The organism is Paraburkholderia kirstenboschensis, from assembly GCF_032806925.1.
GTDB lineage: Bacteria > Pseudomonadota > Gammaproteobacteria > Burkholderiales > Burkholderiaceae > Paraburkholderia > Paraburkholderia kirstenboschensis.
Map to the genome: position 1 here is coordinate 2128316 of NZ_CP136513.1, position 55859 is coordinate 2184174.

Here is a 55859-nt window from a genome sequence, read left to right on the forward strand (position 1 = left end):
GGGCGATGGCAGCGGCCTCGGGCTTGCGATCGTCCGCGAGATTGCGACGATGCACGGCGGCGAACTGACTATCGGCGACAACGTCTATCAGAACTCGCCGCGGCTCGCGGGAACGCTCGTGCGTGTCAGTTTGCATGTGCTGGAGCGGGGCAGGACTTACCCTAAGGCGAACTGACGGCAACGAGCACCAGATCGCGAGATAGACGGCGCTGCGTGCCACGCTACGCGGCGTTCAGCGCGAATTGGCGGATCTTCTCAACGATCCACCGTCACGTCGAAAGCTGGGGCTGCAGCCGTTCATGTCAGAAGGCCGTAAGTTTTCACTCGAATAATCGGTTGCACGGGAACGCCGCGGGCCGGCGCACCGCGTGTGTATCAATATTGGAGACGACATATGGCTACCGTAGGCGGACACATTTCGCCCGTGCCCATGACGCGCGATGAGAAGCGGGTGATCTTCGCGTCGTCGCTAGGTACGGTTTTCGAGTGGTACGACTTCTATCTGGCCGGTTCGCTCGCGGCCTTTATCAGCAAGAGCTTTTTCTCGGGCGTCAATCCGACTGCGGGCTTCATCTTCACGCTGCTCAGTTTCGCCGCGGGCTTCGCGGTGCGGCCGTTCGGCGCGGTGGTGTTCGGGCGGCTCGGCGACATGGTCGGCCGCAAGTACACGTTCCTCGTCACGATCGTGATCATGGGTCTGTCGACCTTCCTCGTCGGCTTCCTGCCCGGCTATGCGGCAATCGGCATTGCCTCGCCGGTGATTTTCATCGCGATGCGCATGTTGCAGGGCCTCGCGCTCGGCGGCGAATATGGCGGCGCTGCGACCTATGTGGCCGAACACGCGCCGCCGGGACGTCGCGGCTTCTACACCGCGTGGATCCAGACGACGGCCACGCTCGGCCTGTTCCTCTCGCTGCTGGTCATTCTCGGCGTGCGCACGGCAATGGGCGAAGACGCGTTCGGCGCCTGGGGCTGGCGAATTCCGTTCATTGCGTCGATCCTCCTGCTGGGTGTCTCGGTGTGGATTCGCCTGCAACTGCACGAATCGCCGGTGTTCGAGCGCATCAAGGCCGAAGGCAAGACGTCCAAGGCGCCGCTTTCGGAGGCGTTCGGCCAGTGGAAGAACCTGAAGGTCGTGATTCTCGCGCTGATCGGCCTAACCGCCGGCCAGGCGGTGGTCTGGTACACGGGCCAGTTCTACACGCTGTTCTTCCTGACGCAGACGCTGAAGGTGGACGGCGCGACGGCCAACATCATGATCGCCATTGCGCTTCTGATCGGCACGCCCTTCTTCCTGTTCTTCGGCTCGCTGTCGGACCGCATCGGCCGCAAGCCGATCATCATGGCCGGCCTGTTGATCGCCGCACTCACGTACTTCCCGCTCTTCAAGGCGCTGACGCACTACGTCAACCCGGCGCTTGAAACGGCCACGGCGAAGGCGCCGATCGTCGTGATCGCGAACCCGGACGAATGCTCGTTCCAGTTCAATCCGGTCGGCACGTCGAAGTTCACGAGTTCGTGCGACATCGCGAAGAGCGCGCTTTCGAAGTCCGGCTTGAACTACGAGAACGTCGCGGCGCCGGCGGGCACGCTCGCGCAGATCAAGGTCGGCGATACGGTGGTCTCCACCTATGACGGCAAAGCCGCCGACGCCAAAGATCAGGGTAAGGCGTTCGACAAGTCGCTCTCGACGACGCTCAAGTCCGCCGGCTATCCGCCGAAGGCCGATTCTTCGCAGATCAACTGGCCGATGAGCGTGGTGATCCTGACGATCCTCGTCATCTACGTGACGATGGTCTACGGACCGATCGCGGCGATGCTGGTCGAGATGTTCCCCACGCGAATCCGCTATACGTCGATGTCGCTGCCGTATCACATCGGCAACGGCTGGTTCGGCGGCTTCCTGCCGGCCACGGCGTTCGCGATCGTCGCGGCGAAGGGCAATATCTACTCGGGCTTGTGGTATCCGATCGTGATTGCGCTCATTACCTTCGTGATCGGCATGCTGTTCGTCCGCGAAACCAAAGACTCGGACATCTACGCCAAGGATTGAGGCGCCTCGCACAGGCGGCAACTGAAAAAGTTGAGTGCCGGGGGTTGACAGCCCTCGGCACTATCCTCATAATCTCGCTTCTTTCGGCGAATTAGCTCAGTTGGTTAGAGCGACGGAATCATAATCCGCAGGTCCGGGGTTCGAGTCCCTGATTCGCCACCAGTTGCAAGAAAAAGCCGCTGATCCGTAAGGTTCAGCGGCTTTTTTGTTTCTGGCTGTCCGCATACCGTGCCGACAGCGACACCCGCAACTTCAAGGAGGTTTCTTGATGACGTTCCGCACCGCCGCGCGCGCCGTTGCCGCCGCATCGATCGCGCTTCTCGGCGCCGCTTCCGCCACTGCCGTTCTGGCGCAAACGCCGACTGACAATCAGTGGCGCGCAAGCCAGACCACGTTGTCGACACTCCTGCAAAACGGCTACAAGATCGTCGCCGTCGTCAATTCGCCTCGCGGCGTCGGCGGCCCTACCGACACCATCTTTGTCCAGCGCGATCAGAGCGCTTTCAAATGCATCGATCCACAAGGGCCGGAAGCCGGCAAGGAAGCGGGCAAGAACGCCCCGGGCTGCTATGAACTTGCGCCGCCGTCGGGCACGGCTACTGGCTCCGAAGCGAAATAAAAAGCCACCGAAGCCGGCTGCGCCAGTTTGCATCGTTCACATGCAGATCTCGCAGCCACTGTGACGCCGTTGAACCCGGCGTTCCAGCCGATGTCGACGACCCATGCGGCAATGAACTGGTCACGCCTGGATGCGAGCGCGCGTCACGCTGAGCAGGCGCGCCATCGCGTCGCGCGCCGCGTCCGCGTCGCGGTCGCGAATCGCCTCGAATACCGCCGTATGTTCGGCGAGCGAAGCGTTGAAGACGTCCGCGCGTTTCGCATTCAGCCGAAGCTGTGCCTCGAGCGTGCGCTCGATCAGCGTGCCGAGCGGTATCAGCAATTCGTTGCTGCACGCGATCAGCACGCTCAGGTGAAATTGCAGATCGGCCCGCACCCATTCGTCGACGTTGCGCGCACCGGCCATCGCGGCGTGAGCGGCCGCAAGTGCGCCGAATGTATCGTCGGAATGTGAAGCGGCCGCGAGACCCGCAGCATATGGCTCGATCATCTCCCGCATTTCCTGCAGCTTCAGTGCGAACTGCATCGGCTCGGCAACGCGCGAATACCAGTCGAGCACGTCGACATCGAGCAGATTCCACGCGTGTCTTGGCCGCACCCGCGTGCCCACGCGCGGGCGCGATTCGATCAACCCTTTCGACGTCAGCGTGCGCAGCGCCTCGCGCAACACCGTGCGGCTCACGCCGAACGCGTCCATTAACTCCGCTTCACGCGGCAGGATCGAATCAGGCGCGTAATCACCGCGCAGAATCGCAGTAGCCAGCCTGTGGGCGACGCGCCCATGCAGATCGTGCTGAATAGCTTCCTCCTTGCGGCGTCGCCGCTCAACATGTGGCGAATAGTACTATTAATAGTACTGTAGCGGCCTTTTGTTGTAGCATGAGAATCCTCGAATATTTGGCATGCGATCGGAGACGCACAATATGAAAATCACCAAGCTCGAAACTTTCATCGTCCCACCGCGCTGGTGCTTCCTGAAGATCGAGACCGACGAAGGCATCGTCGGCTGGGGCGAGCCGGTAGTCGAGGGCCGCGCGCATACGGTCGCTGCAGCGGTCGAAGAGTTGTCGGACTATCTGATCGGCAAAGACCCGCTTCTGATCGAAGACCACTGGCAGGTCATGTATCGCGCAGGGTTCTATCGCGGCGGTCCGATCACGATGAGCGCGATTGCCGGCGTCGACCAGGCGCTATGGGACATCAAGGGCAAGCATCACGGCGTGCCGGTGCACGCGTTGCTCGGCGGCCAGGTGCGTGACCGGATCAAGGTGTATTCGTGGATCGGCGGAGACCGTCCGAGCGACGTCGCGAACAACGCGCGCGCTGTGGTGGAACGCGGCTTCAAGGCCATCAAGATGAACGGCTCGGAAGAACTGCAGATCATCGACACCTTCGACAAGGTGCAAGGCGTCATCAACAACGTCGCGGCGGTGCGCGAGGCGGTCGGGCCGAACATCGGCATCGGCGTGGACTTTCATGGCCGCGTGCATAAGCCCATGGCCAAGGTGCTGGCGAAAGAACTCGACCCGTACAAGCTGCTCTTCATCGAAGAGCCGGTGCTTTCGGAGAATGCAGAAGCGTTGCGTGACATCGTCAATCAGACGAACACGCCGATTGCACTGGGCGAGCGTCTCTATTCGCGCTGGGACTTCAAGCACATTCTGTCCGGCGGCTACGTCGACATCATTCAGCCGGACGCGTCGCACGCGGGCGGGATCACCGAGTGCCGCAAGATCGCGTCGATGGCCGAAGCCTACGACGTCGCGCTCGCGCTGCACTGCCCGCTCGGCCCGATTGCACTGGCCACCTGTCTGCAGATCGACGCAGTGAGCTACAACGCGTTCATCCAGGAACAGAGCCTCGGTATTCACTACAACCAGGGCAACGACCTGCTCGACTACATCAGGAACCCGGAAGTCTTCAAATATGAAGACGGCTTCGTGTCGATTCCGCAAGGCCCGGGCCTCGGAATCGAAGTGAACGAGGAGAAAGTGCGCGAGATGGCGAAGGTCGGTCATCGCTGGCGCAATCCGGTATGGCGTCACGCGGACGGCAGCGTCGCCGAGTGGTAATCGCATCACTCGCTCGTTGACTGACGCCGCCTGCGGGCGGCGTCCTTTTTTGAGCGTCGTTACGGAATACAGCGCGCCCGCTCACGCCTTCCTGAACGCTTGCTTTCCCTTTGTTCGGCATCAGACAGATACATGGCCGGCTCCTTGCTGAAATGCGTCCGAACAACGAATGCATCAGGGAGTCTCATGGGCGAATTCATTCCGGATTATCTGCTGCGCGAGCAGGCAGCCGTCGGCGCGCTCGTGCTGTTCGGCGTGCTTCGCGTGATAGGCGCGGCCGTTGCGTATGAACGCGGTTGGCGCATCGCGGCGATCGAGAAATGGTTTGTCGTCGCCGCCGTCGTGTATTGCATCCCGCAGCTTTTCGATCTTCTCATGCATGTCTACGGCGCCCATGCAGCAGCCGCCGAATTCGAAGGCAAAGTGGCTGGCTGTGCAATCGCGCTATTTTTTGCGCCAATTCTCGGTCATCGGCTGGGTCTCGAATGAATTGGTCGATCGGTCGAATGCTCGACATGCCGTTCTTCGTTCGAGTTGCTCGACCCTTCAGAGCCTCCAGGCCGACATACGGCGTGGGCGACGTGCTCAAGCTCAAATCTGGCGGGTGCGCAATGACCGTCACGTGGAGCGGCCCAGTGCTGTTCGCATCGGGCAACTGGCTGATCTGCCAATGGTTCAACGACGCCGGTGAATTGACGCAGGAGATGTTTCCCGAGGAGACGCTCGAACCGCAAAGGTCAAAAGCCCAGCTCTCACATACCGGGCAGTAGCGGGTTCGCCGGCCAACGCATGGCGAACGTGGTTATCGCGCCGCACGTTGAAACCGCGCAGCGCATTTTTCCGCGCGCGCCGCGACGCCTACTCACAATACGGCCCGCGCCGGGGCGCCGGCCATCTCGAGTATCGAACTCAGCTCACCATCGCGAACGCCGGCACGCTATGCGACAGCGCGGCGGCAGCGACGAATACGCCGATCATGGCAAGCGCTTCCAGATAAAGCACGTTGGCGAACGTATGGGCGTCCATCGTCGATGCAGTGCGGCGCAGACGCGGAAGCGCAAGGAAGCGGTTTAGGCCGCCGAGCACGAGCGCGAGCGCGACGAGCGAAAGCTTGAGTATCAACACGTGGCCCCATGTGCTCGACCCGATCGCCTCGAATGAGCCGCCCGAGCCGCGCACCGCGTTGAAGATGCCGGAGAGCAGCACGAAGCCCACCGCGACCGCCGACACGTTCGACACCTGCGTCGCTGTACGGATCAATATGCCGCGCGCGGTCGACGTGCCGAGCGCCGGCAATACGACCAACCCGGCCGTGATCGCGAGGCCGCCCCACACGCTGGTCACGAGCACATGAAGCGTTTGCATTGCGATGGCCGCGGATGCGGGGCCAGCGTCCACCGCATGCCCGAGCGACGCCTTGCCTGCGGCGATCGCAATCACCGCGAGCCACAGCAGCGCGTTGCGCAACATGCCGCTATGACCCGTCATTGCCGTGCCGAGCAACACCAGTGCGCCCGCGAACGCAACGCTCCAGCCGTAGCCGACATGTGTTTGGGTGAGCACCGTCGGTATGAAGGCAAACGCGGCCGGAAGCGCAACGCCACTCATCGACGCCGCCTGATACAACAGCCAGCCGAGGTCCGCGAGCACCAGTACGACGCTCGCAGTCAACATTGAACGTTGCGCGCGCAACCAGGCGGGACGCCCGGGCGCGATCTTCGCCTTGGCATCGTTCGCGAGCCACGCGCCGAGCAACGCCGAACCGACAGCAAACGCAAACGCGACGTTCATGAGCGCGGCCATGGCGACCTGCCCGATCCACAATGCGTCGATGCTCATTTGACGATGAACGCAAAGTCGCCCTGCGTGCGATGACCGTCGGTGGCCACGGCGGTCCAGTGCACCGCGTAGCGGCCCGCGCCCAACTGCGGCAGCGGCAGATGCATGACGCGCGCGTCCTGCTTGTCGACTTGCGACGCACCGGGCGCAACTGCCTTGCCGTTCGCGTCGTCCAGCGCGATTTTGCTGAAGGCCGGCTCGAGCGGCTCGGTGAAGTGGAGGGTGACCTCGGTGGGTGCGGCGACTTCGGCGTTGGCTGCGGGCACGCTGGAAACGAGATGCGCATGCGCGAATGCCGTGGACGTCAGGACGAGCGCCGCGGCGCCGAGCACGGACGAAACCCACGCTGGACTGGAAAGATTGATTAGCTTCATGTAAGGCCGATAGCGGATGAACGGGAAAACGGCGGGCGCCTGCCGGACCGGTTGAACCGGATCCCTGCGCGAACAGATCTCGCCCGCGGTCCGGCGCCCGGAAGTGTACGCTTCGATGGTCCGCACGCGGGTCGGTTCAACATCGCGCGGGCAAAAGTTTGCCGGGTACAGCGATTGCAACCTCGGACCGCGCACCAAGGTCTGAAAAGACGCGGGAGTTCCGCGCGGCGATACGCGTCAAACTGTCGCACGCCGGTGACAGCCGCAAGCTCGTCGAATGTGGCAAATAGTCATCATCACCCTTCGATGATAGAATGCTGCGTCGCCGCAGCGCCGGCTGCCCTTCACACCGAGCCGCTCGAAGTTCGGTCAGGTCCCCGATTTTGATGGAGTTACGCGTGTCTTCAAGACGCATTTTCCGCCCGTTGCTTGCCCTTCTGCTGATCGGCTCCGCGGGTGTCTATAGCGCTGCGAAAGCGCAGACTCAACCGAAGGCCCCCGATACTATGGAAGCGCGCGTGCAAGGTTGCACGGCCTGCCACGGCACGCACGGTCAAGGTACTGACAACGACTACTTCCCGCGCCTTGCGGGCAAGCCGGCCGACTATCTGTACAACCAGTTGCAGAATTTCCGCGAAGGGCGCCGCAAGTATCCGCCCATGAATTACCTCGTCACGTATCTTTCCGACGACTATCTGCATCAGATCGCCACGTACTTCTCGAAGCAACGTCCGCCGTATCCGCAGCCGGCCAAGCCGACTGTGTCGTCGACCACGCTCGCTCGCGGCCAGCAGATCGTGCTGAACGGCGACGCGTCGAAGCAGATTCCGGCTTGCGCGGCTTGCCACGGCAAGGGCCTGACCGGCATGGAGCCGGCCATCCCGGGTCTCGTCGGTCTGCACTCCGACTACATCAGCGCGCAGCTCGGCGCATGGCGTTCGGGCACGCGCCACGCAATCGCACCTGATTGCATGCACACCATCGCCACGCGTCTCACAGACGAAGACGTGAACGCGGTCGCTGCCTGGCTTTCCACGCAACAGGCTCCACAAAACCCCGTGCCGGCTCCGGCCCGCTCGATGAAGACTCCGCTTGCCTGCGGCAGCGAACCGCAATAAGGCACCGGGAGAGACACTCAAATGAAACGCAAGTCTTTGTTCGCCCTCTCGGCAGTTGTCGTTGTCGCGGCTGCTGCACTCGTTCCCGTCCTGTGGTCGGGCGGCGACAATCTGCATAACGGCTCGGCCGTGGCGGCCACGCCCGCCGACCAGGCTGCGCTCGTGAAGAAGGGCGAGTACCTCGCCCGCGCTGGCGACTGTATCGCCTGCCACACGGTCCGCGGCGGCAAGCAGTTCGCCGGCGGCCTGCCCATGGCCACGCCGTTCGGCACGATGTTCACGCCGAACATCACGCCTGACGACCAGTACGGTATCGGCAAGTGGACACAGGACGACTTCTACCGCGCCATGCACACCGGTCGCTCGAAAGACGGCAGCCTGCTCTATCCGGGCTTCCCGTTCACGAGCTACACGAAGGTCACACGCGCCGACTCCGACGCGATCTATGCGTATCTGCGCTCGGTCGCGCCCGTCAACGTGGCGAGCCGTCCGCACGAACTGAAGTTCCCGTTCAACCAGCGCAACATGCTGATCGGCTGGCGCACGCTGTTCTTCCGTGAAGGCGAGTACAAAGCGGATCCGACCAAATCGGTCGAATGGAATCGCGGCGCGTACCTGATCGAAGGCCTCGGACATTGCGGCATGTGCCACACGTCGATCAACGCAATGGGCGGCCCGGTCAATTCGGCGGCTTTTGCCGGCGGCCTGATCCCGCTGCAGAACTGGTACGCACCGTCGCTCACCTCGAACAAGGAAGCGGGCCTCGGCGACTGGGAAACGAAAGACATCGCCGATCTGCTAAAAACAGGTGTGTCGAACCGCGGCGCGGTGTTCGGCCCGATGGCCGAAGTGGTTCACAACAGCCTGCAGTACATGAGCGATGCGGACATCAACGCAATGGCCACGTACCTGAAGACGATTCCGCAGAAGAGCGAAGCACCAGAGCCGCTCCAACTGGAAACGTCGGAAAAGTTCGGCGGCGAACTGTTGAAGCAAGGTCAGAAGATCTACGCTGACAATTGCGCGAAGTGCCACGCGGAGAACGGCCTCGGCCAGCCGCCGGCCTTCCCGCCGCTCGCGAACAACCAGTCGATCCAGATGCCGTCGGCGGTCAACCCGATCCGCATGGTGCTGAACGGCGGTTATCCTCCGAGCACGGACGCGAACCCGCATCCGTACGGCATGCCGCCGTTCGCGCAGTCGCTGTCGAATCAGGAAGTGGCAGCTGTCGTCACGTACATTCGTATGTCGTGGGGCAACCACGGCACGGCCGTGTCGCCGCAGCAAGTGTCGGATCTGCGTTCGGCGCCGCTCGACTAAGCAGCGTTCGGTGCACCGGGGGCGCGGCCTGCGAAATTCGCGGCCGCGCCCTTCGTTTTTTGAGGACCGGTATCATGAGGCTACGGCAACAAATGCCTCGATGAAACCGTGCAGGAGGAAAGACCGTGCAGGTCGGTGAGCGTTTCAACAGCATTACCCACCTCGTCGGCGCCGTGCTGTCGGTGGCGGGACTGGCTATGCTCGTGACGATGGGCACGGTAGAGGGCGACGCGTACAAGGTGGTGAGTTTCAGCGTGTACGGTGCGATGCTGTTCGTGCTGTATGCTATCTCGACGCTTTACCATAGCGTGCGCAGCCCCCGTATCAAGGCAGTGCTGCAGAAATGCGACCATTCGGCGATCTATCTGCTGATCGCCGGAAGCTACACTCCGTTCACACTTGTCACGTTGCGCGGGCCGTGGGGTTGGTCGCTGTTCGGCGTAAGCTGGGGGCTTGCCGCTCTCGGCATCGTGCAGGAACTGACGCTCGGGCGACGCACCCGCAGCGTTTCGATGGTGCTGTATGTCCTGATGGGATGGCTCGCGCTCGTTGCCGTCCGCCCGCTGGTTCAAGCATTACCGGCTGCGGGCACTGCCTGGCTCGTGGCCGGCGGGGTCATCTACAGCGCCGGCATCTACTTCTTCATCAACGACGAGCGCATCCGGCACGGACATGGTATCTGGCACCTGTTCGTACTGGCGGGCAGTCTGTGTCAATTCGTCAGCGTTGCGCGCTATGTCGCGTAACGTCCACGGCGGCGAAATGCAACTTAAGGCCAGTCAACGTGTCTGCATAGCGCGTTGAAGCATTCGGCACGCATCCGAGCGTGCCGCCGATTTCTCTGCGAACGGAACTGGGCTTCGGCCTTGATCTCGATCACGCCATGCGGCGTGTTCATGCCGCATTTGTGCCCGCTGGGGGCCCACATGTGCCGTTCGCGAAACTGCATTGCAAAGAGTTTCTATGTCTTTTGATTCCCTCGGCTTGTCCGAACCCCTGGTCCGCGCTGTACACGAACTCGGCTACACCACTCCGACCCCCATCCAGACGCAAGCGATCCCCGCTGTGCTGAACGGCGGCGATCTGCTGGCCGGCGCGCAAACCGGCACCGGCAAGACGGCCGGCTTCACGCTGCCGATCCTGCAGCGTCTCAATTCCATGCCCCCGCACGCCTCCGCGTCGGGCAAGCGCGCGGTCCGCGCGCTGATTCTCACGCCTACGCGTGAACTCGCCGCGCAGGTCGAAGAAAGCGTGCGCGCCTACGGCAAGTATCTGAAGCTGAAATCGACGGTCATGTTTGGCGGCGTCGGCATCAATCCGCAGATCGGCGCGCTCAGGAGCGGCGTGGACATCGTCGTCGCAACGCCTGGCCGATTGCTCGACCATATGCAGCAGAAGACCATCGACCTGTCGCATCTCGAGATTCTCGTGCTCGACGAAGCGGACCGGATGCTCGACATGGGCTTCATTCACGACATCAAGCGCGTGCTGGCCAAGCTGCCGCCGAAGCGTCAGAACCTGCTCTTCTCGGCAACTTTCTCCGACGAGATCAAAACACTCGCCGACAATCTGCTCGACTCGCCGGCGCTGATCGAAGTCGCGCGCCGCAATACGACGGCGGAAACGGTTGCGCAAAAAATTCACCCGGTGGATCGCGACAAGAAGCGCGAGTTGCTAACGCATCTGATCAAGCAGCACAACTGGTTTCAGGTGCTGGTGTTCACGCGCACCAAGCACGGCGCCAATCGCCTCGCCGAACAGCTGACCAAAGACGGCATCAGCGCTCTGGCGATTCACGGCAACAAGAGCCAGTCGGCTCGTACGCGTGCGCTCGCCGAGTTCAAGGATGGCACGCTGCAGGTGCTGGTCGCCACGGACATCGCCGCGCGCGGCATCGACATCGATCAGTTGCCGCACGTCGTCAATTTCGATCTGCCTAACGTGCCGGAAGACTACGTGCACCGGATCGGCCGCACCGGTCGCGCGGGTGCGACGGGCGAGGCAATTTCACTGGTGTGCGTCGACGAACTGCAACTGCTGAAGGACATTGAGAAGCTGATCAAGCGTCCGGTGCCGCAGGAAGTGATCGCCGGTTTTGAACCGGACCCGACCGCGAAGCCGGAACCGATTTTGCGCCGCGGCCAGGGCGGTGGCGGCGGCGGTCGTTCGCCGCGTCAAGGTCAAGGGGCACCGAAGGGTGGCAACGGCGGCGCGGCAAAACCGGCGCAACGCTCGGGGCAACGTCCGCCGAACGGCCAGCAGCAGCCGAAGCCGCAAGCCGCGAAGCCGGCCGGCAACGGCGGACAGCCGCGCCGCGACGGTCAGCGTCAGGACGACCGCCCGCGCGCTATTGCTCATGAAGGTAGCGCCGCACAGCACGCGCCGCGCAAACCGCAGAGTGGCAATCCGGGTGCATTGCTCGGCGGCGCAAAATCACGCAACGACTCGCCGCGCGGGGGCAATCCGGCGCGCAGCGGTCAGCGTGGCCGTTGAGGCCTCGGGAGGTTGAGGTTCGCGGTTGAGGTTGGCGGTTGAGGTTGGCGGTTGAGGTTGGCGGTTGAGGTTGGCGGTTGAGCTTGGCGGTTGAGCTTGGCGGTTGAGCTTGGCGGTTGAGCTTGGCGGTTGAGCTTGGCGGTTGAGCTTGGCGGTTGAGCTTGGCGGTTGAGCTTGGCGGTTGAGCTTGGCGGTTGAGCTTGGCGGTTGAGCTTGGCGGCTGAGCTTGGCGGCTGCGGTCGGCGGTTCGGAGGCTGACCACTCTCAGGCTGGCCGCTGAGTGCCACCCTCAAGCCTGACCGTTGAGTCCCGCCTCTCAGCGCGAGGGCCAGACTAGAGGCCGCCAAGCCTCGCCATTACGCGCCGCCGCGAGCCCGCCATACAGCGCGAAAGCCGCAAGACCCTCCTCTCCACCATCCAGCGAACACAGCCGCAGCAATGGCGCGGGGGCCTTACCTCAAGCCCCCAACGCCGCGGCCCGTTTCAAGTACTCGATCTGCCGCTCCCATCGGTCGAGAATCTTTTCTGCCTCTCCTTCCAGTTCAAACGTAATGCCGCTTGTCAGGCGCGCATAGCGCACTCTTTGCGTTTCCGCCGAATCAATCGAGCAGTTCACGTAGACGAGACCGCTGTCGTCGCCATCGGCGGGCGGCAGCGGCGCGGCGAGCAACTGCACCTGATAAAACGCCCCTTCCAAGACGAAAGTCAACGCAGCGCGCCCGCTCTGCGCGATCGCGCGCGCCGCCCGGGCTTGCGGCCATAGCGCGATACAAAGCGTGCGCGAATCGGGCGCGTACAACTCCCCTGCGCCGAGCAGCGACGTGCGGATATGCTGATTCGCGTCGACGGTCAGCAGCGAGGCCGTGAAACCCGTCTTGCTCGCGAGCGACGAGCCGTCGAATAGCGCGCGAACCGCGTCGGGCCATTTGTCGAATGCAGTCTGCTCGAGCGGGCGCTGGGGCAAGGAGGAATCGCTCATCGCAAGTGTCCGGTTGGAGGGCAAGGCTCAATGATGCCCTGAAAAACAAATGGCCCGCATACGGGCCATCTTTTACGCCGGCGAATTGCCGATGTTCGCAATACCGCTTAACGGAAGAACACATGCTGCGTAATTTTGGCGAGCGGGTAATGCACGCCGGGCTGAATCTTCGCCGGCAAGTCGAGCGGCTTGAGCAGCATCTTCACGCACATGTCGGCCGACAGATTACGCCGCACGAGTGCATTAATGCGCGCGGCCCGCTCGCGGTTATAGGCCTGGTCGCGCACGCGCTCCGGATAACGGATTGCGAACACGTGACGCAACGCGATCTCCGAGTCTTCGTTCTTGATCTCGATTACGCGACGCATTAACGCGCCCAGAACCGCGAGCCGGCCATTGCCCTCGATCTTGTTGTACTTCTTGAAGTACTTGAAAAAGTGCTTGTAATGGCGGACCTCGTCGATACGAATGTTGTCGGTAATCTCCTTGAGCACCGGTTCGTCCGAACACTCGCCAATCGCGCGATACAAGGTGGCCGTACCCGTTTCGACGACGCACCGCGCCACCATTTCAAGCGCACGAGTCTTTTCAAAATCTTCCACGGAACAGGTCAGCGAATATTCGTCCATGAAATTACGGAACGCGGTGTCCCAATCGAATTCTGGCCACACGTACGCGATATACGTTTTTAGCGCGCGGCCGTGTTGCATTTCCTCTGGCTCCCACTCGTTGTTGAGCCACGCGGAAACTTCCGGATCGCCGTCGAAAAACTTGCTTAGATTACTGGTGTAAAGATCGGTGCCGCTTTCAATAAATGAAGCGGCACACAGCAGCAATAACAGGTCTTCGTTCGCGACCGCTTTCTGGCGATCAATGCGCGTGAGGTCTATGTCCTCGATCCGCCAGGGCATGACGTGGTTCAGCTCTGTGTGCATCGTGTCTTGCTCCGAAAGCTGTATCGACTCGTGGAGCATGCTTGGAACCGCTCCTATCGCGCTACCTCGCGTTGCGGTTCGCCGTGTCGGATACAGCGCCGTGAATTAGAGTTAACCCCTTGTGTTTGCATCTTAGCCGCTGTTTCGCAAGTCTGCAGACAACCCCGCACAGACCGTACCGATTGGCCAAGGTTCCAATTTCACGATAGACGAAAGTTTCGGTGAGGCAAGCACGATTGCACGGCGCACAAAAAAGCCAGCTCAGCGAGCCGGCTTTTTTTCGCAAAACGCGACACACCGCGGCTCGAAAGTTACGGCGCGCGGATACTTCGAGCCACCTTTCGAGCCGCGTTCAAGAAGGCGCTGGCGGCCGTCAGAAACCGGCTGCCAAACCGTCGCGGCGGCTGTCGCTGGCGGCTACACAACCGCGCTCCGGACATTGCGATCGAGCTTCCAGATGTACTGGCCGGAACCGAAATCCATGTAAGGATCGTCGACGGATTTGATCTTGTGGCCGAGCTTCTGCAACCCTTCTGCCGTCTTTGCGTCGAGCGTCGATTCAATGTCGATCGTGAAGTCGCGGTTGACCTTCCAGCGCGGTGCGTCGCATGCGGCCTGCGGCTGCTGACCGTAGTCGAGCATACGCACGACAGATTGCAAATGCCCCTGCGGCTGCATGTCGCCGCCCATCACGCCGAAGCTCATGACCGCTTCCTGCTGCCCGTCCACCTGCTGCGTGAGGAATGCGGGGATGATCGTGTGGAACGGCCGCTTACCGCCTTCCACCACATTGGGCGACTTCGGATCCATCGAGAAGCCGGAGCCGCGATTCTGCATCGAGATGCCGGTGTCGGGCACCACGATCCCCGATCCGAAGCCCATGTAGTTCAACTGAATAAAACTGACCATCATGCCGCGCTCGTCCGCCACCGACATATAGATGGTGCCGCCGGCCTTCGGCATGCCAAAGTCGAACTGCGTGGCGCGCCTGTGATCGATCAGCTTCGCGCGCGACGCAAGGTACGCGTCGTCGAGCATCTGCTCGGGTGTGACTTCCATAGAGCCCGGATCGGCAACGTAGCGATAGACGTCCGCGAACGCGAGTTTCATCGCCTCGATCTGCAGGTGCTGCGACTCCACGTTGTCGACCGTCAACTCCTTCACATCGAACTGTTCGAGGATGCCGAGCGCGATCAGCGCCGCGATGCCCTGCCCGTTCGGCGGAATCTCGTGCACGGTGTACCCACGATAGTCCTTGCCGATCGGCTCGACCCAATCCGCGCGATAGTTGCGCAAATCGTCGACGGTCAGCGCGCCGCCGCATTCACGCGAAAACGCCGCGATTCGCTCGGCAATCTCCCCTTCGTAGTACGCGCGCGGGCCCTGTTCGGCGAGCTTGCGCAGCGTCTTGCCGTGGCCGGGAAAGCGCACGAGTTCGCTCACCTCCGGGGCGCGTCCGCGGGGCATGAAGGTCGACGCAAACCCCGGCTGGTCCTTCAACTCCGGGACCGCCGCTGCCCACTTGTGGGCAACGATGCTGGCCACCGCGTGACCGCGCTCGGCAATCTCGATGGCGGGCTCCATCAGATCCGCGAACGGCAGCGAGCCGAACTTCTCGTGCAGCGCTTCCCAGCCCGCGATAACGCCGGGAACGGTCACCGCATCCCAGCCGCGCTTGGGCTGAATCGCGAGGCCGTCTTCCTCGCCGTATTTGCGTTTGAAGTAGTCGACGCTCCAGGCCGCCAGCGCCACGCCCGACGCATTCAGGCCGTGCAGCTTGCGGCCGTCCCAGACGAGCGCGAACGCGTCGCCGCCAAGACCGCACGAGACCGGCTCGACGACCGTGATCGCGGCTGCGGCGGCGATTGCCGCGTCGACCGCGTTGCCGCCTTTCCACAGCATGCGCAGCCCCGCTTGGGCGGGGAGCGGGTGCGACGTCGAAACGATGTTGCGCGCGAACACAGGCAAGCGCGGCGTCGGGTAAGGGTTTTGCCAGTTGAAGCCAGTCATGTCGAACGCTCTCGAAAGCACGGTCAGGCGACGCAAGCCGCCGGACACGATAGGAAAGATGAAACGCGGATGGAACGGAAAATCTTCGATTGCAGCGCGAGCCGCCGCAAAACGCAAATTCATTTATCGGATGGATAAATGCGCCGCTGCGCTGAATGCCCCGAATGTTCGGCGCGCGCAGGCTTGTGCATGTCGCACGAGTTGGCAGACCACCCGCGCGATGGTCTTACAATACACGCACACTCGCATACGCGTCCCGCCCATGCCGGGCCGCGGCAGGCACCGATAACAACCCATCACCGAGACTCATGACCCGAGACCCCCGCCTCACTCTCAATGCCCGGCAACAGGAACTGCTGGAGTGGGTGCAACGCGACGGCTTCGTGACCGTGGACGACCTCGCGGCGCACTTCGACGTGACGCCGCAGACGATCCGCCGCGACGTCAACTGGCTCGCCGACATGAACCTGCTGCGCCGCTATCACGGCGGCGCGAGCCTGCCGACCAGTTCCGAGAACGTCTCGTACACGGCACGCCAGCGCATGTTCCATGACGAAAAACGGCGCATTGCGGCGCTAGTGGCCACTCACATTCCCGACCAGGCGTCGCTCTTCATCAATCTCGGGACCACCACCGAGGAAGTCGCGCGCGCGCTCAACCGGCATCGCGGGCTGCGCGTGATCACCAACAATCTGAACGTCGCCAGCATGATGAGCGGCTATCCCGACTGCGAGGTGCTGGTGACGGGCGGCATCGTGCGGCCGTGGGACAAAGGCATCGTGGGCGAACTGGCGATCGACTTCATCCGCCAGTTCAAGGTGGACTTCGCGATCATCGGGACTTCGAGCATCGAAACCGACGGCACCCTGCGCGATTTCGACACCCGCGAAGTGCGCGTGGCCGAAGCCATCATTCAGCATGCGCGCACCGTTTTTCTCGCCGCCGACAGTTCGAAGTTCGGCCGCCCTGCGCTGGTTCGTCAGGGACATCTCGACCAGATCGACGCGCTCTTCACTGATGCGGCCCCGCCGCCTGACATGGCCGAGACGCTCACCGCCGCCAATTGCCAGGTGTACGTGGCCGGTTGATCAGGCGGTCGCGGCCATGTTGCAGCGCACGCGAAACTTCAAGTGAAATCAAGGATCTGGCCGCAGCGAATAACCGCCTCTGTGAGGAGCGATTGTCAAAGGGAAAATTTACGGGGGCCGGTTTGGTGTTTAACGTTTGCTTGACTACACTCCAGTTCCCCGGCGTTCATTGCGTGCCCGCGTGCCGCCGGTGCTAAGTAAACCTGTCGTAGCCGTACCTCCCGCCCCATCTTTTTGCGGACCACCTGGCAATGGCTCTTGCCATTCATGCCAGTCGCCGACGAGGCTGTCCGCGTTTGCTTGACATGGAGAGAAACGATGCTGAGTCCGCACGAATTCGCCACGTTGTTGCTCGTCAAGGACGCTCCCAATCAGGTAGACATGGAGCGAGAAGAACTTGACGCCCTCCTCGAACGTCAGCTCGTGCAACTGGAGCGGCTCGCCTCGGGCAATGAACAATGGCGTGTAACGGAATCCGGCGATAGCGCACTCCGAGCAATCAAACGCCTTTCCTGATAACAACCCGCGCATCGTCGGGCTCATTGCCGGTTCACGGCCGGCGCGGCTGCTAGCTCAGCCGCATGCGCACGGCCGACCCTCGAGCCGGTTCGGTCCATTGTGTCTGTGTCGACGTGGGCGCCCGCAGCGGCGCCCGCTTTCATTACGGCCGCGTCACCGATGACCGGTTAACCGCCGAGCCGCCGAGCCGCCGCCACCTAACGACAAACATCAACCGCTGCGCAACGTCGGATCGACTGCGGCGCGCCAGCTTATTGCTCGCGCGCGCTGCTCCGTGAAGAACGCGACCCACTGATTGCGAATCTGCGGGTCGGTACTCGCCCCCTGGCTCGTGTAGCGCTGCGCGATTTCCATCTGAAACGCGCAGTAATCTTCCTTCGACAACCGCCCGCGCCGGTTCGCCACATACGCGTCGAACAACGTCGCATACACGCCCTGAGCGTCGTTGCCGTAGTCGACCGGCTGGGCGCTGCACATCTGCTGCAACGAGACGAACGACGGCGCGCCCATCGTTCCGCTCAAGCTCGGCGAAGCGACGCACCCTGCGAGAAGCGCTGCCGCGCCCACGATGAAAAGTACACGCATGAAATCACCTTGAAATGGCTACTGCCAAGAGTATCGTCCGTGGCCGCGCGTTGCGCCACTACGTTGGCCGTTCGATAGAGGTGCGCTCGGGACATGCGAACTTTACTTTTTCGAATTTGTTCATTAAAGTTCGAAAACGAACACTATCGGTTCGATAGGATTTCAGAAAATTTCGTACGAGTCAGGAGACGCAGCAGGTGACGCAAGGCACGAGATACGATTTGCTCGTCGTGGGCGGCGGGATCAACGGCGCGGGCATCGCACGCGACGCGGCGGGCCGAGGCCTGTCCGTGCTGCTGTGCGAGCAGGACGACCTGGCAGCGCATACGTCCTCGGCAAGTACCAAACTGATCCACGGCGGCTTGCGCTACCTCGAGTACCGCGAGTTCGGACTGGTTCGCAAGGCGTTGCAGGAGCGTGAGACGTTACTGCGCGCTGCGCCGCACATCATGTGGCCGCTGCGCTTCGTGATGCCGCACATGCCCGATCTGCGTCCGGCCTGGCTGATTCGGGCCGGTCTGTTCCTTTACGATCACCTCGCCCGTCGCGAACTGCTGCCCGGTTCGCGCGGCATCGTGATGCGCGACCATCCGGCCGGCGCGCCGCTCGTCGAATCGATCAAGCGCGGCTTCGTGTACTCGGACGGCTGGGTCAACGACGCTCGCCTCGTCGTGTTGAACGCGCTCGACGCCGCCGAGCACGGCGCGAAGATTCTCACGCGCACCAGGCTGCTGAGCGCCGTGCGTGCAGGCGGCGAATGGCGCGCGCAGCTCGAGCGCGCGGACGGCACGACCGTCGACGTGCGAGCCGCGTCGATCGCGAACGCCGCAGGCCCGTGGGTCGGCGAACTGCTGCAAGGCGCGCTCGGCCGTCCGGCGTCGCACAGCGTGCGGCTCGTCAAGGGCAGTCACATCGTCACGCGGCGTCTGTTCGAACACGACCACGCGTACATCTTCCAGAATCCGGACAAGCGGATCATCTTCGCGATTCCGTACGAGCACGACTACACGCTGATCGGCACAACCGACCTCGAATATCGCGGCGACCCCGCGCAGGTCGCCATCAGCGCCGACGAGACGCAGTACCTGTGCGACTCGATCAATCGCTACTTCAAGCAGAAGATCTCCCCGGCCGACGTGCGCTGGACCTATTCGGGCGTGCGGCCGCTGCTTGAGGAAGAAGGCGCGGACAATCCGTCGGCCGTGACGCGCGACTACTCGCTCGAACTGGACACGCCGGCGGGCGAAGCGCCGCTGCTGTCCGTGTTCGGCGGCAAGATCACGACCTTTCGCAAGCTCGCCGAAGAAGCCGTCGACAAGCTCGCGCACGCTCTCGGCAGCGACGCGCCTTCGTGGACGGCCGGCGCGCCGTTGCCCGGCGGCGATATCCCGCAGGCAAACTTCGAGCGCTTTCTCGCTGGACTGAAGCAGCAGCACGCGTGGTTGCCGGCGGACCTCGCGCACCGCCTCGCCCGTGCTTACGGCACGCGAGTGAAGAACGTGATCGCCGGCGCGCGCTCGCTCGCCGATCTCGGCCACGCGTTCGCGCCGGGTCTCTACGAGGCCGAGCTGACGTATCTGCGCGATACCGAATGGGCACGCAGCGCGCACGACGTGCTATGGCGCCGCTCGAAGCTCGGCCTGCACGTCGAGCCGGGCACGCTCGACTCGATCACACGCGACATCGACGCGTGGTTCGCTCGCCAACCCGAGCGACAGAGCGCGTAACCTGGTAGAAGTGCGCGCGCTCGCAGCATAAAAAAACCGTTTCACCCCTCGGCTGCATCGAGCCGGCTGTACCAACCCGCGCGGTCGCAGCCGCTTGGAACGACAAGCCGTTCCCGTCGCCGGCAAGCTGTTACGGCGATTCATAAAACGCATGGAGAAGAGACAATGCAGGATCAGTACATCCTCGCGCTTGACCAGGGCACCACCAGTTCGCGCGCGATGCTGTTCGACCGCCTCGGCAATGTCGTGTCGACGGCACAAAAGGAGTTTGAGCAGATCTATCCGCGTCCGGGCTGGGTCGAGCACAACCCGCAGGAAATCTGGTCGACGCAGGCGGGTGTCGCTGCCGAAGCCGTGACGCGCGCCGGCATGAACGGCACGTCGATCGCCGCAATCGGCATCACCAATCAGCGCGAAACCACCATTGTCTGGGACCGCGAGACCGGCCATCCGATCTACAACGCGATCGTCTGGCAGGACCGCCGCACCGCCGACTTCTGCGACCAGCTCAAGGAGCAAGGCCTCGAAGCCAAGGTTCGCGCGAAAACCGGCCTGCCGATCGACTCGTATTTCTCGGCGACCAAAATTCGCTGGATTCTCGACAACGTGGAAGGCGCACGCGAAAAGGCGAAGCAAGGCCGCCTCGCGTTCGGCACCGTCGATAGTTGGCTCGTGTGGAATTTCACCAAGGGTGGCATGCATGTCACCGACGTGACCAACGCGTCGCGCACCATGCTGTTCAACATCCACACGCTGAAGTGGGACGACGAACTGCTCGACGCGCTCGACATTCCGCGCAGCATGCTGCCTGAAGCGCGTCCTTCGTCCGAAGTGTACGGGCCCACCAAGACCACCGTATTCGCCTCGAAAATTCCGCTCGCGGGCATCGCCGGCGACCAGCACGCCGCGCTCTTCGGCCAGATGTGCACCGAATCGGGCATGGTGAAGAACACCTACGGCACCGGCTGCTTCCTGGTGATGAACACCGGCGACAAGCCGATTGAATCGAAGAACAACCTCGTCACCACGATTGCGTGGCAGATCGGCGATCAGATCAACTACGCGCTCGAAGGCAGCATCTTCATTGGCGGCGCGGTCGTGCAATGGCTGCGCGACGGTCTGGGCATCATCAAGAACGCGGCTGAGATCGAAACATTGGCGCGCGGCGTGCCGCATTGCGACGGCGTCTATCTGGTGCCCGCGTTCGCCGGGCTCGGCGCGCCGCACTGGAATGCGCGCGCCCGCGGCACGCTGTTCGGCGTGACGCGCGGCACGACGTCCGCGCATATCGCTCGCGCCGCGCTCGATTCGATCGCGTATCAGTCGCTCGACGTTCTGAAGGCGATGGAGGCCGACTCCGGCATTCGAATCGGTGAATTGCGTGTGGATGGCGGCGCTTGCGCGAACAACCTGCTGATGCAGTTCCAGGCCGACATCCTCGGTGTGGACGCGGTCCGCCCCAAAGTGTCGGAAACCACTGCGTTGGGCGCCGCGTATCTGGCGGGCCTCGCGGTCGGCTACTGGAAAGATGTGGATGAACTGCAAAGCCAGTGGAAGCTGGATCGCCGCTTCACACCAGCGCTCGAACAAGCGAACGTCGAGGAATGTCTCGACGGCTGGAAGCGCGCGATTCGCGCCGCCAAAGCATGGGCCGACACGCCTTGAGAGCGGCCTTCGCGTTGTTCGCAGCTGAGCGTTCGGCATGAGGCAAGTCCAACCAGGCTAACGCGGCCGCGACCGCAGCGCGATGAAAGCGCGACGAAACAACAAAAGCCAACGACGAGGCGGCAAGCAGTAGGCCACGAAACGCAACGAGGCCGCCCGTCTCGCGGCTTCCCTAACAACAATATTTCGGATACCCAACAATGTCTCCATACATTGCGGAATTCATCGGCACGGCGCTCGTCGTGCTGCTCGGCGACGGTGCTGTCGCCAACGTGCTGCTCGCGCGCACCAAAGGCAAGGGCGCGGATCTGATCGTGATCGTGATGGGCTGGGCAATGGCCGTTTTCATCGCGGTCTACGTCACTGCGTCGTACAGCGGCGCGCACCTGAATCCGGTCGTGACGGTCAGTCTTGCGCTCGCGGGCAAGTTCGCGTGGGCCAAGGTCCCCGGTTATATCGCGGCGCAAATGCTCGGCGGGATGGCTGGCGCGCTGCTCGTGTGGGTCGCGTATCGCCAGCACTTCGCGAAAGAAGGCGACGCCGACGTCAAGCTTGGCGTGTTCTGCACCGCGCCCGCGATTCGTAGCGTGCCTCACAACCTGCTGACCGAGATGATCGCGACCTTCGTGCTGATTCTCGGCGTGCTGTATCTAGCCTCGCCGCAAGTCGGTCTCGGCGCGCTCGACGCGCTGCCGGTCGGCCTGCTCGTGCTCGGCATCGGCATCTCGCTCGGTGGCCCGACGGGTTACGCGATGAGTCCCGCTCGCGATCTGTCGCCGCGTCTGATGCATGCGCTGCTGCCGATTCCCGGCAAGCGCGACAGCGACTGGCGCTATGCATGGATTCCGGTGTGCGGGCCGCTCGTCGGCGGCGCCGTGGCGGCGGCTCTCTATCTGTATCTGCATACGCGCTGATCTCGCCGCGAGGTGTCGAACAGCTGACGCGCGCGAGAATCGAGGGCGGTGGCATCGGTGGAAAGCAGCGGCACCGCGACGCGGGCCGCGTCAAAGCACGTATCATGGCGCTTTCACACGGCGCGCATGGGCTGGCCATTCACCGGCCCACGCGCACTCGCTTTCCGTCCCTTCAGGCATGATCGACCATCTCATTTGCGACTGCGACGGCGTGCTCGTCGACAGCGAAGTCATTGCTGACCGCGTCATGTTCGAGACGCTATCCGCGACTTTCCCCGGCCTTGACTTCGAACCCATCGTCAAGACGGCCTTTGGCCAGCAAACGTCGCGCTTTCTCGAAGGCATCGAGAAAGCGTTCGACATCGCTCTGCCGCCCGCTTTCCTGAACACGATCGAGCACAATGTCGAACTCGCGCTCGCCGCATCGCTTAGTCCGATCAACGGTGTGCGAACTGCGCTGCAACGCGTGACGCTGCCGGCCGCGGTCGTGTCCAACAGCCGCATGGCGCGCGTGACTGCGTCGGTGCAGCGCGCCGGACTGCAGCAGATTTTCGGCGAGCGCATTTTCAGCGCCGAACAGGTCGCACGTCCCAAACCTTTTCCCGATGTCTACCTGTTTGCCGCGCAGACGCTCGGCGTCGAGCCATCGCGATGCATCGTCGTGGAAGACAGCGTAGCGGGTCTGAACGCGGCGCGAGCGGCGGGCATGAAGACGATCGCTTTCGTCGGCGCGAGCCATATTCCCGATGGCTACGCGGACGCGCTGCGCAACATGGGCATGACGCGCATCATGAAACACATGGACGAATTGCCCGCGTTGCTCGAAGCGGGCGTGCGGGGAGAATTCGGCGACGTGCAGTCGTAGCCGTCTGCCCAAAAGCAGCGCTGACACATACAGGCCGCCTGTATGCGCATCGACCTCGTGCTTCGAGCCCAACGTGCTGCGTTGAAGACGCATTCAAGCAACGCACTGCAACAGACCAGAAAAAGCCCGTCATAGAGCGACGTCGAACAGCGCGTTGATCCGGCGCGCGCAGCGCCGAATTACACCCCTAGGTTCACGCTTCCTGCTCGACGCATTCACGCGCCTCGGCCAACGCGCGACGGAACTCGGCCAGCTCGGCGATCGTCAGCATCGGCAAATTGTGTTGCGCGGCGAAGCGTTCGACGTCCGCGCCGCGCGTCATCGTGCCGTCGGCGTTCATCAATTCGCACAGTACGCCGGCCGGCTTCAGGCCCGCGAGAATCGCGAGATCCACCGTGCCCTCCGTATGGCCGCGCCGCGCAAGCACGCCGCCCGGCATTGCGCGCAACGGAAACACGTGTCCGGGGCTCACGATGTCGCCGGGCTTCGCCGTATCGGCAATTGCGGCGCGAATGGTCGTTACGCGGTCGAGTGCGGACACGCCGGTCGTCACGCCTTCGCGTGCTTCGATCGAAACCGTGAACGCCGTGCCATGACGGCTTTCGTTGTTGGTGGCCATCGGCGGAAGTTCGAGCGCGCGGATCTTCTCGTCGGGCAGGCACAAACAGACGATGCCGCTGCATTCGCGAATCAGCAGTGCCATCGTTTCGACGGAAAGACGCTCGGCGGATACGATCAGATCGGCCTCGTTCTCGCGGTCATCGTCGTCTTGCAGCACGACGGCGCGGCCATCGCGCATTGCTTGCAGCGCGGCGGCGATACGCGGCGGAACGGGTTCGGTGCCGAGCAGCGGGAGATCGGCGGATGCATCGTCCGCAATCGTCGACGGAGCAGGAAAAGTAGCAAAGGACATAGTTGAAACGCTCATCGCAAAAGTGGGGCGAAAAACGTTTCAGGGCATTGCAAACAGACAAAGACGCGCCGCGAAGCGCCTCTGCATAGTCGAGGCGGCATTCATGCACCGCCCGAACCTGCGAGCAGCGCCACGGAGACGAACATGACTATCTGCACATCTTCTTCCATCCGGACTGTGACCGTCGGCTCTGGCTTCTCACCAGATCTGCTGACCCCGCGGCGGCTTCCCGATTTTGCTGAAAGCCGGACAACTGCGGGCGCTCGCGGGCTCGCCGGCTCACGCTTTCGCGTTGCCGGCATACCGCCGGTGGGGAATTTCACCCCGCCCTGAAGACGCACTGATTGCCGGAGAACCGGCGGGCCAAGCATACAACAGTCGCGCGCGAGTTGCAGCGCAACCCTACTGCGCAACGGGATTCGCGGTCGTGCGTCATGCTCACCCACGTCTCAAACTTCGACATGCTGACAGGCGAGCCGACTCCACCCCGGCGCGTTCGATCAAACCGGCGCGGCTTCGCGCGCCGTGTCAGGCTGCGCGGGTACGTCCCAGCGCGGCGGCGTCTCCGCCTTCAACGTCACGCGAAACGCGCGCGCTTCGGTGTCGCCGGGATTGCGCAGGCTATGCGGCTGATCGGCGTCGAACACGATCGCGTCGCCTGTTGCAAGCAACTGACGTTGATCGTGCACGCTCACCTCGAGCGTGCCCTCACTGACCACGAGGTTCACCGTCGTGCCCGGCGCGCGACGCGTGCCGGCTTCCGTGTGCAACGGCGCGATGCGCAACTCGTGAAATTCCGCAGCGGTCGGTTCGTTGTCGGGATAGAGCGGACGAACCGAATAGCGTCCGTTGGAACTGACGACGCGCGACGAGCGCTCCGCCGGCAAGTGCTCGAAGCCGTTGGTCGCGTGACGTCGCAGGAAAGCCGCGACCGACACTTTCAACGCGGCCGCCACTTTGCAGAGCACCTTGATCGACGGCACGCTGCGCGCCGACTCGATCTGCGCGAGCATTGCGCGCGACACGCCTGACGCGCGGGCCAGAGCATCGAGCGACAACTGGCGCTCGGCGCGTAAGCGCGCGAGATTTACGCCGACGAGATGTTCGAGTGCATCGAAAGGTTCAGCGGCACGCGGCGGCGCATCGGTATCAGCCGCGGGATCGCGAACCAGAGCAAGCGGGGAATGCATGATTGCCTCCAGAAGCGCCGCCGGACGGCGGGCAAGCGGTTAGTGGAAGCAAGATAGCATCGCGGCCCGCCGTGCCCAACGAAGTTATCTTCACACTGTTATCAGCATTGCGGAGGACGTTTCTCGCAAAGCTTGTGCGGATTTTTCATATGCGCGCGGCTTCGACTTTCGTTAGGGCCGCCGATTAACCTCACGGCAACGGCGCTTGCACACCCGGAGCACTTAGGCCCGCTCGCGCACTTCCACATCGCGTTGAATGACCGACCGCGGCGCCGTCCGATCCATGCGCGATGCGAACCACGTCAGCAACAGTGCCGCAACGCTCACTGCCGCCGCAACCCAAGGCAACGTATCGAGCGAATGGCCGTGATCGATCACGAGACCTCCGAGCCACGCGCCGCCCGCATTGCCGACGTTGAACGCGCCGATGTTCAGGGTCGACGCGAGATTCGGCGCCTTGGCCGCCTTCTCGACCACGCGCATCTGCAACGGCGGCACGGTCGCAAAGGCGGCAATGCCCCACACGAACACCGTGATTGCCGCGGCCACCTGCGAATGACTGGTGCGCGCGAAAATCGCCATCACCACCGCCAGCGCCGCGAGAATGCCCATCAACGAGGGCATCAGCGCACGGTCCGCGAGCTTGCCGCCGACCGTGTTGCCGATCGTAAGTCCCACGCCGAACAGCACGAGAATCAGCGTGACGGCGCGCGGCGAGAAGCCGCTCACCTGCTCCAGAATCGGCGCGATATACGTGAACACGACGAATACGCCGCCGAAGCCGAGCACCGTCATCGCCAGCGCGGTCCACACTTGCGGGTCCTTCAGCACGCGCACTTCATGACCGAGACTGGCAGGACCCGAATCGTGGCGATTGGGCACGAGCGCTGTCACGCCCGCGAGCGACAGCACGCCGAACCCGCTGACAATCCAGAAGGCCGCGCGCCAGCCGAACTCCTGGCCCACGAAAGTGCCGAACGGCACGCCGAGCACGTTGGCAAGCGTAAGGCCGGTGAACATCAACGCAATTGCGCTCGCGCGCTTCTCGTTCGGCACGAGCGACGCGGCCACCACTGCGCCAATGCCGAAAAACGACCCGTGCGCGAACGACGTCACCACGCGCGCGATCATCAGCACGGAATAATCGGACGCAATCGCACACAACGTATTGCCGACGATGAAAACGCCCATCAGCAACTGCAGCGCGAGCTTGCGCGGCATCCGGCTCGTGACGACGGCGAGCAGCGGCGCGCCGACCGCCACGCCGAGCGCATACCCGCTCACCAGCAATCCCGCCGACGGAATCGACACCGCGAGATCGCGCGCGACCTCGGGCAGCAAGCCCATGATGACGAACTCGGTCGTCCCGATAGCGAAGGCGCTGATCGCGAGCGCGAGTAATGGAATCGGCATTGTTGTTCTCCAGGTTTTACGGTTGAGCGTGATGCAGCGCCGTCACGAACTCGACGACGACGCCCGGCGCGAGCGCCACGAAGATCTGCATGGCGGCTTCTTGCGGGCCCATCGGCGGCACTTGCGCCGTTTGATAGGCGACGCCGGTTGCCCGCAGGCGCGCGAGCAGCGCCTGCCATTCGGCGGCGCTTTCCAGACGGAACGCAATGTGATCGATGCGCGGCGCGGCTCTGACCGAGGTGCCGGGCACCGTGGCCTCGACCAGATGGATCACCGGGCGCCCGTTGGCATACAGCCAATAACCGCCGACGGAAAACGGCGGACGCGCGCCTTGCGTCAAGCCGACTACATCGACGAAGAAACGCCGTGCTGTATCGAGATCGGCTGTGACGATGGTCGCGTGATCCAGCTGCATGGTTGGGCCGGCTAACTGCGCCGCATGGGTTTTCAAGATGTGCATTGTGGCCGCGACGCGCCAATTTGATAATTGGCGTAGCATTTGAAGCATTTTCAAATGCCATTTGAAGAAAGCAATGGATAATCTCGGCGACATTCGCCTCTTTGTAGAAGCCGCCCAGCACGGCAGCCTGTCCGCGGCTGGCCGCAAAATGGGGCTCACACCGGCGGCTGCAAGCGCGCGCCTCGCGAAACTCGAAGCCGGCCTGAAAGCGCGGCTGTTCGAGCGCACCACCCGCCAGTTGCGACTCACCGACGAAGGGCGCCTCTATTTGAACTGCTGCCGCCAGGCGCTGCAGTCGCTAGACGACGCAAAAGCCGCGCTGCAAGCGGGGCAAGGGGTGGTGCGCGGCAAGGTGCGCGTCTCGGCGACGTCGGACTTCGGCCGCAATCTGCTGATGCACTGGCTCGACGAGTTCAACGCGCTCTACCCGGAAGTGACGTTCGCCCTGACGCTATCGGACTCGCTGTCGAACCTGGTGCAGGAGGACATCGATCTCGCGATCCGCTTCGGCGTGCCGCAGGACAGTTCGCTGGTGGCGCGCAAGCTGGCACCCAACCGGCGCGTGCTGTGCGCATCGCCGGAATACATTGCACGCAAGGGCGAGCCGAAAGACCCGTTCGATCTCGCCAATTTCGATTGCATCGTGCTCAGCACCGGCTCCGGTCCGGTGAACGAATGGCGCTTCACGCGCGGCGACGAAGTGCAGCAGTACACGGTGCCGTTCGAAACCGCGCGCGAGACCAACGACGGCGCCGTAGCCCGCGAATGGGCGCTGCGCGGTTACGGCATCGCGATCAAGTCGATGTGGGACGTGCAAGCGGATCTGCGCGCCGACGGCCTAAAAATTCTGCTGCCCGAGTGGCGCTATCCGCACGCGCCGCTGCACGCGCTCTACCACCGCAACCGTTTCATGGCACCGCGCGTGCGCGTGTTGCTCGATTTTCTCAGCGAGCGCTTCGCGCAGGTGTCCGACGAACTGGAAAGCCTGCTGGGCTTGCCGCCGGATGGGCCGCGCGCCGGAACGGGCGGACAAACCGTATTCGGCGAAGGGCTATAATGTTGCGTTACGCTGCGAGCGTGCGCAGTGAGCGGCTAGACATGACCAGAACGGCGGTCTTGCCCCGCGCAAATCCGCTGAAGTGCCGGCCGTTCCGAGACCTCGCGCACGTTTTCGCATCTCCTTGACCCCTAATACGACGCCCCCAGATTAACCACTGCGACCGGCGAAATTCGATGACCAAGAAAGTTTATGTAAAGACCTTTGGCTGCCAGATGAACGAGTACGACTCCGACAAGATGGTCGACGTACTGGGCGCGGCTGAAGGGCTCATCAAGACGGACACGCCGGAAGACGCGGACGTCATTCTGTTCAACACCTGCTCGGTACGCGAGAAAGCTCAGGAGAAAGTGTTCTCTGACCTCGGCCGCGTGCGCGAACTGAAAGAAGCGAACCCGAACCTGATCATCGGCGTGGGCGGCTGCGTGGCGAGCCAGGAAGGCGCGTCGATCGTAGCTCGCGCGCCGTACGTCGATCTGGTGTTCGGGCCGCAAACGCTGCACCGTCTGCCGCAAATGATCGACAAGCGCCGTGAAAGCGGCCGCGCGCAGGTCGACATCACTTTCCCGGAAATCGAAAAGTTCGACCATTTGCCGCCGGCACGCGTCGACGGTCCGAGCGCGTTCGTGTCGATCATGGAAGGCTGCAGCAAGTACTGCAGCTATTGCGTCGTGCCCTACACGCGCGGTGAAGAAGTATCGCGCCCACTCGACGACGTGCTCACCGAAATTGCGGGCCTCGCCGACCAGGGCGTGCGCGAAGTCACGCTGCTCGGCCAGAACGTGAACGCCTATCGTGGCGCGCTCACGCTGGGTTCGTCGGAGATCGCCGACTTTGCGACGCTGATCGAATACGTCGCCGATCTTCCGGGAATCGAACGGATTCGCTATACCACGTCGCATCCAAAAGAATTCACGCAGCGCCTGATCGACACTTACGCGAAGGTGCCCAAGCTCGTGAGTCACCTGCATCTGCCGGTGCAGCATGGCTCCGACCGCATTCTGATGGCCATGAAACGCGGCTACACCGTGCTCGAATACAAATCTGTGATCCGTAAGTTGCGCGCTATCCGCCCGGATCTGTCGCTTTCCACGGACATGATCGTCGGCTTCCCCGGCGAGACGGAAGAAGATTTCGACAAGATGATGGCGCTCGTACACGAGATGAAGTACGACACGAGCTTCTCGTTCATCTACAGTCCGCGCCCTGGCACGCCGGCTGCGAATCTGCATGACGACACGCCGCGCGAAGTGAAGCTCCGGCGTCTGCAACATCTGCAAGCCACGATCGAAGAGAACGTGCAGCGCATCAGCGATTCGATGGTCGGCAAGGTGGAGCGCATTCTGGTCGAACGCCCGGCGCGTAAGGATCCGAACGAACTCGCGGGCCGCACGGAGAATAACCGCGTAGTGAATTTTCCGGCGCCGTTGGCTTCGCATGCGCGGCTGACCGGTCAGATGGTCGACGTGAAAATCGTCAAAGCGTACCCACATTCACTGCGTGGGGAGCTCGTGCTGGTGCACGACCATGCAGCGGACGGCGCCAGCGCCATCGCGCATTGACCGACTGACAACCGACCCAGCGGCGCGGCCCCGCCGCGAGACGCACTGCACGACACACCCGAGTACTGAAACCGACAGGATCGAATCACCGCCTTGAAAACCACTCAGCCGCATCTGGAATTCACTGCTCCGCGCGACGACAACGCGCGGCTCGCCAACCTCTGCGGACCGCTCGACGAAAACCTGCGGCAAATCGAGCAGGCGCTCGACGTGACGCTGCAACGCCGCGGACATCGCATTACGATTCGCGGGCGCGGCGCCAAGCTTGCGCTTACCGCCCTCGAAAACTTCTACAACAACGCGCGCGAGCCGCTGTCGGTCGACGACATTCAACTCGCGCTCGTCGAAGTCCGACACCCGGCGCGGCATCGCACTAACGGCAACGGCAATGGCGACGAAGCGGGCGAGCCGGGCTTTCCCGGCAATCCCGACCATCCGTTCGACCAACCCGCCGACAGCGACGAAGACGACCTCGAAGAGCTCGGCCCGAAACTGTACACGCGGCGCGCCGATCTGCGCGGCCGCACGCCGGCACAGCGCGAGTATCTGAAGCAGATCGTCTCCCACGACGTTACGTTCGGCGTCGGTCCGGCCGGCACGGGCAAGACCTATCTCGCTGTCGCCTGCGCGGTTGACGCGCTCGAGCGCGATCAGGTCAAGCGCATCGTTCTGACGCGCCCGGCCGTCGAAGCGGGCGAGCGTCTCGGCTTCCTGCCGGGCGATCTCGCGCAGAAGGTCGATCCGTATCTGCGCCCGCTGTACGACGCGCTCTACGATCTGCTCGGCTTCGACAAAACCGCGAAGATGTTCGAGCGGCAAATGATCGAAATCGCGCCGCTCGCGTACATGCGCGGCCGCACGCTGAATCACGCGTTCATCATTCTGGACGAGGCGCAGAACACCACGCCCGAGCAGATGAAGATGTTTCTCACGCGGATCGGCTTCGGCTCGAAAGCCGTGGTGACCGGCGACACGACTCAGGTCGACTTGCCGCGTGGGCACAAGAGCGGGCTCATCGAAGCGCAGCAGGTTCTGTCCGACGTGCGCGGCATCGCGCTCACCCGCTTCACCAGTGCGGACGTGGTGCGGCATCCGCTCGTCGCGCGAATTGTCGAGGCATACGACGCGCATTCGCAGAAGACTGCCAGCCCGGCGGATTCGCGCTAATGCGGCTCGACGCAACCCGTAACACGTTGAATGCGCGGCCTATGGGCCGGCTGCGTTCCGCGCCCCGCGTCGCGCAACGTTTTGCGCGGCGCTTCGCGCTGCAGTGCGCTGAGCGCTGTGCACGGCGTTCGGCCGATCGACTCGCGTATCGCTTTGGAGATCGACTCGCGCATCGCTTTGCGGATCGACTCGCACATCGCTTCGCGCATCTTCTTGCGCCTCGCCTCACGCATCACTTCAAACCAGCATGAGCCGCGCCCCGAAACTGACGCTGAACCTGCAATTCCCCGCGGCCAGGACGTGGCCTGAACACAAGGCGCTGCTGCCTCGCGCCACGGTGGCCAGCTGGATCAAGGCCGCGCTTTTCGCGGACGGCGAGCTGACCGTGCGTTTCGTCGACGCGGACGAAGGCCGGACGCTGAACCGCACGTATCGCGGCAAGGACTATTCGACCAATGTGCTGACTTTCGCGTACGCGGAATCGGAAGACGATCCGGTGACGGGCGACCTGATCTTGTGCTGCCCCGTCGTCGAGAAAGAAGCCGCCGAGCAGGGCAAGCCGCTCCTCGCGCACTACGCGCATCTGCTCGTGCACGGCACGCTCCACGCCCAAGGCTACGACCACGAAGTCGAGGAAGAAGCCGAGGAAATGGAAGCGATCGAAACCGAAATTCTCGGCAAGCTCGGCTTCCCTGACCCTTATCGCTAACCGTCGCCCGGACCGAACCGTGAGCTCATTTTCCTCTGACGCCGACGCCCGAACGCCCTGCCCGGACTATCCGCCCGCGCTCGGCGAGTCGCGGCTGCTGACGGACGAGGAGTTGCGCGCGTCGCTCGATTGCACGCTGCGCGACTGGGACCGACAGAGCGATTTATGGCTTTTCGGCTATGGCTCGCTGATCTGGAACCCCGGCTTGCCCACCGTCGAAGCCACGCGCTCGAAGGTGCACGGTTATCACCGGGGCTTGTATCTCTGGTCGCGCGTGAATCGGGGCACGCCGGAACAGCCGGGCCTCGTGCTCGCGCTCGATCGCGGCGGCTCCTGCACGGGCATTGCGTTTCGTCTGGCGGCGCAAGGCGCCATGCCGCATCTGGAAGCGCTCTGGCGCCGCGAAATGGCGATGGGTTCGTACCGGCCAGCGTGGCTGCCGTGCGTGCTCGCCGACGGCCGGCGCGTGGACGCACTCGCGTTCGTGATGCGCCGGGATGTGCCGAGTTACACCGGCAAGCTTGACGACGAGATTGTCAAAACGGTGTTCGGCTGCGCGCGCGGCCGCTACGGCACGACACTCGAGTATGTCAGCCGCACGGTTCACGCGCTGCGCGAAAGCGGCATGCCGGACCGGGCGCTGGAAGCGCTACTCCAGCGCTGCCAGGCCGGCAGTGACGCGCCCGGTTCTGCCGGCGATGAACTACGCAAGCAGCCGCAAGCGGGTAAATAAGCGCCGCGCCGATTTTTGCTCCGAAACGCTTTTCACCCTGTAATCAGTTAGGATTGACCCATGGACCGCGCCTTGCGGCGCACCGGTGTCAGCCCGGTTTCATTCATCGCCAGGTGCGGCGGGACACGGTCCTGCCATGTGCCTGGTGTATCCTTAATGCTCTGCAACAGCGCGCCCAGTCTTGCCGGGCGCACTACCATGAACGACACGTATCCCAGTCGACGCCACACCGACAAACCGCAGGAAAAACGCTCACTTCTCGAGCGTCTTACCGATTTCATCTCGCCCGAGCCCGACTCGCGCGCCGAACTTCTTGAAATTCTGCAGGACGCGCACGAGCGCAACCTGATCGACGCCGACTCGCTGTCGATGATCGAAGGTGTGTTCCAGGTCACCGAACTCAGCGCACGCGACATCATGGTGCCGCGCGCGCAAATGGACGCGATCAACATCGCGGACAATCCCGCCGAATTCATCCCTTACGTGCTGGAAAAAGCGCATTCGCGCTATCCGGTCTATGAAGGCAATCGCGACAACATCATCGGCGTGCTGCTGGCGAAAGACCTGCTGCGCTACTACGCGGAAGAAGAGTTCGATGTGCGCGGCATGTTGCGCCCCGCCGTCTTTATCCCCGAATCAAAGCGCCTGAACGTGCTGCTGCACGATTTCCGGGTGAATCGCAATCACCTCGCGGTGGTGGTCGACGAATACGGCGGCGTGGCCGGTCTCATCACCATCGAGGACGTGCTGGAACAGATCGTCGGCGATATTGAAGACGAATACGATTTCGACGAGGAAAGCGGCAACATCATCGCCTCGCCGGACGGACGCTTCCGTGTGCGGGCGCTGACGGAGATCGAACAGTTCAACGAAGCGTTCGGCACACACTACCCGGACGAAGAAGTCGATACGATCGGCGGACTCGTCACGCATCACTTCGGGCGCGTGCCGCATCGCGGCGAGAAGGTTCGCATCGACGACCTCATTTTCGAGATTCTGCGCGGCGACGCCCGCCAGGTTCACATGCTGCTCGTGCGGCGCGATCCGCTCGCCGGTCAGCGCGAGCGTGAAGCGCAGCACGTGCAGACCTGAGCGGCCCGGCTGCTCTGACGTCCAGCCTGCCGCTGCACGCGCCGCCCTGCTCCGCACGCTACCTTTTTCATTCGCAACTTCTCACGCCGACCGCGCAACAATGGCCGACCCGATTACTTCCCGCTCCCGTCATGGCATGAGCGCTTCTGCCGCGAATCCCACGCGGGTGCGCACGCTACCTCGCTGGCATTACCTCGTCGCGCTGGCGGCAGGCGCGGCCAATACGCTGTCGTTCGCGCCCACGCCGCACGGCGGCTGGCTAGAACTCGTCATCTTCGTGTTTTTCTTCGGCTGGCTGACGCGCACCACCGGCTGGAAAAGCGCCGCGCTGACAGGCGGCGCTTTCGGCTTCGGCAATTTCGTGAGCGGCGTCTGGTGGTTGTACGTCAGCATGCATTTTTTCGGCGGCATGCCCGCGCCGCTTGCCGGCACGGCGCTCGTGCTGTTTTCGCTTTACCTCGCGCTGTATCCCGCTTTGGCAGCGGGCGTCTGGTCGTTCTGCGCCGGTCACGCCCGCAATGGCTCATCGAGCACCGATACGCCGTTCTCGCCGACATGGCATGGGGCGCTGGCCTTCGCCAGCGCATGGGCCATCGGCGAATGGTTGCGTGGCACGGTGTTCACCGGATTTCCGTGGCTCGCTAGCGGCTATGCGCAAGTCGACGGCCCGTTCGCCGGATTCGCGCCACTCGCGGGCGTGTACGGCGTCGGTTGGGTGCTCGCGCTCGCAGCGGCGTTGATCGTGCAGGCGCTGCTTGCTCTGCTGCGCCGTTCGCGTGAGCCTCGCGAAGCTTCGTCCAGCGGACAAAATACCCGCGGCGGCAGCGCGCGGATCGCCGCGCCGGCTGGCATCGCACTGGCGCTGATCGCGGCGGGCCTGTTGCTGCCGCTCGCCAAATGGACGGTTCCCGCCAACGCGCCGTTGACCGTGCGCCTCTTGCAGGGCGACGTCAAACAGGAAATGAAGTTCGAGGAAGCGGGCATGCGCGCCGCCATCGACCAGTATCAGCAGATGATCACCTCGAAGCCCGCCGACCTGATCGTCACGCCGGAGACGGCCATTCCCGTGCTGGCGCAGCAGTTGCCGGCGCCGTTCGCCTCGGCGGTGCGCAGCTTCTCGGACTCGACTGGCAGCGCGATCCTGTTTGGCGCAATCGGCGGCTCCGTTACGCCCGAAGGCCGCGTGGTCGACTACACGAACAGCCTGTTCGGCGTGACGCCCGGTACACGCGACATCTACCGCTACGACAAGCATCACCTGGTACCGTTTGGCGAGTTCGTGCCGTGGGGCTTTCGCTGGTTCGTCAACCTGATGAGCATTCCGCTCGGCGACTTCGCGCGCGGCGGTCCGGTGCAAAAGCCGTTCGTCGTGCACAACCAGCCGGTCGCAGTCGACATCTGCTACGAAGACATTTTCGGCGAAGAGATTGCGCGAACCATCCGCGAAAGCGATACGCCGGCAGGCGTGCTGATCAACTCGACCAATCTCGCGTGGTTCGGCGACACCATCGCGCTCGACCAGCACTTGCAGATAGCACGCATGCGCTCGCTCGAAACCGGCCGCCCGATGCTGCGTGCGACCAACACCGGCATGACGGCTGCGATCGACGCCGACGGCAAGGTGCTCGGACGGCTCACGCCCTACACGATCGGTTCTCTCGACTTGACCGTGCAAGGCACGGCCGGCCGTACGCCGTATGTGACGAGCGGCAATAACACGGTGCTCGCCGTTTCGTTACTACTACTCGCATTCGGCTTTGCATTCGGGCCGGGCCGTATCCGTGGGAGAAACGGCAAATCCGGAAACGGTGAAGCATAAGCAATAAAAACGCGCGCTGCGGCATGGCCGCAAGCGCGCGCTTATCGAACCACGCTAGCGTTATTGATGAACCACGCAAGCGCTATTGTTGAACCACGCGAGCGTTACTGTTGAACCACGCAAGCGTTACTGATTCGACGCAATGCGCTGCTGAATATGCTGCGCGCGTGCAGGCGACGCCGGGTGGGAGCTCAACATACTCGATTTTTCGCCGTCTATTTGCGCGATTTTGTTGAACGCCGTGACAAGACCCGACGGATCGAGATTTTTCTTTTTCTGCAAGTCGAACGAATAATCGTCGGCTGCGCTTTCCTGCGTTTGCGAGAATTGCGCGTTAATCAGCTTTTCCGAGAAATCGCCCAATTGCGAGCCGGACAGCGCGCCCGCAACGCCACCCGCCGAAGAAGCAACCGAACGCGCCGCTGACGTCGCATACGCAACCTGCATTGCCTTCTTCGTATGGCCGAGCGCCACGTGGCCCATTTCATGGCCGACCACGCCGCGTACCTCGTTGTCGTTCATCATGTCCATCAAACCGCTGTAGACGCGAACGCAACCGTTAGCCATCGCCCACGCGTTGACGTCCTTCGTCATGTACACCTTGTAATTCACCGGCGTGCCGTTGATGTTGTCGCCCAATTGCGCGGCAATCTTGTTTAAACGCTTCTGGTATTTGCTGTTAGCGGGTGCGATCGTGTTTTCGCTGTCGAGTTGCGCGCACGATTTGTCGGTCAACGTGCGCACGTCGGCATCCGAAAGCGTGGCCGCTTGCGTGGCCAACTGGCCGGATTGAATCAGCGCCGACGGATCGAGGCTGCTGACATTCGAGCACGCGGCAAACAGCGAGCAGACGGTAGCGGCAATAACAAAACGATACGGTTTCATCATGAAAGTCTCTTTGTGGTGTTATTCGTTTTGACGACGCGCATAAGGCGTCGCCCATTCGCAATGGCCGCTTTCGACGCTAAAACATGCCGAATATATGACCGCACAACCATTGCCCCACGCGGCAGACGAAAAAAAAGCGCCTGACGGGAGGCGCTTTTTTACCACAAACGAAAGCATTAATTCATGACTTTGAAAGACCGATTAACGCAATTTTGCAAACTTGCTGTAATCGTGTGCAAATATGCTTTATCGGTTCAATCAGTTGACCGGCACGGTATCAATAAACGACTGGCGCAGCGAAAGTTTCTGAAAATGCTTGTCGAGATTCGGATGCGACTCGCGCCAGTTCAGTTCCGGCATGCGGAAGTCCAGATAGCCCAACGCGCAACCCACGGCGATATCGGCGAGCGTGTAGTGATTGCCCGCGCACCACGGCTTGCTGCCCAGGCCTTGAGACATGGCGACGAGCGCTTCGTCGATCTTGCGCTGCTGCCGCGCCACCCACGCGTCGACCCGCTGCTCCGGCGTGCGCTGCGTGCTTTCAAGGCGGATCAGCACGGCCGCGTCCAGCAGGCCGTCGGCGAGCGCTTCCCAGCAACGCACCTCGATGCGCTCGCGCCCCGATTGCGGAATCAGCTTGCCGACCGGCGACAGCGTGTCCACGTACTCGCAGATCACGCGCGAGTCGAACACCGCTTCGCCGTCTTCCATGACGAGACACGGGACCTTGCCGAGCGGATTGAAGGTGTGGATGCGGGTATCCGGCGCCCAGACGTTCTCGGGCACCAGCTCGTAGTCGATCTTCTTGTCGGCCAGCACGATGCGCGCTTTGCGCACGAACGGGCTGGCGAGCGAACCGATGAGTTTCATCATTGCCATCTGCCTTTTTCTGAATCCGGCGAAAGTATAAGTGCTTGGCGCCATGCGCGAGCGGCCCGTGCGCTCTCTGCGAGCCGCATGCACGTTCGCTGTGGATGGATTGCAACATTGCCGCGCCGCACGAGCGCCGTCTAGCCGGCCGAACGGCCAACGCGCCGGTCGTTGGGCGCCGGCATCGGCACAAAATGACTCTATGCATTGGGCGCTACAATCGCACGATGAACCAGCCGACCGAACCCACCATCGCCATCGACGTCTACCGCACGCGCCGCGAGCGCGTACTCGCCGCGCTGCGCGCAGCGGGCGGCGGCGTCGCCATCGTGCCGACTGCGCCCGAAGCGCTGCGCAACCGGGACGCGGATTATCCGTACCGGCACGACAGCTACTTCTATTATTTGACCGGCTTCACCGAGCCCGAGGCGCTGCTCGTGCTCGACGCAAGCGCCGCACCTGGCGAGCCCGCGTCCATCCTGTTCTGCCGCGAGAAAAACATCGAGCGTGAAACGTGGGAAGGCTTCCGTTTCGGGCCCGACGGCGCGCGCGTGGCGTTCGGATTCGACGCCGCCTTTCCGGTCGGCGAAATCGACGTGCACCTGCCGAGGCTGCTCGCGGACAAGCCGTCGCTGCACTACGCGCTGGGCGCATCGGAGAAACTGGACGGCCAGGTGCGCGGCTGGCTCGAGGCCGTGCGCGCTCAAGGCCGCAGCGGCGTCGCGGCGCCCATGGCGGCACGCGATCTCGTGCGGCTGCTCGACGACATGCGGCTCATCAAGGACGACCACGAACTGACGATCATGCGCCGCGCCGGGCAAATCTCCGCGCAGGCGCACCGCCGGGCGATGGCCGCGTGCCGCCCCGGCGTGCGCGAGTACGAACTCGAAGCGGAACTGCTCTACACGTTCCGCAAATTCGGCGCGCAGGCGCCCGCCTATACGTCGATCGTCGCGGCCGGCGCCAATGCGTGCGTGCTGCACTATCCGGCCGGCAACGCGATTGCGCAGGATGGCGAGCTCATCCTGATCGACGCGGCCTGCGAACTGGACGGCTACGCATCCGACATCACCCGCACGTTCCCGGCGAGCGGCCGCTTCACGCCGGCGCAGCGCGAGCTGTACGACATCGTGCTGGCCGCGCAGCAGGCGGCCGTCGACGCCACGCGCGTCGGCGCCAGCTTCGACGATCCGCATCAGGCCGCCGTGCGCGTGCTGTCCCAAGGCTTGCTGGACACGGGTATCGTCGAGCGCAACAAGTTCGCTTCTGTCGACGACGTGATCGCCGAGCGCGCCTACGCGCCGTTCTATATGCACCGCACCGGCCACTGGCTCGGCATGGACGTGCACGATGTGGGCGACTACCGCGAGCGCGGCGGGCCGCGCGACGAAGCCGGCGCGCTGCCCTGGCGCACGTTGCAGGCTTCGATGACGCTGACCATCGAGCCCGGCTTGTATATCCGCCCGGCCGAAGGCGTGCCCGAGCGCTACTGGAACATCGGCATCCGCGTCGAGGACGACGCGATCGTCACGCCCACGGGCTGTGAACTGATGACGCGCGACGTGCCGGTCGCCGCCGACGAGATCGAAGCGTTGATGCGCGACGCCCGCGGCTCATGAAACAAGGAAGTAACCCGCAATGAACGATGTCTCCCCGTCCACGGTGATCCTGAGGCCCGCCGCACTCGATCAGACATTCGACTTCGACGTGACGATCGTGGGCGCCGGGCCGGTGGGGCTCGCGCTTGCCGGTTGGCTGGCCCGCCGCAGCGCGACGCGCGCGCTCAAAGTCGGCCTCGTCGACGCACGCGAGCCCGAAGACTCGATTGCCGACCCGCGCGCGATCGCCGTTTCGCACGGCAGCCGCATGATTCTGGAGCCGCTGCGCTGGCCCGCCGACGCCACCGCGATCCAACGCATCCACGTATCGCAGCGCGGTCATTTCGGCCGCACGCTGATCGACCACGGCGAGCACGGCCTGCCGGCGCTCGGCTACGTGCTGCGCTACGGCTCGATCGTGCATGGCCTCGCCGAAGCGGTGCACGCGACGCCGGTGCACTGGTTCCGCTCGACCTCCGCCGCCGCGCCCGTTCAGGAAAACGACGGCGTCACGCTGCCGATCGAAACCGCCGGCATCACGCGCCGCTTGCGCACACGGATTCTGGTGAATGCGGAAGGTGGCCTGTTCGGCGATCAAAAAGGCGGACACAACGGCGGACGCAGCGGCGCAACGAGGCGTGCAGCCGCGGCCATCGGTGCAAGCACAGAGAACGACGCAGAAGCGAACGACGGGCGCGACCCCGAAACGCACACGCGCACATCGGCTCCGAACGACGCGGGCGAGCACGCCGGCAAACGCTCGGACAAACAGGGCACGCGCGACTACGGGCAAACAGCGCTGGTCGGCACGGTGACCGTGTCGGCGCCGCAGCCGCATGTCGCGTGGGAACGCTTCACGCCGGAAGGCCCGATCGCGTTGCTGCCGATGGGCGGCGTGCGCGGCGCGGACTACGCGCTCGTGTGGTGCTGCTCGCCGGACGAAGCCGCGCGCCGCGCGCAACTCTCCGACGACGATTTCCTGCACGAACTCGGCAGCGCGTTTGGCGGCCGCATGGGACGCTTCACGCACATCAAGGGGCGCGCGTCGTTCCCGCTCGGGCTGAACGCCGTCGATACGCTCGTGAAGGGTCGCGCCGTCGCAATTGGCAATGCGGCGCAAACGCTGCATCCGGTCGCGGGACAAGGGCTCAATCTCGGCTTGCGCGACGCGCATGCGCTCGCCGACGCGTTGTCGGCGGAAGGCCCCACGCCGCTCGCGCTCGCGACGTTCGCACAGCGCCGCGCGCTCGACCGGCGCATGACGATCGGTGCGACCGACACGCTCGCGCGCCTTTTCACCGTCGACTTCGCGCCGCTCGCGATCATGCGCGGCCTCGCGCTGACCGCGCTTGAATTCGTGCCGCCGATGAAAACCGCGCTCGCGCGTCAGATGATGTTCGGGCAGCGCCGCTGAGCGAAAGGCGCGCGGCTCGTGTGCCGGTTTATGCGCGGCTCGTGTCGGCTCCGCTTTCGCCCCGTTTTCGCGGCCCGAACCGCGTTCAGCGAGCAGCCGGAACTCTATGACGCCGACCACTTTCATAGAAGATTTAATGGGTTACGGCGTGCGCCGGTCCGGTGCGGGTTATCTGTTAACGCTAAAATAGCGGTTTTCCTCGCATTTCGCGAACGCTCAGATTGACAACACTGTGCAATCGGCCGCGCGCGCGTCCACGTCATGCCCACTCTCGGCTCGCACAATCTGCGTAATAACCTGTTCGTCGCGCCCATGGCCGGCGTGACCGACCGTCCGTTCCGGCAGTTGTGCAAGCGGCTGGGCGCGGGCTATGCGGTGTCCGAAATGGTCGCGTCGAACGCGCAATTGTGGAAAAGCGAGAAGACCATGCGCCGCGCGAATCACGCGGGCGAAGTGGAGCCGATCGCCGTGCAGATTGCCGGCGCCGATCCCGCCATGATGGCCGAAGCGGCCCGCTACAACGTGGCGAACGGCGCGCAGATCATCGACATCAATATGGGCTGTCCGGCCAAAAAGGTGTGCAACGTGGCGGCGGGTTCGGCCCTGTTGCAGAACGAACCGCTCGTGCAGCGCATTGTCGAGGCGGTGGTGGGCGCGGTGGGCGTCGGTCCCGACGCTGTGCCGGTCACGCTGAAAATCCGCACCGGCTGGAATCGCGAGAACAGGAATGCGCTGAACGTCGCTCGCCTCGCGCAAGACGCCGGCATCTCGATGCTGACCGTGCACGGCCGCACGCGCGCCGACCTGTACCACGGCGACGCCGAATACGAGACGATCGCCGCGGTAAAGGCGGCGGTGCGCATTCCGGTGGTGGCCAACGGCGACATAACGTCGCCGGAAAAAGCACGCCACGTGCTCGCCGTGACGGGCGCCGACGCCATCATGATCGGCCGCGCCGCGCAGGGTCGCCCGTGGCTGTTTCGCGAGATCGAGCATTTCCTGCAGACGGGCGAGTTGCTGCCGCCGCCGCGCATCGACGAAATCCAGCAGGTCATGAACGAGCACCTGGAAGATCACTACGAGTTCTACGGGGAATTTACCGGCGTTCGCACTGCGCGCAAGCACATCGGCTGGTACACTCGCGGCCTTTCCGGCGCCAACGTGTTCCGGCATCGCATGAATACGCTGGACACCTCGCGCGAACAACTCCTCGCCGTCAACGAGTTTTTCGACGCACAGAAGGCGATCTCCGACCGCCTCGTCTACGTCGACGAAACCGTTGGCAACTCCGGGCCCGACAACAAGGGCGAGGATCACACAGACCGACTGGCAGCATGAGCAAGAACAATATCGAACAATCTGTCCGCGACAGCCTGGGCGTGTACTTCCAGGATCTCGACGGCTCGAATCCGCACGACGTGTATGACATGGTGATCTCGTGCGTTGAAAAACCCCTGCTCGAAGTGGTGCTCGAGCAGGCCGGCGGCAATCAGTCGCTGGCCGCCGAGTATCTCGGCATCAACCGCAATACGCTGCGCAAGAAGCTGCAACAGCACGGTTTGTTGTAGCTCCAAGTAGTTTTCTCGCGCCCTGCCACGTTTCCCTTCGGCTTTTCGTCTTCATCATGATCAAGCAAGCGCTCATCTCCGTTTCCGACAAGTCCGGCATCCTCGACTTCGCCAAGTCGCTGTCGGACCTCGGCGTCAAGATCCTGTCGACCGGCGGCACCGCGAAACTGCTCGCGGACGCGGGCCTCTCCGTCACCGAAGTCGCCGACTACACGGGCTTCCCAGAAATGCTGGACGGGCGCGTGAAGACGCTGCATCCGAAGGTGCACGGCGGCATTCTCGCGCGCCGCGACCTGCCGGAACACATGGCGGCGCTTGAGAAGCACGACATTCCGACCATCGACCTGCTGGTCGTGAACCTGTACCCGTTCGTGCAGACGGTGTCGAAAGAAGAGTGCTCGCTGGAAGACGCGATCGAGAATATCGACATTGGCGGCCCGACCATGCTGCGCTCCGCCGCGAAGAATCATCGCGACGTGACCGTGGTGGTCGATCCGGCTGATTACGCGGTCGTACTCGAGGAAATGCGCGCGAACAGCAATGCGGTGTCGTACAAAACGAACTTCCGTCTCGCGACCAAGGTGTTCGCACACACCGCGCAGTACGACGGCGCGATCACGAACTATCTGACGAGCCTCACCGACGAACTGCAGCACGCGTCGCGCAACGCTTATCCGGCGACCTTCAACCTCGCCTTCGACAAGGTGCAGGATTTGCGCTACGGCGAAAACCCGCATCAGAGCGCCGCGTTCTATCGCGACCTGTCGGTTCCGGCCGGCGCGCTCGCGAACTACAATCAGTTGCAAGGCAAGGAACTCTCGTACAACAACATCGCCGATTCCGACGCGGCGTGGGAATGCGTGAAGACCTTCGACGTGCCGGCCTGCGTGATCGTCAAGCACGCGAATCCGTGCGGCGTGGCGGTCGGCGCGGACGCGAACGAAGCATATTCGAAGGCGTTCCAGACCGATCCGACGTCGGCGTTCGGCGGCATCATCGCGTTCAATCGCGAAGTTGATGAAGCGGCGGCGCAAGCGGTGGCCAAGCAGTTCGTCGAAGTGCTGATCGCGCCGTCGTTCAGTGCCGAAGCGCGCCAGGTTTTCGCGGCAAAGCAGAATGTGCGCTTGCTTGAAATCGCACTGGGCGAAGGCCATAACGCGTTCGATCTGAAGCGCGTGGGCGGCGGCCTGCTGGTTCAATCACTCGACTCGAAGAACGTGCAGCCGCGCGAATTGCGCGTGGTCACGAAGCGTCATCCGACGCCGAAGGAAATGGACGACCTGCTGTTCGCATGGCGCGTGGCGAAGTACGTGAAGTCGAACGCGATCGTGTTCTGCGGCAACGGCATGACGCTCGGCGTCGGCGCAGGGCAGATGAGCCGTGTGGACTCGGCGCGCATCGCGAGCATCAAGGCGCAGAACGCCGGTTTGAAGCTGACTGGCTCGGCGGTCGCGTCGGACGCATTCTTTCCGTTCCGCGATGGCCTCGACGTGGTCGTGGCAGCGGGCGCGACCTGCGTGATTCAACCGGGCGGCTCGATGCGCGACGACGAAGTGGTTAGCGCCGCTGACGAACACAACATCGCGATGGTGTTGACCGGCGTGCGTCATTTCCGTCATTGATTCGGCCTGACGAGCGGCGTGTTGTTGCAACATCCGCAATAGGAGCCGATAGAACGGCCCGGTGGAGTTCTCCGCCGGGCCGTTCTGTTTTTGGACACCGCGCGACGCCGAGCCTAGTCGTCAGTCCGGGGGGTCCTTGCGCTCGTAGCCGTCTCTCACTTCCGGGTGCTGGCTGATGTAGGTGCCAAGGCCCTCGCCTTGCTTCGCGAGGCGCTTGAGTTCGATCACATGTTTCGCGCCGACGCTCTTTTTCGAATACCAGTAGGTCGCGCCCGTCGCGAAGCGAGCGGCGACGAAGTTATCGCCGATTTCGTAAGCCACGACGCCGGATTTCCCGCTCCTGTTCCCATAGCGCTGCATGTGCGATCGCCTCCCTGCGTCGAAAGCAGCAGTTTTTGTTCCGCCTGCCTCGCCATATGCCGACCGCCGCGCGGCGCGTGTGTTGTAGTATCGCAGGCACCTGGTTTTAACCGCATCTGCGGCACTTCATGAGAATTCTCGGCATCGACCCCGGCTTGCGCGTGACCGGCTTCGGCGTGATCGATCAAAGCGGTCACACACTCAGCTATGTCGCCAGCGGCATCATCAAGACCGCGGACGCCGATTTGCCGTCGCGGCTCGGCACTATCTTTGAGGGCATCTCGACGCTGATTCGCCAGCACTCGCCGGATCAATCGGCAATCGAAAAAGTGTTCGTCAACGTCAATCCGCAATCCACGTTGCTGCTTGGCCAGGCGCGCGGCGCGGCCATCTGCGGACTCGTGGCGGGCGGCGTGCCGGTCGCCGAATACACTGCCCTGCAGTTGAAGCAGGCCGTAGTCGGTTATGGCCGCGCGACCAAGGAGCAGATGCAGCAGATGGTCGTGCGCCTGCTCAATCTTTCGGGCGTGCCGAGCACCGACGCCGCCGACGCGCTCGGCATGGCCATATGTCATGCGCACGGCGGCACGACATTGAGCACGCTCGGCGGCATCGCGCCTTCGCTCGCGAAGAAAGGATTACGCGTGAGACGCGGACGTCTGGTTGGCTGATCTTTCCGTGCCGTCCCCCCCGCCCGTCTGCCGCCGCTTTTTTCGCCTGATGCGATGACTGGCCTCAAGCGGCATACACGCCCTGCGCTACACTCGCCCTTTCTCTCGAATTTGAACTCGCCATGATCGGTCGCATTGCCGGCGTTCTGCTGGAAAAAAACCCGCCGCATCTGCTCGTCGACTGCAACGGCGTCGGTTACGAAGTCGATGTGCCGATGAGCACGTTCTACAACTTGCCGTCCACCGGCGAACGCGTGGTGCTGCTCACGCAAATGATCGTGCGAGAAGACGCGCATCTGCTCTACGGCTTCGGCACCACCGAGGAACGCTCCACTTTCCGCGAGTTGCTCAAGATCTCGGGCATCGGCGCGCGCATGGCGCTGGCCGTGCTGTCCGGCATGAGCGTGCACGAGCTTTCGCAGACCGTCACGCTGCAGGACGCCGCGCGCCTCACGCGCGTGCCGGGCATCGGCAAGAAGACGGCGGAGCGGCTGCTGCTCGAACTGAAAGGCAAGCTCGGCGCGGACCTGGGCGCGATGGCCGGCGCGGCGTCCGCATCGGATCACGCGTCCGACATTCTCAACGCGCTGCTCGCATTGGGCTACTCGGAGAAAGAAGCGTTGGCCGCAATCAAGAACGTGCCCGCCGGCACCGGCGTCTCAGAAGGCATCAAACTCGCGCTCAAGGCGTTGTCCAAGGCTTGAAGCCGAGGCCCTCGGCGGCTGCCTCGCCGGGCTCAGGGAAAGATGCCCGCGTGATGTGAAGCCGTCTGTCAGGTCGAGGCGCCTTGGCCATTCGGCCGGGTTTCCCGACCGCCCTCGCGCGGTACAATGACCACATGATCGAAACCGACAAACTCGCCGCCGAGCGCATCATCGCGGCCACGCCCGTCTCGCCGAACGAGGAAGCGTTCGAACGAGCGTTGCGACCGCGCCAGCTCGAAGAATATGTCGGGCAGGAAAAAGTGCGCGGCCAGCTTGAAATCTTCATTGAGGCCGCCAGGCGCCGCTCCGAATCGCTCGACCACGTGTTGCTGTTTGGGCCGCCGGGCTTGGGCAAAACCACGCTCGCGCACATCATCGCGCGGGAGATGGGCGTGAATCTGCGACAAACCTCGGGGCCGGTGCTGGAGCGCGCCGGCGACCTGGCCGCGCTGCTGACCAATCTCGAAGCCAACGACGTGTTGTTCATCGACGAAATTCACCGGCTTTCGCCGGTCGTCGAAGAAATTTTGTATCCCGCGTTGGAGGATTATCAGATCGACATCATGATCGGCGAAGGGCCGGCCGCGCGCAGCGTCAAGCTGGACTTGCAGCCGTTCACGCTGGTCGGTGCGACCACCCGCGCGGGCATGCTGACCAATCCGCTGCGCGATCGCTTCGGCATCGTTGCACGGTTGGAGTTTTATAACGCCGAGGAACTCGCGCGCATCGTGACGCGTTCGGCTTCGCTCCTGAATGCGCAGATTCATCCTGACGGCGCGTTCGAAATCGCCAAACGCGCGCGCGGCACACCGCGTATCGCCAACCGGCTGCTGCGCCGCGTGCGCGATTTCGCCGAAGTTAAAGCCGACGGCAACATCACCGCGCAAGTCGCCGATGCGGCGCTCAGAATGCTCGACGTCGACGCGGTCGGCTTCGACCTGATGGACCGCAAGCTGCTGGAAGCGATTCTGCATAAGTTCGACGGCGGGCCGGTCGGCGTCGACAACCTTGCGGCGGCCATCGGCGAAGAACGCGACACTATCGAAGACGTGCTCGAGCCGTATCTGATCCAGCAAGGCTTCCTGCAACGCACGCCGCGCGGCCGTGTGGCCACGCTGCTGACTTACCGGCACTTCGGGCTCGCGGCGCCGGACGCGTCCACCACGTTGCCTGGGCTGTGGGACTCGGCTGCGACCTGAGCCGGATCTCAAAGCGCAAACGGCTATTCGTGGGCCGGTTGAGCGGTTTGGCTTAGTGCGCGTCGTCGCATCAGTCACCGGTGATCAGATGAACGGGGTGAACGGCGTGTCCAAACGCGCGCGTCGGCGGGTTACTGCGGCGCGCAAGACGGACTTCGCTCAACGGCGTGACGTGAGCTCACGTGGGATAACTTCAAGTGACGCGGCGCGAGTGATCAACGCCCCGGTTCCGGAACCCTCTTGAAGCTATCGTCCGCGCTAGGTGCGTCGAGATGCGAGACGTCGCCCCACGACACCACCGTCGCGCGGCCGTTGTCGAAGTCCACCACATTCACGCTAGTGTTCAGCAGCGCGTAGTCGCGCGGTGCATCGAGCGGTAAACCGCATGCAAAGCGACGCACACAATCGAGCACGCCACCATGCGCGACACAGGCGATTCGCCCACCCGGATGCGCGGCGACGAGCGGTTCGATCGCGTGCAACACGCGGTGGTAGAACGCGCGCTGCGACTCGCCTCCGGGCGGCGTGAAGCCGGGGTCGCGGGTTTGCCAGTGTGCGTATTCGTCTGGGAAGCGCGTGGCGATTTCGTCGCTGTCGTGGCCCTGGAACGCGCCGTATGAGCGCTCGCGCAAACCTTCGCGCAGATGAACTGGTAAGCCGAGCGCGTCCGCGACGGGTTGCGCGGTTTGCCGCGCGCGCTGCAGGTCGCTCGAATAAATCGCATCGAGCCGCGCGCCGTGCTTCACTTGATCGACGATACGGCGTGCGAGGCTTTGCGCCTGGGCAAGTCCTACCGACCCCAGCGGAATGTCGATGTGCCCTTGAATGCGTTTGATGCGGTTCCAGTCGGTCTCGCCGTGCCGGATAAACAGAATCTGCGTGGTCATGGGATCCAGTTGGGCGCTGTTGGCCGGTTGTGCCGAACCGCTATTGTCGCAAGAACTGCGCGAAACTCAGGCGTTGGTCTGCAGCCAGAACGTGACCGGCCCGTCGTTGACGAGCGACACCTGCATGTCCGCGCCAAATTCGCCGGTCTCGACGATAGGATGCTTTGCGCGCGCCGCCGAAACGAAGTAGTCGAACAGGCGCTTGCCCTCGTCTGGCGGCGCTGCCGGCGTGAAGCTCGGACGCAAGCCGCTGTTGGTATCCGCGGCCAACGTGAACTGCGAAACGAGCAGCAGACCTCCTGCGCGCCCTGCGCCGTCCAGGTTCTGCACGGAGAGGTTCATCTTGCCAGCGGCGTCGCTGAACACGCGGTAGCCGAGCACTTTGGCGAGCAGCCGGTCGGCGGCCGCTTCGGTGTCGCCGCGCTCCGCGCACACGAGCGCGAGCAGGCCCGCGTCGATCGCGCCCGTCACGCGGTCGGCCACGCGCACTTCGGCGCGCCGCACTCGCTGAATCAACGCGATCATCGGGCCGGCTCCGGCTGCGAAGTTCGGTTCATCGCGTGCACAGTCAGGCAGTGAGCGTGACGCGCGCAAAGCGGCGCTTGCCGACCTGCACCACGTACTCGCCCGACTCGACCTTCAGGCCCTTGTCCGAGACGGTCGCGCCGTCGATCTTCACACCGCCCTGCTCGATGTTGCGCAACGCTTCGCTCGTCGACGGCACGAGGTTGGCCTGCTTGAGCAATTGGCCGATGGCTAGCGGTGCGCCGGCCAGCGTGACCGCCGGGATATCGTCCGGCACGCCGCCCTTCGCACGGTGGTTGAAGTCTTCGAGCGCACGCTCGGCATCGGCCTGCGAGTGAAAGCGCGCGACGATTTCCTGGCCCAGCATGACCTTGAAATCGCGCGGATTGCGGCCGGCTTCGATCTCTTTTTTAAAGCCTGCGATTTCGTCCATCGGACGGAACGACAGCAGCTCGAAGTAACGCCACATCAGCACGTCGGAAATGCTCATCAGCTTGCCGAACATCTCTGTCGGCTTTTCGCTGATGCCGATGTAGTTGTTCTTCGACTTCGACATCTTCTCAACACCGTCGAGACCTTCGAGCAGCGGCATCGTCAGGATGCACTGCTGCTCCTGGCCGTACTGCTTCTGCAGTTCGCGACCGACCAGCAGGTTGAACTTCTGATCGGTGCCGCCGAGTTCCAGATCGGCATTCAGCGCGACCGAGTCGTAACCCTGCATCAGCGGATACAGGAATTCGTGGATGGAAATCGGCACGCCGCTCTGGAAGCGCTTGGTGAAATCTTCGCGCTCGAGAATTCGCGCAACCGTGTAGCGCGACGCGAGCTTGATCATGCCGTCGGCGCCGAGCGGCATCGACCACTCGCTGTTGTAGCGGATCTCGGTCTTCTCGCGGTCGAGCACCAGCGCGGCCTGCTCGAAATAGGTCTTCGCGTTCGATTCGATCTGCTCGCGCGTGAGCGGCGGGCGCGTGGCATTGCGGCCCGACGGGTCGCCGATGAGCGACGTGAAATCGCCGATCAGGAAAATGACCGTGTGACCGAGATCCTGCAACTGACGCATCTTGTTCAGCACGACCGTGTGGCCGATATGGATGTCCGGCGCGGTCGGATCGAGTCCGAGCTTGATACGCAGCGGCGTGCCGGTCGCCGCGCTCTTCGCGAGTTTTTGCGCGAATTCTTCTTCGATCAGCAATTCGTCGACGCCTCGCTTCGTGACGGCGAGCGCGTGACGGACTTCGTCGGTGATCGGAAAGGCGGGGGCGGCGTTAGGCTTGGTGGACTCGGTGCTCATGCTGGAAACGGGAAGTCGCGGAAAAAAGTAGATTGTCCCATAGATGCACGCCGCCGCGCCCACCGACAGGGCCAAGAGCGCGCCGCGCCGGTGGGATCCGCACACCGCAGGACGCCGCTCCGGTGGCGACGCGCTTCATATTCGAGCGCGCTTGCATCGATAATCTGCTAAAACCTTCGCAAAGAAGCGGCAGAGAAGCGGCAATGAACAAGCAACGAACCATTACCAGGAGCAGCAACGTGGCGCAAGACCCCGCAGACGGCGTCTACTTTGGATTGATGTCCGGCACGAGCATGGACGGCGTGGACGGCGTGGCTGTCCGCTTCGACCAAGGGAAGCCGCCCGTGGTGCTGGCCGAGGCGTTTGTCGGTTTTGCGGCGGGCTTGCGCGACGCGTTGTTCGCGCTGCAGCAGCCGGGCGAAAACGAGATCGAACGAGAAGCACTGGCTGCCAACGCGCTCGCCACGCGCTATACGGTGTGCTGTCACGAGCTGCTGCGCGGCTGCCACGTTTCCGCCGCCGAAGTGCGCGCGATCGGCGTGCATGGGCAGACGGTGCGGCACAGGCCGGAGAAAGGCTATACGCGGCAGATCAACAACCCCGCGCTGCTCGCCGAGATGATGCACATCGACGTGGTCGCCGATTTCCGCAGTAGGGATGTCGCGGCAGCCGGCCAGGGCGCGCCGCTCGTGCCGGCGTTTCACGCGACCGTGTTCGGCGCGAAAGACGAGACGCGGGTCGTGTGCAATCTTGGCGGCATCAGCAACATCACGATTCTGAATGCGACCGGCAGCGTGCGTGGCTTCGACTGCGGGCCGGCGAACGCGCTTCTCGACGAGTGGGCGCAGCGCCATCTTGGCAAGCCGTTCGACGAAAACGGTCAGTTCGCGGCAAGCGGCCAGGTGGACCGGTCTCTGCTGAACGCGCTGCTCGACGAACCGTTTTTCGCACAACAGCCGCCTAAAAGCACCGGACGCGACCTGTTCAATGCCGAGTGGCTGGATGCGAAACTGCGCCCGTTTGGCGGACTCGCGCCGGCGGACGTGCAGGCGACGCTGGTCGCGCTAACCGCCGTGACGGTCGCGCGCGAGATCGAGCGGCACGCGCCGGACGCACGAGCGGTCTACGTGTGCGGCGGCGGCGCACGCAATCCGGAGATCATGAAGGCGCTGCAGCAGGCACTGGAAGACAGCGGCGTAAGCGGCGTGCCCGTGATGACGACCGACGCCCTAGGCGTGCCGCCGAGTCAGGTCGAGCCGCTGGCCTTTGCGTGGCTCGCGATGCGCTGCGTGGCGCGTCTGCCGGGGAGTTTGCCGGCTGTTACCGGCGCGAGCGCGGAACGTGTGCTGGGAGCGATTTACCCGCGTTGACGCTTTCGTCATTGAGCGAGGGCGCTTGCACAGGTTGCGCGGGCGGGCGCCCCGTCGGCGTGCACAGGCGATAAAAAACGGGGCGCGAGGCCCCGTTGCTTTACAACGTTTTGTCTGCCCGCTATCAGACCGAGAACGACGAACCGCAACCGCAGGTAGTGGTCGCGTTCGGGTTCTTGATCACGAACTGCGCGCCGTTGATGTCGTCCTTGTAGTCGATCTCAGCGCCGACCAGGTACTGATAGCTCATCGAGTCGATCAGCAATTGCACGCCGCTCTTGTTCATGACGGTGTCGTCTTCGTTGACGGCTTCGTCGAACGTAAAGCCGTACTGAAAGCCGGAACAGCCGCCGCCCTGCACGAAAACGCGCAGTTTGAGGTCCGCATTGCCTTCTTCTTCGATCAGTTGCTTGACCTTGTCAGCCGCTGCGTCGGTAAAAACGAAGGGGGCGGGCATCTCGGTCACGGGTGTGTCGGTGACTGCGTTCATTCGAACTCTCCAAAAAGCTTCTAACCGCTATTGTAGGGCTGATCTCAATATCGTGCCGAAGCCCACAAAATCAATGGGTTCTTACAGTCGTCCGAATCGACGCTGCCGTTGCGCGCACAGTCTGCCTGCATCGGCCGAAGCGGGCGGCGCGGCGCCCAAGCCGTTGTTTCCAATCGGGCCACTGACCATAAAAAAAGCCGCCTTCGCGACAGCGTTGGCGGCTTTTGCTGCGTTCCGACCCTGGAGCCGGTTCGCACCCGAAGCGATTAACGCTTCGAGAATTGCTTCCTGCGACGTGCCTTGTGGAAGCCGACCTTCTTACGTTCGACTTCACGAGCGTCACGCGTAACGAAGCCAGCCTTCGACAGTTCCGGCTTCAGCGTTGCGTCGTAGTCCATCAGCGCGCGGGTGATGCCGTGGCGAACCGCGCCGGCTTGACCCGTTTCACCGCCACCGTTGACGTTGACCTTGATGTCGAACGTGACGCCGTGGTTCGTGAGTTCCAGCGGTTGACGAACGATCATAAGCGACGTTTCGCGCGAGAAGTAATCGGCGATAGGCTTGCCGTTCACAATGATCTCGCCCTTGCCTGCCTTGATGAACACGCGTGCGACGGCGCTCTTGCGGCGGCCCGTGCCGTAATTCCAGTTACCGATCATGTGGGCTCCCCTTAGATCTCGAGCGCTTTCGGCTGTTGCGCCGAATGCGGATGCGTTGCTTCAGCGTAGACCTTCAGCTTCTTGATCATCGCGTAGCCGAGCGGGCCCTTCGGCAGCATGCCCTTGACCGCTTTTTCGAGCGCACGGCCCGGGAAGCGTTCCTGCATCTTGCCGAACGTCGTTTCATAGATACCGCCCGGGTAGCCCGAGTGGCGATAGTACTTCTTGTCAGTAGCCTTGTTGCCCGTGACCTTCAGCTTGCCGGCGTTGATAACGATGATGAAATCACCGGTGTCGACGTGCGGAGTGAATTCAGGCTTGTGCTTGCCGCGAAGACGGTGTGCCACTTCGCTGGCGACACGCCCGAGAACCTTATCCGTCGCGTCAATCACGTACCATTCGCGCGTCACCTCATGGGCTTTTGCGGAAAACGTCTTCATGATCGATCCAAAAAAATTGCTGCGCCCAATGTGTTTTTTCCTGCTTGTAGTGTGCGCATCGAGGCGCGTGCAGGCTCTCCCTGTTCTTCCTCCGCGGGCGCGAATGCGGAAAAGCCCTGAATTATAAAGGAATTTGCGGCGTCAAGTCAAAACGTGCGGACTTGATGCCAAACGCGCCTTCGTGGGCTTTCCGCGCAGGTCAGAAGGCGGGCGAAAAAAAACCCGAACAAGTGGTTCGGGTTTAATCCACCAAAGGAGGAGGTGGAGGAGACAGCGGAGGTTGCGAACTGCCGCAACCGATGTCGCAATCATATGAAGCAAGCTTGTGCAACGCAAGAACATTTGCAATGTGAAATTAAATTTCATAATGTGGATTGAAACAGGGAGAGGAGCGTCCGCCCGAGGAGCCCCCAGCGAGGCATACGCGTTTGTGTGACACAACCCTGCCGCGCCTAGAGCAAAACCCCTAAACGGTCGGAAAACTCCCTCACCAGTCGCAACATGCCGCGCTGCAGCACGTGAGACGTCATTGCGCATATTTTGAGTCGCAAGTCGCCTCGGGCGGACACTGAATCGCCGGGCTACAATGCCGTCTCGATATAGCGAAGCGCGGTGGAGCACAGCATGGAATGCAAAGTGAGCTGGATGGGGCAAGACGGGATGGCGTTTGCTGCTGAGACGGGCAGCGGCCACCTGGTCGCGATGGACGGCGCGCCTGAGGGCGGCGGCCGCAATCTCGCGCCCCGTCCGATGGAAATGGTTCTGCTCGGCACGGGCGGTTGCACCGCCTACGACGTCGTGATGATCCTGAAGAAAAGCCGCCAGGAGATTGCGGGCTGCTCGGTGACGCTAAAGGCCGAGCGCGCCAGCGAAGATCCGAAAGTGTTCACGAAGATCCATTTCCACTTCACCGTGACCGGCAAGAATCTGAACCCGGCCACCGTGGAACGCGCGATCAACCTGTCGCACGACAAATATTGCTCGGCGTCGATCATGATCGCGAAGACGGCCGAACTCACGCACTCGTTCGATATTGTGGCGAACTGAGCGCAGTGTCACGGCGAAAGCACAAGCCGCGCGGGCGGTCCTGACCGAAGCCCCGCACGCAGAAAAGAAAAATGCCGGCATTCTGAAAAGACGCCGGCATTTTTTTGTGAGGTGGCAAAGCAGGCCGATAAGCCGGATTCTGTGCACGCGCAACGCCCGAAGACGCGACGCGCGTGGCAGCCATTCCTCTAGGCGAGTCATTACTGACACGCTCAAGCTTCCTACCCGCAGACGAGACGGGGGCCCCGTCCTGCATCTCGAAGATGCGCGCCTGCCTACTTGGAATTGCTCCGGGTGGAGGTTACCGTGCCGGTCTGCCTTGCAGCAGCCGCGGTGCGCTCTTACCGCACCGTTTCACCCTTACCTGATCCCGACTTGCGCCGGGCCATCGGCGGTTTGCTTTCTGTTGCCCTGTTCCGCGTGTTGCCACGGATGGCCGTTAGCCATCACCCTGCCCTGTGGAGTCCGGACTTTCCTCGCCCTCTTTGGCCGAAGCCGCTGAGGCCGCGACTGCCTAGCCTGCTTTGCTGGCGCCGATTTTAACATCTGCGCGCCGGCCGGAGCGGAATACGGACTTGTCGTCGTAGAAGGCCGGTGTCTCGTTGTCGGGCCACCAGCCCGGAATTCCGAGCACCGGAAGCGGCGCGAACAGCCGGCTCGTCAGCGCGTCGGTGGTCAGCAACGCAGCGCTGACGGCGTCGTCCAGCCACGCGTCGCGGGCCGCGGCGTCCCATTCGAAGTACGCTGACGGTACGTCGACGATCCATGCATGCCCCGTGCAGCCCTTGAACGGCGTGATGAGTTTTTCCAGCAGCGCATGGCCGAAGCAGCGCACCTCGCAACTCGAGCCCCATGCGTCGCGCCGCTGGAGCAGCAACGTCTGCCAGTCGAAGCCGCGCAGCGCGGCGCTCAACGCTGGATCGCTGCACGCAAACAGAAGTGCGTTTTCGTCGAAGAGAGTGAGCGTATCTCGCACGCCGCCGCGCGTCGGCCCGACGCCCAGCAGGTCGATCGCCGCCGACTGCCGGGCATTGAGCGCGGCCTTGACGCGCGGGAAGGCGAACCACATCGACGCGTTGAAGAAGTCGTGCAAGTTGTGGCGTGTCGGCACGCGGCCGGTCGACGCGATGTGCGCCTCGTAGGCGGCGCCCGGCGGGAGTTCGTCCTGCGCGATGAACGCGAGGCGTTGGCCGCGGCCTGTGGTCTGACGCGTGTCGGCGGCGTCGGCATTCATCTCAGCGAGCAAGGCGGCGTGACTCGCGAGTGCGGCCCGCTGCCAGCGCTGGCCGCGTCCGGCGAAGTGCGCGAACCAGGGCTTAGACCAGTCGATAGCGGCGAAGCCTGACCGTGCAAGGTTTTGGTACGCGTCGGGGGCGGGTGCGGTTGTGGGTTCAGTTGCCGATGCAATTGCCGGTGCGTTTGCCGGTGCGTTTGCCGGTGCGTTTGCCGGTGCGTTTGCCGGTGCGTTTGCCGATGCGTTTGCCGGTGCGTTTGCCGGGATGCCAGTCGCCGCACTTGATGAGCTCGCTAGGCTTGCCGCAGCAGCAGCACTGACAGTACTCTCAGCACCAGCCGCACCGGCAGCGCTCACAGCACTCACAGCAGTCACAGCACTTCCACCACTTGCAACATTCGACCCACTTCCTGCGCCCAGTCCACACGTAGCGTTCGCCGCACTAGACGCAAGCGCCGCCGCGCCCGCGCCCGGCGCCGCTTCTGCGCCCACACCTGCCCCAGCGCCTTCGCCGTCGTTCACCCCCGCGCCCGCGTCACTCTGCATCTGGCAAAGCCTCAAATCAGCCGCCAACCGATCGACTCACCGCCGCGCAGCGGCACAACGGGCGTATCGCCGACCGGCAGTTCCGCAGGCAACGTCCACTCTTCCCGACGCAGCGTGACCTTTTCCTGATTGCGCGGCAGACCATAAAAATCCGCACCGAAGAAACTCGCGAAGCCTTCGAGCTTGTCGAGCGCGTCCGATTTGTCGAAGGCTTCGGTGTAGAGCTCCAGCGCGTGCAGCGCCGTGTAGCAACCGGCGCAGCCGCAAGCGTGTTCCTTCAAACCCTTCGGATGCGGCGCGCTGTCGGTACCAAGGAAAAAACGTGGATTGCCCGAGATCGCCGCTTCGACCAGCGCGATGCGATGCGTCTCGCGCTTGAGCACCGGCAGACAATAATAGTGCGGGCGAATGCCGCCCTGGAAAATCGCGTTGCGGTTGTAGAGCAGATGGTGCGCGGTAATCGTCGCGCCAAGCAGGTTCGGCGCAACGCCGGCTTCGCGGATGTAGTCGACCGCGTCTTTAGTGGTGATGTGCTCGAACACCACTTTCAGCGCGGGGAAGTCGCGGCGCAACGGCGTCATCACCCGATCGATGAACACCTTTTCGCGGTCGAACAGATCGATCGACGCGTCCGTCACTTCGCCATGCACGAGGAGCGGCATGCCGGTCTCCTGCATCACTTCGAGCGTTTTCGCGCACTTCATGATGTCGGTCACGCCCGCGTCCGAGTTGGTCGTGGCGCCAGCCGGGTAAAGCTTCACGCCGTGCACGAAACCGCTGTCGCGCGCGCGGCGGATTTCGTCTGGCGGCGTGTTGTCCGTCAGATACAGCGTCATCAGCGGCTCGAATTTTGCGCCGGCCGGGATGGCGGCCATGATGCGCTCGCGGTACGCCTGCGCCATGGCCGTGGTCGTGACCGGCGGCTTCAGGTTCGGCATGATGATCGCGCGGGCGAACTGGCGGGCTGTGTCCGGCAACACGGCGGCAAGCATTGCGCCGTCGCGGACGTGCAAATGCCAATCGTCCGGGCGTGCGAGCGTGATCGAGTCGCGGGAATCAGAAGAAGCGTTGGAATCGGTCATGGCGAGAGGAGAGCGAGAGCGGAACAGGAGGCGGCTGAAAATGCGAGCAATGCGCCAGCTATGAGGTCAAACCGCCGTGTTGCGGCCTGAACACACGTCAAT

Annotated in this window: 55 protein-coding genes, 1 tRNA gene, 1 other RNA gene, 1 pseudogene and 1 riboswitch (1 of these 59 cut by a window edge); of the genes and pseudogenes, 35 read left to right on the forward strand and 23 right to left on the reverse strand. The window is 63.2% G+C overall.

The window, feature by feature from the left end; all coding sequences use genetic code 11:
- From RW095_RS32145 to RW095_RS32160, 4 genes are all read left to right on the forward strand, one after another.
- On the forward strand, positions 1-175 hold the final stretch of the coding sequence (locus tag RW095_RS32145) for a sensor histidine kinase (RefSeq protein WP_317019991.1). 1373 nt of this gene lie to the left of the window's left edge; only the last 175 of its 1548 coding nucleotides appear in the window; its start codon lies off the left edge, out of view; its stop codon occupies positions 173-175.
- Positions 176-394: 219 nt separating this feature from the next.
- Entirely contained in the window at positions 395-2053 is a 1659-nt protein-coding gene (locus RW095_RS32150) for an MFS transporter (RefSeq protein WP_128587490.1), read from the forward strand.
- A gap of 85 nt (positions 2054-2138) precedes the next feature.
- Positions 2139-2215: transfer RNA gene (locus RW095_RS32155), tRNA-Met, on the forward strand.
- Positions 2216-2321: 106 nt separating this feature from the next.
- On the forward strand, positions 2322-2672 hold the full coding sequence (locus RW095_RS32160) for a hypothetical protein (protein ID WP_317019992.1): 351 nt from the start codon (positions 2322-2324) through the stop codon (positions 2670-2672).
- A gap of 120 nt (positions 2673-2792) precedes the next feature.
- On the opposite strand, the gene RW095_RS32165 is transcribed toward RW095_RS32160, so the two are convergent.
- The gene (locus tag RW095_RS32165) at positions 2793-3470 is read right to left on the reverse strand and encodes a FadR/GntR family transcriptional regulator (RefSeq protein WP_317022752.1); all 678 of its coding nucleotides are present in this window, start codon (positions 3468-3470) and stop codon (positions 2793-2795) included.
- A 124-nt stretch (positions 3471-3594) separates the two neighbouring features.
- On the opposite strand from RW095_RS32165, the gene dgoD reads away from it, so the two are divergent.
- The 3 genes from dgoD (at position 3595) to RW095_RS32180 (ending at position 5513) form a co-directional block, all read left to right on the forward strand.
- Positions 3595-4743 carry a galactonate dehydratase gene (dgoD, locus tag RW095_RS32170; protein WP_128595793.1) on the forward strand — a complete coding sequence of 383 codons (1149 nt, stop codon included), beginning with the start codon at positions 3595-3597 and terminating at the stop codon, positions 4741-4743.
- Between the two features lie 186 nt (positions 4744-4929).
- Positions 4930-5232 carry a hypothetical protein gene (locus RW095_RS32175; protein ID WP_317019993.1) on the forward strand — a complete coding sequence of 101 codons (303 nt, stop codon included), beginning with the start codon at positions 4930-4932 and terminating at the stop codon, positions 5230-5232.
- Between the two features lie 17 nt (positions 5233-5249).
- A complete protein-coding gene (locus RW095_RS32180) occupies positions 5250-5513 on the forward strand; it encodes a YodC family protein (RefSeq protein WP_317019994.1) in 264 nt (87 codons plus the stop codon).
- Between the two features lie 139 nt (positions 5514-5652).
- Here the strand turns inward: RW095_RS32180 and RW095_RS32185 are convergent, their stop codons facing one another.
- A complete protein-coding gene (locus tag RW095_RS32185; RefSeq protein WP_317019995.1) occupies positions 5653-6582 on the reverse strand; it encodes a CopD family protein in 930 nt (309 codons plus the stop codon).
- Positions 6579-6956 carry a copper homeostasis periplasmic binding protein CopC gene (gene copC, locus RW095_RS32190; protein WP_317019996.1) on the reverse strand — a complete coding sequence of 126 codons (378 nt, stop codon included), beginning with the start codon at positions 6954-6956 and terminating at the stop codon, positions 6579-6581. Before copC ends, RW095_RS32185 begins: the two co-directional genes overlap by 4 nt.
- A gap of 386 nt (positions 6957-7342) precedes the next feature.
- Between copC and RW095_RS32195 the strand changes: the two genes are divergently transcribed.
- The 4 genes from RW095_RS32195 to RW095_RS32210 all read left to right on the forward strand — a co-directional run bounded on the left by RW095_RS32195 (position 7343) and on the right by RW095_RS32210 (position 11887).
- Positions 7343-8074, forward strand: a complete 732-nt coding sequence (locus RW095_RS32195; protein WP_033379637.1) for a c-type cytochrome — start codon at positions 7343-7345, stop codon at positions 8072-8074.
- 21 nt (positions 8075-8095) lie between these two features.
- A complete protein-coding gene (locus tag RW095_RS32200; RefSeq protein WP_317019997.1) occupies positions 8096-9394 on the forward strand; it encodes a c-type cytochrome in 1299 nt (432 codons plus the stop codon).
- Positions 9395-9519: 125 nt separating this feature from the next.
- Positions 9520-10140: a PAQR family membrane homeostasis protein TrhA gene (gene trhA, locus RW095_RS32205; RefSeq protein WP_317019998.1), complete on the forward strand. Its 621-nt coding sequence runs from the start codon at positions 9520-9522 to the stop codon at positions 10138-10140.
- Positions 10141-10357: 217 nt separating this feature from the next.
- Entirely contained in the window at positions 10358-11887 is a 1530-nt protein-coding gene (locus tag RW095_RS32210; RefSeq protein WP_317019999.1) for a DEAD/DEAH box helicase, read from the forward strand.
- 457 nt (positions 11888-12344) lie between these two features.
- Here the strand turns inward: RW095_RS32210 and RW095_RS32215 are convergent, their stop codons facing one another.
- The 3 genes and pseudogenes from RW095_RS32215 to RW095_RS32225 all read right to left on the reverse strand — a co-directional run bounded on the left by RW095_RS32215 (position 12345) and on the right by RW095_RS32225 (position 15811).
- Positions 12345-12866 carry a hypothetical protein gene (locus RW095_RS32215; RefSeq protein WP_317020000.1) on the reverse strand — a complete coding sequence of 174 codons (522 nt, stop codon included), beginning with the start codon at positions 12864-12866 and terminating at the stop codon, positions 12345-12347.
- Between the two features lie 107 nt (positions 12867-12973).
- Positions 12974-13801: a ferritin-like domain-containing protein gene (locus RW095_RS32220; RefSeq protein ID WP_317020001.1), complete on the reverse strand. Its 828-nt coding sequence runs from the start codon at positions 13799-13801 to the stop codon at positions 12974-12976.
- A gap of 373 nt (positions 13802-14174) precedes the next feature.
- Positions 14175-15811: pseudogene (locus RW095_RS32225) on the reverse strand (gamma-glutamyltransferase family protein).
- A 308-nt stretch (positions 15812-16119) separates the two neighbouring features.
- Between RW095_RS32225 and RW095_RS32230 the strand changes: the two are divergent.
- Both RW095_RS32230 and RW095_RS32235 read left to right on the forward strand, forming a co-directional pair.
- Positions 16120-16899: a DeoR/GlpR family DNA-binding transcription regulator gene (locus RW095_RS32230; RefSeq protein ID WP_201701269.1), complete on the forward strand. Its 780-nt coding sequence runs from the start codon at positions 16120-16122 to the stop codon at positions 16897-16899.
- A 318-nt stretch (positions 16900-17217) separates the two neighbouring features.
- Positions 17218-17415 carry a hypothetical protein gene (locus RW095_RS32235; RefSeq protein WP_006049938.1) on the forward strand — a complete coding sequence of 66 codons (198 nt, stop codon included), beginning with the start codon at positions 17218-17220 and terminating at the stop codon, positions 17413-17415.
- A 213-nt stretch (positions 17416-17628) separates the two neighbouring features.
- Here the strand turns inward: RW095_RS32235 and RW095_RS32240 are convergent, their stop codons facing one another.
- Positions 17629-18003 carry a hypothetical protein gene (locus tag RW095_RS32240; RefSeq protein WP_317020002.1) on the reverse strand — a complete coding sequence of 125 codons (375 nt, stop codon included), beginning with the start codon at positions 18001-18003 and terminating at the stop codon, positions 17629-17631.
- A 197-nt stretch (positions 18004-18200) separates the two neighbouring features.
- Here RW095_RS32240 and glpD point away from each other — a divergent pair, with 197 nt between their 5' ends.
- The 4 genes from glpD (at position 18201) to RW095_RS32260 (ending at position 23174) form a co-directional block, all read left to right on the forward strand.
- Complete coding sequence (glpD, locus tag RW095_RS32245) at positions 18201-19730, forward strand: glycerol-3-phosphate dehydrogenase (RefSeq protein WP_317020003.1); 1530 nt, start codon at positions 18201-18203, stop codon at positions 19728-19730.
- Positions 19731-19895: 165 nt separating this feature from the next.
- The gene (gene glpK / locus RW095_RS32250) at positions 19896-21395 is read left to right on the forward strand and encodes a glycerol kinase GlpK (protein ID WP_317020004.1); all 1500 of its coding nucleotides are present in this window, start codon (positions 19896-19898) and stop codon (positions 21393-21395) included.
- A gap of 200 nt (positions 21396-21595) precedes the next feature.
- A complete protein-coding gene (locus RW095_RS32255; RefSeq protein ID WP_027778847.1) occupies positions 21596-22309 on the forward strand; it encodes an MIP/aquaporin family protein in 714 nt (237 codons plus the stop codon).
- 178 nt (positions 22310-22487) lie between these two features.
- Positions 22488-23174 carry an HAD family hydrolase gene (locus RW095_RS32260; RefSeq protein WP_317020005.1) on the forward strand — a complete coding sequence of 229 codons (687 nt, stop codon included), beginning with the start codon at positions 22488-22490 and terminating at the stop codon, positions 23172-23174.
- 193 nt (positions 23175-23367) lie between these two features.
- Here the strand turns inward: RW095_RS32260 and ribB are convergent, their stop codons facing one another.
- The 4 genes from ribB to RW095_RS32280 form a co-directional block, all read right to left on the reverse strand.
- Complete coding sequence (gene ribB / locus RW095_RS32265) at positions 23368-24087, reverse strand: 3,4-dihydroxy-2-butanone-4-phosphate synthase (protein WP_317020006.1); 720 nt, start codon at positions 24085-24087, stop codon at positions 23368-23370.
- A gap of 154 nt (positions 24088-24241) precedes the next feature.
- Positions 24242-24428, reverse strand: a riboswitch (FMN riboswitch).
- Positions 24429-24587: 159 nt separating this feature from the next.
- Positions 24588-25277, reverse strand: a complete 690-nt coding sequence (locus RW095_RS32270; RefSeq protein WP_317020007.1) for a helix-turn-helix domain-containing protein — start codon at positions 25275-25277, stop codon at positions 24588-24590.
- Between the two features lie 222 nt (positions 25278-25499).
- Complete coding sequence (locus RW095_RS32275) at positions 25500-26690, reverse strand: MFS transporter (protein ID WP_317020008.1); 1191 nt, start codon at positions 26688-26690, stop codon at positions 25500-25502.
- A gap of 16 nt (positions 26691-26706) precedes the next feature.
- Complete coding sequence (locus tag RW095_RS32280) at positions 26707-27105, reverse strand: VOC family protein (protein WP_317020009.1); 399 nt, start codon at positions 27103-27105, stop codon at positions 26707-26709.
- A 118-nt stretch (positions 27106-27223) separates the two neighbouring features.
- Here RW095_RS32280 and RW095_RS32285 point away from each other — a divergent pair, with 118 nt between their 5' ends.
- From RW095_RS32285 to lnt, 7 genes are all read left to right on the forward strand, one after another.
- Positions 27224-28207, forward strand: a complete 984-nt coding sequence (locus RW095_RS32285; RefSeq protein WP_317020010.1) for a LysR family transcriptional regulator — start codon at positions 27224-27226, stop codon at positions 28205-28207.
- Positions 28208-28383: 176 nt separating this feature from the next.
- Positions 28384-29769: a tRNA (N6-isopentenyl adenosine(37)-C2)-methylthiotransferase MiaB gene (gene miaB, locus RW095_RS32290; RefSeq protein ID WP_317020011.1), complete on the forward strand. Its 1386-nt coding sequence runs from the start codon at positions 28384-28386 to the stop codon at positions 29767-29769.
- 93 nt (positions 29770-29862) lie between these two features.
- The gene (locus RW095_RS32295) at positions 29863-30936 is read left to right on the forward strand and encodes a PhoH family protein (RefSeq protein WP_317020012.1); all 1074 of its coding nucleotides are present in this window, start codon (positions 29863-29865) and stop codon (positions 30934-30936) included.
- Positions 30937-31183: 247 nt separating this feature from the next.
- A complete protein-coding gene (gene ybeY, locus RW095_RS32300) occupies positions 31184-31645 on the forward strand; it encodes an rRNA maturation RNase YbeY (protein WP_317020013.1) in 462 nt (153 codons plus the stop codon).
- 19 nt (positions 31646-31664) lie between these two features.
- Positions 31665-32378, forward strand: a complete 714-nt coding sequence (locus RW095_RS32305) for a gamma-glutamylcyclotransferase (protein WP_317020014.1) — start codon at positions 31665-31667, stop codon at positions 32376-32378.
- 198 nt (positions 32379-32576) lie between these two features.
- Complete coding sequence (locus RW095_RS32310; RefSeq protein ID WP_027778836.1) at positions 32577-33470, forward strand: HlyC/CorC family transporter; 894 nt, start codon at positions 32577-32579, stop codon at positions 33468-33470.
- Between the two features lie 100 nt (positions 33471-33570).
- A complete protein-coding gene (gene lnt, locus RW095_RS32315) occupies positions 33571-35289 on the forward strand; it encodes an apolipoprotein N-acyltransferase (protein ID WP_317020015.1) in 1719 nt (572 codons plus the stop codon).
- Between the two features lie 126 nt (positions 35290-35415).
- Here the strand turns inward: lnt and loiP are convergent, their stop codons facing one another.
- Both loiP and RW095_RS32325 read right to left on the reverse strand, forming a co-directional pair.
- Positions 35416-36174, reverse strand: coding sequence for a metalloprotease LoiP (gene loiP, locus RW095_RS32320; RefSeq protein WP_317022754.1), 759 nt, complete (start codon positions 36172-36174; stop codon positions 35416-35418).
- 261 nt (positions 36175-36435) lie between these two features.
- A complete protein-coding gene (locus RW095_RS32325; protein WP_317020016.1) occupies positions 36436-37056 on the reverse strand; it encodes a glutathione S-transferase C-terminal domain-containing protein in 621 nt (206 codons plus the stop codon).
- A gap of 218 nt (positions 37057-37274) precedes the next feature.
- Here RW095_RS32325 and RW095_RS32330 point away from each other — a divergent pair, with 218 nt between their 5' ends.
- From RW095_RS32330 to purH, 5 genes are all read left to right on the forward strand, one after another.
- Entirely contained in the window at positions 37275-38666 is a 1392-nt protein-coding gene (locus RW095_RS32330) for an aminopeptidase P N-terminal domain-containing protein (RefSeq protein WP_317020017.1), read from the forward strand.
- A 19-nt stretch (positions 38667-38685) separates the two neighbouring features.
- Positions 38686-40059 (forward strand): UbiH/UbiF/VisC/COQ6 family ubiquinone biosynthesis hydroxylase, encoded by a 1374-nt coding sequence (locus tag RW095_RS32335; protein ID WP_317020018.1) that lies wholly within the window; start codon positions 38686-38688, stop codon positions 40057-40059.
- Between the two features lie 261 nt (positions 40060-40320).
- Positions 40321-41397, forward strand: coding sequence for a tRNA dihydrouridine synthase DusB (dusB, locus tag RW095_RS32340; protein ID WP_128590263.1), 1077 nt, complete (start codon positions 40321-40323; stop codon positions 41395-41397).
- Positions 41394-41627, forward strand: a complete 234-nt coding sequence (locus RW095_RS32345; RefSeq protein ID WP_020069294.1) for a Fis family transcriptional regulator — start codon at positions 41394-41396, stop codon at positions 41625-41627. The genes dusB and RW095_RS32345 overlap by 4 nt, the downstream gene beginning before the upstream one ends.
- A gap of 56 nt (positions 41628-41683) precedes the next feature.
- Positions 41684-43249, forward strand: a complete 1566-nt coding sequence (gene purH / locus RW095_RS32350) for a bifunctional phosphoribosylaminoimidazolecarboxamide formyltransferase/IMP cyclohydrolase (RefSeq protein ID WP_128595811.1) — start codon at positions 41684-41686, stop codon at positions 43247-43249.
- A gap of 120 nt (positions 43250-43369) precedes the next feature.
- On the opposite strand, the gene RW095_RS32355 is transcribed toward purH, so the two are convergent.
- Complete coding sequence (locus RW095_RS32355) at positions 43370-43609, reverse strand: hypothetical protein (protein ID WP_317020019.1); 240 nt, start codon at positions 43607-43609, stop codon at positions 43370-43372.
- 128 nt (positions 43610-43737) lie between these two features.
- Between RW095_RS32355 and ruvC the strand changes: the two genes are divergently transcribed.
- The 3 genes from ruvC (at position 43738) to ruvB (ending at position 46183) form a co-directional block, all read left to right on the forward strand.
- The gene (ruvC, locus tag RW095_RS32360; RefSeq protein WP_020069297.1) at positions 43738-44280 is read left to right on the forward strand and encodes a crossover junction endodeoxyribonuclease RuvC; all 543 of its coding nucleotides are present in this window, start codon (positions 43738-43740) and stop codon (positions 44278-44280) included.
- 122 nt (positions 44281-44402) lie between these two features.
- A complete protein-coding gene (gene ruvA, locus RW095_RS32365; protein ID WP_020069298.1) occupies positions 44403-44984 on the forward strand; it encodes a Holliday junction branch migration protein RuvA in 582 nt (193 codons plus the stop codon).
- A gap of 134 nt (positions 44985-45118) precedes the next feature.
- Positions 45119-46183 carry a Holliday junction branch migration DNA helicase RuvB gene (gene ruvB / locus RW095_RS32370; RefSeq protein WP_317020020.1) on the forward strand — a complete coding sequence of 355 codons (1065 nt, stop codon included), beginning with the start codon at positions 45119-45121 and terminating at the stop codon, positions 46181-46183.
- Between the two features lie 215 nt (positions 46184-46398).
- On the opposite strand, the gene RW095_RS32375 is transcribed toward ruvB, so the two are convergent.
- From RW095_RS32375 to tyrS, 3 genes are all read right to left on the reverse strand, one after another.
- Positions 46399-47070: a histidine phosphatase family protein gene (locus tag RW095_RS32375; protein ID WP_317020021.1), complete on the reverse strand. Its 672-nt coding sequence runs from the start codon at positions 47068-47070 to the stop codon at positions 46399-46401.
- 66 nt (positions 47071-47136) lie between these two features.
- Complete coding sequence (gene dtd, locus RW095_RS32380) at positions 47137-47595, reverse strand: D-aminoacyl-tRNA deacylase (RefSeq protein ID WP_175149090.1); 459 nt, start codon at positions 47593-47595, stop codon at positions 47137-47139.
- Positions 47596-47638: 43 nt separating this feature from the next.
- The gene (gene tyrS / locus RW095_RS32385) at positions 47639-48889 is read right to left on the reverse strand and encodes a tyrosine--tRNA ligase (RefSeq protein ID WP_087752490.1); all 1251 of its coding nucleotides are present in this window, start codon (positions 48887-48889) and stop codon (positions 47639-47641) included.
- A 239-nt stretch (positions 48890-49128) separates the two neighbouring features.
- Here tyrS and RW095_RS32390 point away from each other — a divergent pair, with 239 nt between their 5' ends.
- A complete protein-coding gene (locus tag RW095_RS32390; RefSeq protein ID WP_317022755.1) occupies positions 49129-50259 on the forward strand; it encodes an anhydro-N-acetylmuramic acid kinase in 1131 nt (376 codons plus the stop codon).
- Positions 50260-50383: 124 nt separating this feature from the next.
- Here RW095_RS32390 and erpA read toward each other — a convergent pair whose 3' ends face one another.
- The 3 genes from erpA to rplM form a co-directional block, all read right to left on the reverse strand.
- Positions 50384-50749, reverse strand: coding sequence for an iron-sulfur cluster insertion protein ErpA (erpA, locus tag RW095_RS32395; protein WP_007180424.1), 366 nt, complete (start codon positions 50747-50749; stop codon positions 50384-50386).
- 266 nt (positions 50750-51015) lie between these two features.
- Positions 51016-51408 (reverse strand): 30S ribosomal protein S9, encoded by a 393-nt coding sequence (rpsI, locus tag RW095_RS32400; protein ID WP_007180423.1) that lies wholly within the window; start codon positions 51406-51408, stop codon positions 51016-51018.
- A gap of 11 nt (positions 51409-51419) precedes the next feature.
- Positions 51420-51848: a 50S ribosomal protein L13 gene (gene rplM / locus RW095_RS32405; protein WP_020069304.1), complete on the reverse strand. Its 429-nt coding sequence runs from the start codon at positions 51846-51848 to the stop codon at positions 51420-51422.
- Positions 51849-52472: 624 nt separating this feature from the next.
- On the opposite strand from rplM, the gene RW095_RS32410 reads away from it, so the two are divergent.
- Positions 52473-52895 carry an OsmC family protein gene (locus RW095_RS32410; RefSeq protein ID WP_025602559.1) on the forward strand — a complete coding sequence of 141 codons (423 nt, stop codon included), beginning with the start codon at positions 52473-52475 and terminating at the stop codon, positions 52893-52895.
- Positions 52896-53007: 112 nt separating this feature from the next.
- Here RW095_RS32410 and rnpB read toward each other — a convergent pair.
- An RNA gene (gene rnpB / locus RW095_RS32415) (RNase P RNA component class A) lies at positions 53008-53421 on the reverse strand.
- Positions 53410-54303: a DUF3025 domain-containing protein gene (locus RW095_RS32420; RefSeq protein WP_394365228.1), complete on the reverse strand. Its 894-nt coding sequence runs from the start codon at positions 54301-54303 to the stop codon at positions 53410-53412. Before RW095_RS32420 ends, rnpB begins: the two co-directional genes overlap by 12 nt.
- Between RW095_RS32420 and RW095_RS32425 the strand changes: the two genes are divergently transcribed.
- A complete protein-coding gene (locus RW095_RS32425; protein ID WP_317022859.1) occupies positions 54243-54449 on the forward strand; it encodes a hypothetical protein in 207 nt (68 codons plus the stop codon). The two genes, RW095_RS32420 and RW095_RS32425, sit on opposite strands and share 61 nt — an antisense overlap.
- Positions 54450-54686: 237 nt before the next feature.
- Here the strand turns inward: RW095_RS32425 and pyrC are convergent, their stop codons facing one another.
- Positions 54687-55757 (reverse strand): dihydroorotase, encoded by a 1071-nt coding sequence (pyrC, locus tag RW095_RS32430; RefSeq protein ID WP_317020022.1) that lies wholly within the window; start codon positions 55755-55757, stop codon positions 54687-54689.
- Positions 55758-55859 lie beyond the last annotated feature (102 nt).

What these genes read in the sequence shown, in the direction of transcription:
- RW095_RS32200 (WP_317019997.1), top strand. Translation starts at nt 8,096, where the DNA reads ATGAAACGCAAGTCTTTGTTCGCCCTCTCGGCAGTTGTCGTTGTCGCG.
- RW095_RS32410 (WP_025602559.1), top strand. Translation starts at nt 52,473, where the DNA reads ATGGAATGCAAAGTGAGCTGGATGGGGCAAGACGGGATGGCGTTTGCT.
- RW095_RS32310 (WP_027778836.1), top strand. Translation starts at nt 32,577, where the DNA reads ATGAACGACACGTATCCCAGTCGACGCCACACCGACAAACCGCAGGAA.
- RW095_RS32215 (WP_317020000.1), bottom strand. Translation starts at nt 12,866, where the DNA reads ATGAGCGATTCCTCCTTGCCCCAGCGCCCGCTCGAGCAGACTGCATTC.
- RW095_RS32220 (WP_317020001.1), bottom strand. Translation starts at nt 13,801, where the DNA reads ATGCACACAGAGCTGAACCACGTCATGCCCTGGCGGATCGAGGACATA.
- RW095_RS32280 (WP_317020009.1), bottom strand. Translation starts at nt 27,105, where the DNA reads ATGCAGCTGGATCACGCGACCATCGTCACAGCCGATCTCGATACAGCA.
- RW095_RS32235 (WP_006049938.1), top strand. Translation starts at nt 17,218, where the DNA reads ATGCTGAGTCCGCACGAATTCGCCACGTTGTTGCTCGTCAAGGACGCT.
- dtd (WP_175149090.1), bottom strand. Translation starts at nt 47,595, where the DNA reads ATGATCGCGTTGATTCAGCGAGTGCGGCGCGCCGAAGTGCGCGTGGCC.
- ribB (WP_317020006.1), bottom strand. Translation starts at nt 24,087, where the DNA reads ATGTCCTTTGCTACTTTTCCTGCTCCGTCGACGATTGCGGACGATGCA.
- RW095_RS32345 (WP_020069294.1), top strand. Translation starts at nt 41,394, where the DNA reads ATGAGCAAGAACAATATCGAACAATCTGTCCGCGACAGCCTGGGCGTG.
- RW095_RS32375 (WP_317020021.1), bottom strand. Translation starts at nt 47,070, where the DNA reads ATGACCACGCAGATTCTGTTTATCCGGCACGGCGAGACCGACTGGAAC.
- ybeY (WP_317020013.1), top strand. Translation starts at nt 31,184, where the DNA reads ATGAGCCGCGCCCCGAAACTGACGCTGAACCTGCAATTCCCCGCGGCC.
- RW095_RS32230 (WP_201701269.1), top strand. Translation starts at nt 16,120, where the DNA reads ATGACCCGAGACCCCCGCCTCACTCTCAATGCCCGGCAACAGGAACTG.
- ruvA (WP_020069298.1), top strand. Translation starts at nt 44,403, where the DNA reads ATGATCGGTCGCATTGCCGGCGTTCTGCTGGAAAAAAACCCGCCGCAT.
- miaB (WP_317020011.1), top strand. Translation starts at nt 28,384, where the DNA reads ATGACCAAGAAAGTTTATGTAAAGACCTTTGGCTGCCAGATGAACGAG.
- RW095_RS32175 (WP_317019993.1), top strand. Translation starts at nt 4,930, where the DNA reads ATGGGCGAATTCATTCCGGATTATCTGCTGCGCGAGCAGGCAGCCGTC.
- dusB (WP_128590263.1), top strand. Translation starts at nt 40,321, where the DNA reads ATGCCCACTCTCGGCTCGCACAATCTGCGTAATAACCTGTTCGTCGCG.
- RW095_RS32195 (WP_033379637.1), top strand. Translation starts at nt 7,343, where the DNA reads ATGGAGTTACGCGTGTCTTCAAGACGCATTTTCCGCCCGTTGCTTGCC.
- RW095_RS32240 (WP_317020002.1), bottom strand. Translation starts at nt 18,003, where the DNA reads ATGCGTGTACTTTTCATCGTGGGCGCGGCAGCGCTTCTCGCAGGGTGC.
- RW095_RS32355 (WP_317020019.1), bottom strand. Translation starts at nt 43,609, where the DNA reads ATGCAGCGCTATGGGAACAGGAGCGGGAAATCCGGCGTCGTGGCTTAC.
- erpA (WP_007180424.1), bottom strand. Translation starts at nt 50,749, where the DNA reads ATGAACGCAGTCACCGACACACCCGTGACCGAGATGCCCGCCCCCTTC.
- rplM (WP_020069304.1), bottom strand. Translation starts at nt 51,848, where the DNA reads ATGAAGACGTTTTCCGCAAAAGCCCATGAGGTGACGCGCGAATGGTAC.
- RW095_RS32210 (WP_317019999.1), top strand. Translation starts at nt 10,358, where the DNA reads ATGTCTTTTGATTCCCTCGGCTTGTCCGAACCCCTGGTCCGCGCTGTA.
- RW095_RS32330 (WP_317020017.1), top strand. Translation starts at nt 37,275, where the DNA reads ATGAACCAGCCGACCGAACCCACCATCGCCATCGACGTCTACCGCACG.
- RW095_RS32180 (WP_317019994.1), top strand. Translation starts at nt 5,250, where the DNA reads ATGCTCGACATGCCGTTCTTCGTTCGAGTTGCTCGACCCTTCAGAGCC.
- RW095_RS32335 (WP_317020018.1), top strand. Translation starts at nt 38,686, where the DNA reads ATGAACGATGTCTCCCCGTCCACGGTGATCCTGAGGCCCGCCGCACTC.
- RW095_RS32325 (WP_317020016.1), bottom strand. Translation starts at nt 37,056, where the DNA reads ATGGCAATGATGAAACTCATCGGTTCGCTCGCCAGCCCGTTCGTGCGC.
- purH (WP_128595811.1), top strand. Translation starts at nt 41,684, where the DNA reads ATGATCAAGCAAGCGCTCATCTCCGTTTCCGACAAGTCCGGCATCCTC.
- tyrS (WP_087752490.1), bottom strand. Translation starts at nt 48,889, where the DNA reads ATGAGCACCGAGTCCACCAAGCCTAACGCCGCCCCCGCCTTTCCGATC.
- RW095_RS32285 (WP_317020010.1), top strand. Translation starts at nt 27,224, where the DNA reads ATGGATAATCTCGGCGACATTCGCCTCTTTGTAGAAGCCGCCCAGCAC.
- RW095_RS32260 (WP_317020005.1), top strand. Translation starts at nt 22,488, where the DNA reads ATGATCGACCATCTCATTTGCGACTGCGACGGCGTGCTCGTCGACAGC.
- copC (WP_317019996.1), bottom strand. Translation starts at nt 6,956, where the DNA reads ATGAAGCTAATCAATCTTTCCAGTCCAGCGTGGGTTTCGTCCGTGCTC.
- RW095_RS32150 (WP_128587490.1), top strand. Translation starts at nt 395, where the DNA reads ATGGCTACCGTAGGCGGACACATTTCGCCCGTGCCCATGACGCGCGAT.
- RW095_RS32255 (WP_027778847.1), top strand. Translation starts at nt 21,596, where the DNA reads ATGTCTCCATACATTGCGGAATTCATCGGCACGGCGCTCGTCGTGCTG.
- glpK (WP_317020004.1), top strand. Translation starts at nt 19,896, where the DNA reads ATGCAGGATCAGTACATCCTCGCGCTTGACCAGGGCACCACCAGTTCG.
- dgoD (WP_128595793.1), top strand. Translation starts at nt 3,595, where the DNA reads ATGAAAATCACCAAGCTCGAAACTTTCATCGTCCCACCGCGCTGGTGC.
- loiP (WP_317022754.1), bottom strand. Translation starts at nt 36,174, where the DNA reads ATGAAACCGTATCGTTTTGTTATTGCCGCTACCGTCTGCTCGCTGTTT.
- RW095_RS32160 (WP_317019992.1), top strand. Translation starts at nt 2,322, where the DNA reads ATGACGTTCCGCACCGCCGCGCGCGCCGTTGCCGCCGCATCGATCGCG.
- lnt (WP_317020015.1), top strand. Translation starts at nt 33,571, where the DNA reads ATGGCCGACCCGATTACTTCCCGCTCCCGTCATGGCATGAGCGCTTCT.
- RW095_RS32270 (WP_317020007.1), bottom strand. Translation starts at nt 25,277, where the DNA reads ATGCATTCCCCGCTTGCTCTGGTTCGCGATCCCGCGGCTGATACCGAT.
- rpsI (WP_007180423.1), bottom strand. Translation starts at nt 51,408, where the DNA reads ATGATCGGTAACTGGAATTACGGCACGGGCCGCCGCAAGAGCGCCGTC.
- ruvC (WP_020069297.1), top strand. Translation starts at nt 43,738, where the DNA reads ATGAGAATTCTCGGCATCGACCCCGGCTTGCGCGTGACCGGCTTCGGC.
- RW095_RS32275 (WP_317020008.1), bottom strand. Translation starts at nt 26,690, where the DNA reads ATGCCGATTCCATTACTCGCGCTCGCGATCAGCGCCTTCGCTATCGGG.
- ruvB (WP_317020020.1), top strand. Translation starts at nt 45,119, where the DNA reads ATGATCGAAACCGACAAACTCGCCGCCGAGCGCATCATCGCGGCCACG.
- pyrC (WP_317020022.1), bottom strand. Translation starts at nt 55,757, where the DNA reads ATGACCGATTCCAACGCTTCTTCTGATTCCCGCGACTCGATCACGCTC.
- RW095_RS32185 (WP_317019995.1), bottom strand. Translation starts at nt 6,582, where the DNA reads ATGAGCATCGACGCATTGTGGATCGGGCAGGTCGCCATGGCCGCGCTC.